Source organism: Streptomyces hundungensis (assembly GCF_003627815.1).
Classification (GTDB): Bacteria; Actinomycetota; Actinomycetes; order Streptomycetales; family Streptomycetaceae; genus Streptomyces; species Streptomyces hundungensis_A.
This window is the reverse complement of sequence record NZ_CP032698.1, coordinates 5773515-5831036: the sequence shown is the minus strand read 5'-3', so window position 1 is coordinate 5831036 and position 57522 is coordinate 5773515. Positions and strand designations below refer to the sequence as shown.

Annotated in this window: 48 protein-coding genes (2 of these 48 running past the window's edge); 23 read left to right on the top strand and 25 right to left on the bottom strand. The window is 72.0% G+C overall.

Translation table 11 applies throughout. From position 1 onward, the window contains the following. From DWB77_RS25770 to hrcA, 8 genes are all read right to left on the bottom strand, one after another. Window positions 1-726, bottom strand: the 5' portion of a protein-coding gene (locus DWB77_RS25770) for an adenosine deaminase (RefSeq protein ID WP_120723533.1). 273 nt of this gene lie to the left of the window's left edge; 726 of the gene's 999 nt are visible here — the first part of the coding sequence; the start codon lies at window positions 724-726; its stop codon lies off the left edge, out of view. Between the two features lie 98 nt (window positions 727-824). Further along, window positions 825-1742, bottom strand: a complete 918-nt coding sequence (locus tag DWB77_RS25765) for a ribonuclease Z (RefSeq protein WP_120723532.1) — start codon at window positions 1740-1742, stop codon at window positions 825-827. A 30-nt stretch (window positions 1743-1772) separates the two neighbouring features. Next, a complete protein-coding gene (locus tag DWB77_RS25760) occupies window positions 1773-2132 on the bottom strand; it encodes a histidine triad nucleotide-binding protein (RefSeq protein ID WP_120723530.1) in 360 nt (119 codons plus the stop codon). A 127-nt stretch (window positions 2133-2259) separates the two neighbouring features. Then, window positions 2260-2784, bottom strand: coding sequence for a hypothetical protein (locus DWB77_RS25755; RefSeq protein ID WP_246033630.1), 525 nt, complete (start codon window positions 2782-2784; stop codon window positions 2260-2262). Window positions 2785-2986: 202 nt separating this feature from the next. Further along, window positions 2987-3730 (bottom strand): 16S rRNA (uracil(1498)-N(3))-methyltransferase, encoded by a 744-nt coding sequence (locus DWB77_RS25750; RefSeq protein ID WP_120723528.1) that lies wholly within the window; start codon window positions 3728-3730, stop codon window positions 2987-2989. Further along, the gene (locus tag DWB77_RS25745) at window positions 3727-4818 is read right to left on the bottom strand and encodes a nitronate monooxygenase (RefSeq protein ID WP_120723527.1); all 1092 of its coding nucleotides are present in this window, start codon (window positions 4816-4818) and stop codon (window positions 3727-3729) included. The genes DWB77_RS25750 and DWB77_RS25745 overlap by 4 nt, the downstream gene beginning before the upstream one ends. Before the next feature lie 178 nt (window positions 4819-4996). Next, window positions 4997-6136, bottom strand: coding sequence for a molecular chaperone DnaJ (gene dnaJ, locus DWB77_RS25740; RefSeq protein ID WP_120723525.1), 1140 nt, complete (start codon window positions 6134-6136; stop codon window positions 4997-4999). Further along, window positions 6137-7156 carry a heat-inducible transcriptional repressor HrcA gene (gene hrcA / locus DWB77_RS25735; RefSeq protein ID WP_100578282.1) on the bottom strand — a complete coding sequence of 340 codons (1020 nt, stop codon included), beginning with the start codon at window positions 7154-7156 and terminating at the stop codon, window positions 6137-6139. Window positions 7157-7310: 154 nt separating this feature from the next. On the opposite strand from hrcA, the gene DWB77_RS25730 reads away from it, so the two are divergent. Next, entirely contained in the window at window positions 7311-8039 is a 729-nt protein-coding gene (locus tag DWB77_RS25730) for an MBL fold metallo-hydrolase (protein WP_120723523.1), read from the top strand. Window positions 8040-8218: 179 nt separating this feature from the next. After that, on the top strand, window positions 8219-9043 hold the full coding sequence (locus DWB77_RS25725; protein ID WP_120723521.1) for a DUF3097 domain-containing protein: 825 nt from the start codon (window positions 8219-8221) through the stop codon (window positions 9041-9043). A gap of 458 nt (window positions 9044-9501) precedes the next feature. Here the strand turns inward: DWB77_RS25725 and hemW are convergent, their stop codons facing one another. Both hemW and DWB77_RS25715 read right to left on the bottom strand, forming a co-directional pair. Next, entirely contained in the window at window positions 9502-10734 is a 1233-nt protein-coding gene (gene hemW / locus DWB77_RS25720) for a radical SAM family heme chaperone HemW (RefSeq protein ID WP_120728235.1), read from the bottom strand. A gap of 120 nt (window positions 10735-10854) precedes the next feature. After that, a complete protein-coding gene (locus tag DWB77_RS25715; protein WP_120723519.1) occupies window positions 10855-12942 on the bottom strand; it encodes a SpoIIE family protein phosphatase in 2088 nt (695 codons plus the stop codon). 101 nt (window positions 12943-13043) lie between these two features. On the opposite strand from DWB77_RS25715, the gene DWB77_RS25710 reads away from it, so the two are divergent. Then, window positions 13044-17120 (top strand): HAMP domain-containing protein, encoded by a 4077-nt coding sequence (locus DWB77_RS25710; protein WP_174248621.1) that lies wholly within the window; start codon window positions 13044-13046, stop codon window positions 17118-17120. A gap of 164 nt (window positions 17121-17284) precedes the next feature. Here the strand turns inward: DWB77_RS25710 and DWB77_RS25705 are convergent, their stop codons facing one another. Then, the gene (locus DWB77_RS25705) at window positions 17285-19168 is read right to left on the bottom strand and encodes an AMP-dependent synthetase/ligase (protein ID WP_162952619.1); all 1884 of its coding nucleotides are present in this window, start codon (window positions 19166-19168) and stop codon (window positions 17285-17287) included. A 235-nt stretch (window positions 19169-19403) separates the two neighbouring features. Next, complete coding sequence (lepA, locus tag DWB77_RS25700; RefSeq protein ID WP_120723515.1) at window positions 19404-21269, bottom strand: translation elongation factor 4; 1866 nt, start codon at window positions 21267-21269, stop codon at window positions 19404-19406. Between the two features lie 227 nt (window positions 21270-21496). Here lepA and rpsT point away from each other — a divergent pair, with 227 nt between their 5' ends. Further along, complete coding sequence (gene rpsT, locus DWB77_RS25695) at window positions 21497-21763, top strand: 30S ribosomal protein S20 (protein WP_100578273.1); 267 nt, start codon at window positions 21497-21499, stop codon at window positions 21761-21763. Between the two features lie 189 nt (window positions 21764-21952). Here rpsT and DWB77_RS25690 read toward each other — a convergent pair whose 3' ends face one another. From DWB77_RS25690 to DWB77_RS25675, 4 genes are all read right to left on the bottom strand, one after another. After that, the gene (locus DWB77_RS25690; RefSeq protein WP_120723513.1) at window positions 21953-22789 is read right to left on the bottom strand and encodes a 4'-phosphopantetheinyl transferase family protein; all 837 of its coding nucleotides are present in this window, start codon (window positions 22787-22789) and stop codon (window positions 21953-21955) included. Then, entirely contained in the window at window positions 22786-24519 is a 1734-nt protein-coding gene (locus DWB77_RS25685; RefSeq protein WP_120723511.1) for an acyl-CoA dehydrogenase family protein, read from the bottom strand. Before DWB77_RS25685 ends, DWB77_RS25690 begins: the two co-directional genes overlap by 4 nt. A gap of 4 nt (window positions 24520-24523) precedes the next feature. Further along, complete coding sequence (locus tag DWB77_RS25680; RefSeq protein ID WP_120723509.1) at window positions 24524-26239, bottom strand: fatty acyl-AMP ligase; 1716 nt, start codon at window positions 26237-26239, stop codon at window positions 24524-24526. 102 nt (window positions 26240-26341) lie between these two features. Further along, window positions 26342-26677, bottom strand: coding sequence for a DUF6059 family protein (locus DWB77_RS25675; RefSeq protein ID WP_120723508.1), 336 nt, complete (start codon window positions 26675-26677; stop codon window positions 26342-26344). A 268-nt stretch (window positions 26678-26945) separates the two neighbouring features. Here DWB77_RS25675 and DWB77_RS25670 point away from each other — a divergent pair, with 268 nt between their 5' ends. Beyond that, entirely contained in the window at window positions 26946-27560 is a 615-nt protein-coding gene (locus tag DWB77_RS25670; protein WP_120723506.1) for a response regulator transcription factor, read from the top strand. A gap of 96 nt (window positions 27561-27656) precedes the next feature. Here DWB77_RS25670 and DWB77_RS25665 read toward each other — a convergent pair whose 3' ends face one another. The 5 genes from DWB77_RS25665 to DWB77_RS37975 all read right to left on the bottom strand — a co-directional run bounded on the left by DWB77_RS25665 (window position 27657) and on the right by DWB77_RS37975 (window position 35956). Next, window positions 27657-29957 (bottom strand): sensor histidine kinase, encoded by a 2301-nt coding sequence (locus DWB77_RS25665; protein WP_162952618.1) that lies wholly within the window; start codon window positions 29955-29957, stop codon window positions 27657-27659. Window positions 29958-30357: 400 nt separating this feature from the next. Further along, entirely contained in the window at window positions 30358-32667 is a 2310-nt protein-coding gene (locus tag DWB77_RS25660; protein WP_120723502.1) for a sensor histidine kinase, read from the bottom strand. A 150-nt stretch (window positions 32668-32817) separates the two neighbouring features. Further along, window positions 32818-33462 (bottom strand): hypothetical protein, encoded by a 645-nt coding sequence (locus tag DWB77_RS25655; protein WP_120723500.1) that lies wholly within the window; start codon window positions 33460-33462, stop codon window positions 32818-32820. A gap of 50 nt (window positions 33463-33512) precedes the next feature. Then, window positions 33513-35792, bottom strand: a complete 2280-nt coding sequence (locus DWB77_RS25650; RefSeq protein ID WP_120723498.1) for a TOMM precursor leader peptide-binding protein — start codon at window positions 35790-35792, stop codon at window positions 33513-33515. After that, complete coding sequence (locus DWB77_RS37975) at window positions 35792-35956, bottom strand: hypothetical protein (RefSeq protein WP_162952617.1); 165 nt, start codon at window positions 35954-35956, stop codon at window positions 35792-35794. The genes DWB77_RS25650 and DWB77_RS37975 overlap by 1 nt, the downstream gene beginning before the upstream one ends. Before the next feature lie 303 nt (window positions 35957-36259). On the opposite strand from DWB77_RS37975, the gene DWB77_RS25645 reads away from it, so the two are divergent. From DWB77_RS25645 to DWB77_RS25620, 6 genes are all read left to right on the top strand, one after another. Further along, window positions 36260-37078, top strand: a complete 819-nt coding sequence (locus tag DWB77_RS25645) for an AfsR/SARP family transcriptional regulator (RefSeq protein ID WP_120723496.1) — start codon at window positions 36260-36262, stop codon at window positions 37076-37078. Between the two features lie 157 nt (window positions 37079-37235). Further along, window positions 37236-38006: a cyclase family protein gene (locus DWB77_RS25640; protein ID WP_120723494.1), complete on the top strand. Its 771-nt coding sequence runs from the start codon at window positions 37236-37238 to the stop codon at window positions 38004-38006. Continuing rightward, window positions 38003-38842, top strand: coding sequence for a thioesterase II family protein (locus DWB77_RS25635; protein ID WP_120723492.1), 840 nt, complete (start codon window positions 38003-38005; stop codon window positions 38840-38842). The genes DWB77_RS25640 and DWB77_RS25635 overlap by 4 nt, the downstream gene beginning before the upstream one ends. Window positions 38843-38902: 60 nt before the next feature. Then, entirely contained in the window at window positions 38903-40174 is a 1272-nt protein-coding gene (locus DWB77_RS25630) for a beta-ketoacyl-[acyl-carrier-protein] synthase family protein (protein ID WP_120723490.1), read from the top strand. Beyond that, the gene (locus DWB77_RS25625) at window positions 40171-41418 is read left to right on the top strand and encodes a ketosynthase chain-length factor (protein WP_120723489.1); all 1248 of its coding nucleotides are present in this window, start codon (window positions 40171-40173) and stop codon (window positions 41416-41418) included. Before DWB77_RS25630 ends, DWB77_RS25625 begins: the two co-directional genes overlap by 4 nt. 42 nt (window positions 41419-41460) lie before the next feature. Further along, window positions 41461-41718: an acyl carrier protein gene (locus tag DWB77_RS25620; protein WP_120723487.1), complete on the top strand. Its 258-nt coding sequence runs from the start codon at window positions 41461-41463 to the stop codon at window positions 41716-41718. Window positions 41719-42495: 777 nt separating this feature from the next. Here the strand turns inward: DWB77_RS25620 and DWB77_RS25615 are convergent. Further along, window positions 42496-42936, bottom strand: a complete 441-nt coding sequence (locus tag DWB77_RS25615) for a nuclear transport factor 2 family protein (RefSeq protein WP_120723485.1) — start codon at window positions 42934-42936, stop codon at window positions 42496-42498. A 178-nt stretch (window positions 42937-43114) separates the two neighbouring features. Between DWB77_RS25615 and fabG the strand changes: the two genes are divergently transcribed. The 7 genes from fabG to DWB77_RS25580 are packed head-to-tail and all read left to right on the top strand — an operon-like array spanning window position 43115 to window position 50230. Continuing rightward, a complete protein-coding gene (gene fabG, locus DWB77_RS25610) occupies window positions 43115-43912 on the top strand; it encodes a 3-oxoacyl-ACP reductase FabG (protein WP_120723483.1) in 798 nt (265 codons plus the stop codon). A 38-nt stretch (window positions 43913-43950) separates the two neighbouring features. Then, window positions 43951-44901: an aromatase/cyclase gene (locus tag DWB77_RS25605; protein ID WP_120723481.1), complete on the top strand. Its 951-nt coding sequence runs from the start codon at window positions 43951-43953 to the stop codon at window positions 44899-44901. Further along, window positions 44894-46417 carry a class I adenylate-forming enzyme family protein gene (locus DWB77_RS25600; protein WP_120723479.1) on the top strand — a complete coding sequence of 508 codons (1524 nt, stop codon included), beginning with the start codon at window positions 44894-44896 and terminating at the stop codon, window positions 46415-46417. Before DWB77_RS25605 ends, DWB77_RS25600 begins: the two co-directional genes overlap by 8 nt. A 16-nt stretch (window positions 46418-46433) precedes the next feature. Beyond that, window positions 46434-47054: an antibiotic biosynthesis monooxygenase family protein gene (locus tag DWB77_RS25595; RefSeq protein ID WP_120723477.1), complete on the top strand. Its 621-nt coding sequence runs from the start codon at window positions 46434-46436 to the stop codon at window positions 47052-47054. 43 nt (window positions 47055-47097) lie between these two features. Continuing rightward, window positions 47098-48126: an aldo/keto reductase gene (locus DWB77_RS25590; RefSeq protein ID WP_120723475.1), complete on the top strand. Its 1029-nt coding sequence runs from the start codon at window positions 47098-47100 to the stop codon at window positions 48124-48126. A gap of 11 nt (window positions 48127-48137) precedes the next feature. Continuing rightward, window positions 48138-48971: an SRPBCC family protein gene (locus tag DWB77_RS25585; RefSeq protein ID WP_162952616.1), complete on the top strand. Its 834-nt coding sequence runs from the start codon at window positions 48138-48140 to the stop codon at window positions 48969-48971. After that, window positions 48968-50230, top strand: coding sequence for an FAD-dependent monooxygenase (locus tag DWB77_RS25580; RefSeq protein ID WP_120723471.1), 1263 nt, complete (start codon window positions 48968-48970; stop codon window positions 50228-50230). The genes DWB77_RS25585 and DWB77_RS25580 overlap by 4 nt, the downstream gene beginning before the upstream one ends. Window positions 50231-50294: 64 nt before the next feature. Here the strand turns inward: DWB77_RS25580 and DWB77_RS25575 are convergent, their stop codons facing one another. The 3 genes from DWB77_RS25575 to DWB77_RS25565 are packed head-to-tail and all read right to left on the bottom strand — an operon-like array spanning window position 50295 to window position 52858. Next, complete coding sequence (locus DWB77_RS25575; RefSeq protein ID WP_162952615.1) at window positions 50295-50963, bottom strand: antibiotic biosynthesis monooxygenase; 669 nt, start codon at window positions 50961-50963, stop codon at window positions 50295-50297. Window positions 50964-50997: 34 nt separating this feature from the next. Next, complete coding sequence (locus DWB77_RS25570; RefSeq protein WP_120723467.1) at window positions 50998-51759, bottom strand: NAD-dependent epimerase/dehydratase family protein; 762 nt, start codon at window positions 51757-51759, stop codon at window positions 50998-51000. Between the two features lie 34 nt (window positions 51760-51793). Beyond that, on the bottom strand, window positions 51794-52858 hold the full coding sequence (locus DWB77_RS25565) for a ketoacyl-ACP synthase III family protein (protein WP_120723465.1): 1065 nt from the start codon (window positions 52856-52858) through the stop codon (window positions 51794-51796). 217 nt (window positions 52859-53075) lie between these two features. Here DWB77_RS25565 and DWB77_RS25560 point away from each other — a divergent pair, with 217 nt between their 5' ends. The 5 genes from DWB77_RS25560 to DWB77_RS25540 all read left to right on the top strand — a co-directional run. Continuing rightward, window positions 53076-54278, top strand: coding sequence for a glycosyltransferase (locus DWB77_RS25560; protein WP_120723463.1), 1203 nt, complete (start codon window positions 53076-53078; stop codon window positions 54276-54278). Further along, window positions 54263-55429: a nucleotide disphospho-sugar-binding domain-containing protein gene (locus tag DWB77_RS25555; protein WP_120723462.1), complete on the top strand. Its 1167-nt coding sequence runs from the start codon at window positions 54263-54265 to the stop codon at window positions 55427-55429. Before DWB77_RS25560 ends, DWB77_RS25555 begins: the two co-directional genes overlap by 16 nt. A gap of 43 nt (window positions 55430-55472) precedes the next feature. Next, on the top strand, window positions 55473-56399 hold the full coding sequence (locus tag DWB77_RS25550) for an ABC transporter ATP-binding protein (protein WP_162952614.1): 927 nt from the start codon (window positions 55473-55475) through the stop codon (window positions 56397-56399). Further along, window positions 56399-57112 (top strand): ABC transporter permease, encoded by a 714-nt coding sequence (locus DWB77_RS25545; protein ID WP_120723459.1) that lies wholly within the window; start codon window positions 56399-56401, stop codon window positions 57110-57112. The genes DWB77_RS25550 and DWB77_RS25545 overlap by 1 nt, the downstream gene beginning before the upstream one ends. A gap of 138 nt (window positions 57113-57250) precedes the next feature. Beyond that, window positions 57251-57522, top strand: the 5' portion of a protein-coding gene (locus DWB77_RS25540) for a nucleotide disphospho-sugar-binding domain-containing protein (RefSeq protein ID WP_120723458.1). The gene runs 931 nt beyond the window's last position; 272 of the gene's 1203 nt are visible here — the first part of the coding sequence; the start codon lies at window positions 57251-57253; its stop codon lies beyond the right edge, outside the window.

Sequence of the window (57522 nt, the reverse complement as noted above, 5' to 3'; positions counted from 1 at the left end):
TACGTTCGACAGCGGGCACAGGGTGAGCGGGATGCGGTCCCGGACCAGGCGGGCCACCAGGTCCGGGTCCTCCAGGGCGCGCAGGCCGTGGTCGACGCGCTCCACGCCCAGCACGTCGAGCGCCTCCGTGATGTACGCCGGCGGGCCCTCCTCCCCCGCGTGGGCCACCCGCCGCAGCCCGAGGGCCGCCGCCGCCTCGTACACCTCGCGGAACTTGGCCGGCGGGTGGCCGACCTCCGCCGAGTCGAGCCCCACGCCGGTGATCCGGTCCAGATACGGCCGCGCCGCCTCCAGGGTCAGCAGCGCCGACTCCGCCGACTCGTCCCGCAGGAAGCAGAGGATGAGCCGGGTCGAGATGCCGTGGCGTTCCTCGCTGGTGGACAGGGCGCGCCACAGGCCCTCCACCACCGTTCCGATGGGCACGCCCCGCGCGATGTGCGCCTGCGGGTCGAAGAAGATCTCGGCGTGGCGTACGCCCTGGGCGGCGGCCCGGGTCAGATAGGCGTCGGCCAGCGCGGCGAAGTCGTCCTCGGTGCGCAGGACCCTCATCAGCGAGTAGTACAGGTTCAGGAAGGACTGCAAGTCGTCGAAGAGGTACGCCTTGCGCAGCTCCTCGGTGTCCGCGTACGGCAGCTCGACGCCGTTGCGCGCGGCGAGCTCGAAGGCCAGCTCGGGTTCGAGGGTGCCTTCGATGTGGAGGTGGAGTTCGGCCTTGGGGAGCGGCATGGGGGGCTTCCTAGCGGTGGTGCGTCTGCGTCTTGCATTTCGGGTGCTTCGGGTGCGACAGGCATGGCGGGTACGGCAGTACGGCAGTACGGCTGGGCTCAGGCGGCGGTCGTGCGTTTGGGGACCGGGATTCGGACCAGGTCCGCGGCCACCGTCAGTTCGCCCGCGAATCCCGCGGCCCGGGCCTGTCGCTCGAACTCGTCGGGGTCGGAGTACCGCTGCGAGAAGTGGGTGAGCACGAGGTGGCGTACGCCCGCCTCCCGGGCCACCGTCGCCGCCTGACCTGCCGTCAAATGACCGTGGTCCGCGGCTAGTTGGGCGTCCCCGTCCAGGAACGTCGACTCGATGGTCAACATGTCGCAGCCCTCCGCCAGCGCGTGGACGCCGTCGCACAGGCGGGTGTCCATCACGAACGCGAACCGCTGGCCCCGCCGGACCTCGCTGACGTCGTCGAGCGTGACGCCGTTCAGCTCGCCCTGCCGCTGGAGGCGGCCCACGTCGGGGCCCTTAATGCCGTGCTCGGCGAGCAGTTCGGGCAGTATCCGCCGCCCGTCCGGCTCGACGAGACGGTAGCCGTACGACTCGACGGGGTGCGAGAGCCGGCGCGCCTGAAGGGTGTACGCCGGTGTCGTGGCCAGCACCGCGCCGTCCCCCGCGACGGGCGCCCGGCCGAGCTCGACCGTCTCGCGGTAGGCCGTGGCGTACCGCAGCCGTTCGAAGAAGTGCTCGCCGCTGAGCGGGTAGTGCGCGGTGACCGGGTGCGGGACCCGGTCGAGGTTGATCCGCTGGATCACTCCGGCCAGGCCCAGCGAGTGGTCGCCGTGGAAGTGCGTGACGCAGATCCGGTTGATGTCGTGGGCCGCGACCCCGGCCCGCAGCATCTGGCGCTGGGTGCCCTCTCCGGGGTCGAAGAGGATGCCCTCGCCGTCCCAGCGCAGCAGATAGCCGTTGTGGTTGCGGTGCCGGGTGGGGACCTGGCTGGCGGTGCCGAGCACCACCAATTCACGGACGGACACGGTGAGTTGCCTTGCTGTCGGGCGGGGTTCTTATCCGGGCGGCCACTGGAGGCCGCGGCCTCCCAGGACGTGCGCGTGGGCGTGGAAGACGGTCTGGCCGGCGCCGCTGCCCGTGTTGAACACGACCCGGTAGCCGGAGGCGCCGATGCCCTCCTGCGCTGCGACCTCTCCGGCCTCGCGCAGCACGTCCGCGGCGATGGCCGGTTCCGCGGCCGCCAGCGAGGCGCCGTCGGGGTGGTGGACCTTCGGGATGACCAGGACGTGGGTCGGCGCCTGGGGGTTGATGTCACGGAAGGCGACCGTGGTGTCGGTCTCCCGCACGACGGTCGCCGGGACATCGCCCGAGACGATTTTGCAGAACAGGCAGTCGGCCTGCGGCTCTACGGCCACGATCCGGCCCTCCTTGGTCGCGTTGATCAGGTAACCGCATGCTACTCAACGCGTACGGGGAGGGGCGGGGGTGCGGGGGGGGTGTGCGTCTCGGTCGGGGTGGGACGGCCTCTTCAGGGGGGACGCCTCACTTGCCCTGGAAGGACTGGGTGACCGTCACGGTCACCGTCACGGTGGGGTGGCCGCCGGGGGCGGGGGTGGCGCGGCCCGTCGTCGGGGCGGGCGCGGTGCAGTCGCCGAGGACGGAGGCGCGGAAGACGGTCCTGTCGGCGACCTTGGCGGTCAGGTCGCCCTTCACGCAGCGGCCCTCGACCTCCTGGGTGACCGTGCCCCTGACCGTGATCGGCTTGCCGTCCTTGGTCTCGCCGTCGCAGCTCACGTCGGCCACGTCCTTGGTGGCGCGGGCGGCCGAGGGGGTCGCGCGGGGGCCGCTGTTGAGGTGGGCGGTGCAGGTCAGCCACTTGATGTCGACGTGCTCGTGCTGGAGTGCGGCTTTCGCGGTCTGGTCGGTGGTGACGGCGACGGCGGCGGAGTTGAGACCGCCGACGGGGTCGCAGGCGGTGGCGGCGCCGAGCGCCAGCGCGGTGGCGGCGATGGCCAGGGCGGGGCGAGCCGGGCGGCGCTTGCTGTGGTGTGACCTCGTGGCCCCCATGGGGGCCAGGGTGCCACCGTGTTCGTGAACGCGGTAGACCCCTTGCGGCCATCCTGGCCACGGGTTGGGGCGTGGCCTTGCGCCGCGCCCCCCTCGCCCCGATTCGCGCCCCGGCCGCGCGCCGGTGGACACGGGGCTCCGCCCCGGACCCCGCTCCTCAAACGCCGGAGGGGCTGAATCTGCGCCCAACCCGCACGTGTTGTCAGGACCAGCGGCCCGTTCGGGACATCAGGACCGCCGACGCCACCGTCCCCGCCGTCGACGTGCGGAGCACGCTCGTTCCCAGGCGGTGGGGGCGGGCGCCCGCCTCGGCGAAGGTGGCCAGTTCCTCGGGGGAGACGCCTCCCTCGGGGCCCACGACCAGGACGATCTCCCCGTGGGCGGGCAGCTCGGCCGTGGCCAGGGCGGCCGAGGCGACCTCGGGGTCCTCGTGCAGGACCACGGCCAGGTCCGCCTCGGCCAGCAGCGCCGCGACCTGCTTGGTGGTCAGCGCCTCCCGCACCTCGGGGAAGCGGACGCGGCGCGACTGCTTGCCCGACTCGCGGGCCGTACTGCGCCATTTGGCAAGGGACTTGGCGCCGCGCTCGCCCTTCCACTGGGTGATGCAGCGCGCGGCCTGCCACGGCACGATCGCGTCCACGCCGGTCTCGGTCATCGTCTCCACGGCGACCTCGCCCCGGTCCCCCTTGGGCAGCGCCTGCACCACGGTGATCCGTACCGCGGGCTCGTCCTCGCTCGCGTACCCGGTGATCCGTACGGTCAGGCGGTCCTTGCCCTCGGCGGACAGCACCACGGCGTCCGCCCGGTTCCCGGCGCCGTCGGTCAGGGTGACCTGCTCGTCGGGGCGCAGGCGTTTGACGGAGACGGCGTGCCGGCCCTCCGCTCCGTCCAGGACGAACTCGCCGCCGACGGGCACCGTGTCGACAACGAAGACCGGGGCGGTCATGACGCACTCCTCAGGTTTCTCAGGTTCCGCAGGGTCGCGGTCAACTGGGCTGCCGCGTCGTCGAGTTCGGCGGCCAGGACCTCGACGAGCCGGGCCGCCGGGAGTTCCCGGGCGAGACGGTGGCCCTGGCCCGCCCAGAGCGCCATGCCCTGGGGGTCACCGGCCTCGGCCGCGGCCTTGCGCAGGCCAAGGGTGAGCTGGTGCACCTGGGGGTAGGCGGCGGGGGCGTAGGGGCCGTGCTCGCGCATGAAGCGGTTCACCAGGCCCCGCGCGGGGCGCCCGGAGAACGCCCGGGTCAGCTCCGTACGCACGAAGAGGGGGTCGGTCAGCGCCTGCTTGTGCACCGGGCTCGCGCCCGACTCGGGGCACGTCAGGAACGCCGTGCCCAACTGGGCCGCGTCGGCGCCCGCCGCGAGGACCGCCGCGATCTGCGCGCCGCACATGAGTCCGCCGGCCGCGACGATCGGCAGGGGGACGGCGTCCCGTACGAGGGCGATCAGCGTGAGGAGTCCCAGGCCGGCGCCGCCGCTCTGCGGGTCGTCGCGGTAGGTGCCCTGGTGGCCGCCCGCCTCGACCCCCTGCACACACACCGCGTCCGCCCCGGCCCGGTGCGCGATCGCCGCCTCCTCGGGCGTCGTGACGGTGACGATCGTGTACGTGCCGATCTTCGCGAAGGCGTCGAGCACCGTACGGTCGGGGCAGCCGAAGGTGAACGAGACCACCGGCACCGGGTCCTCGCGCAGGATGGCGAGCTTGGCCTCGTAGTTGTCGTCGCCGCCGCTGTCGGCCTCCCCCAGCGGGGTCTCGTACCAGGTGGCCTCGCCCGCGAGCTGTTGGCGGTAGACCTCGATGGCGGCGGGGTCGGTGGCCGGGTCCTGCGGCATGAACAGGTTGACGCCGAAGGGCCGGCCGGTGAGCCCGCGCACCTGCTTGATCTCCTGGTACATGCCGTCGGCGGTCTTGTAACCGGCGGCCAGGAATCCCAGGCCCCCGGCCTCGGAGACGGCCGCGGCCAGCGCCGCACCGGAGGCGCCTCCCGCCATGGGCGCCTGCACGATCGGATACCGGCAGAGATCGGTCAAAGCCATGTCCGCATCGTGCCACGGCGTTGCTCCCGCGCCGAATCGCCCGTTCCCGCCCGCGCGGATCCAGCGCCGGTCCCGCGTCGGTCCCGCATCGGCCCGGCACCGGTGCTCCGTGGCCCCGCTCCTCGAAACCGCACACAAAAGGGGCCGCGGGGATCAACCCCGCGGCCCCTCACCCGGCTCAGCGTCCGTTGAAGGCGTCCTTCAGACGGGAGAACAGTCCCTGCTGACCCGGCTGGAACTGGCCCGTGGGGCGCTCCTCGCCGCGCAGCTTCGCCAACTGGCGCAGCAGGTCCTCCTGTTGGGGGTCGAGCTTGCTCGGGGTGAGGACCTCGACGTGCACGATGAGGTCGCCCCGGCCGCCGCCGCGCAGATGCGTGATGCCGCGGCCGTGCAGCGGGATGGACTGGCCGGACTGGCTGCCCGGGCGGATGTCCACCTCCTCCATGCCGTCGAGCGTCTGGAGCGGCACCTTGGTGCCGAGCGCCGCCGCCGTCATGGGGATGGTGACCGTGCAGTGCAGGTCGTCGCCACGGCGCTGGAACACGTCGTGGGCCACCTCGTGGATCTCCACGTACAGGTCGCCGGCGGGGCCGCCGCCGGGGCCGACCTCGCCCTCGCCCGCGAGCTGGATCCGGGTGCCGTTGTCGACACCGGCGGGGATCTTCACGGTGAGGGTGCGCCGCGAGCGGATGCGGCCGTCGCCCGCGCACTCCGGGCACGGGGTGGGGACCACGGTGCCGAAGCCCTGGCACTGCGGGCAGGGGCGGGAGGTCATGACCTGGCCCAGGAAGGACCGGGTGACCTGGGACACCTCGCCGCGACCGCGACACATGTCACAGGTCTGCGCGGAGGTGCCGGGGGCCGCGCCCTCGCCCGAACAGGTCGTACACACCACGGCGGTGTCGACCTGGATCTCCTTGGTGGTGCCGAAGGCCGCCTCGTTGAGGTCGATCTCCAGGCGGATCATGGCGTCCTGGCCGCGGCGGGTCCGCGAGCGCGGGCCGCGCTGCGAGGCCGTGCCGAAGAAGGCGTCCATGATGTCCGAGAAGTTGCCGAAGCCGCCCGCGCCGAAGCCGCCCGCGCCACCGCCGCCGCCCGACGACGACAGCGGGTCCCCGCCGAGGTCGAAGACCTGCTTCTTCTGCGGGTCGGAGAGGACCTCGTAAGCGGCGTTGATCTCCTTGAACCGCTCCTGGGTCTTCGGGTCGGGGTTCACATCGGGATGGAGTTCCCGCGCGAGCCTCCGGAAGGCCTTCTTGATCTCGTCCTGTGATGCGTCGCGGCGCACGCCGAGTACGGCGTAGTAGTCCGTGGCCACTTACGACTCCGCCAGGATCTGTCCGACGTAACGTGCCACTGCGCGTACCGCTCCCATCGTTCCGGGGTAATCCATGCGGGTCGGTCCGACCACGCCGAGTTTGGCGACCGCCTCGCCGCCGGAACCGTAGCCGACCGAGACGACGGACGTGGAGTTCAGGCCCTCGTGGGCGTTGTTCTCGTGCCCGATGCGTACGGTCATGCCCGATTCCTTGGCCTCGCCGAGCAGCTTGAGGAGCACGACCTGCTCTTCAAGTGCCTCCAGCACCGGCCTGATGGTCAGCGGGAAGTCGTGTCCGAAGCGGGTGAGATTGGCGGTGCCGCCGATCATCAACCGCTCCTCGGTCTCTTCGACCAGGGTTTCGAGGAGGGTGGCGAGGACCGTCGAAACGGTTCCCCGGTCCTCCGGTTCAAAGGACTCCGGCAGGTCCTGCACCAGTTGCGGCACGTCCGCGAAGCGGCGCCCCACCACCCGTGCGTTGAGCCGGGCCCGCAGGTCCGCGAGCGCGGCCTCGCCGAACGGCGCCGGGCAGTCGACCATCCGCTGCTCGACCCGGCCGGTGTCGGTGATCAGCACCAGCATCAGCCGGGCCGCCGCGAGTGAGAGAAGCTCCACATGCCGCACCGTGGACCGGGTCAGCGACGGGTACTGGACGACCGCCACCTGCCGGGTCAGCTGCGCCAGCAGCCGCACCGTGCGGGCCACCACGTCGTCCAGGTCCACCGCGCTGTCCAGGAAGTTCTGGATGGCGCGCCGCTCCGGCGACGACAGGGGCTTGACGCCCGCGAGCCGGTCGACGAACAACCGGTATCCCTTGTCCGTCGGGATCCGGCCGGCGCTGGTGTGGGGCTGGGCGATGAAGCCCTCCTCCTCCAGGACCGCCATGTCGTTGCGCACCGTCGCGGGCGAGACGCCCAGCGCATGCCGCTCGGTCAGGGCCTTGGAGCCCACCGGTTCCTCGGTGCCGACATAGTCCTGGACGATGGCGCGCAGCACCTCGAGCCTGCGTTCACTGAGCATCGCGCACACCTCCCGTTGCCGTCCGTTTGGCACTCACTGCGTTCGAGTGCCAACAATCCCCGGCCAGTGTACGGCCGACCGGTACGCACCTAGCAAGGGCGGCCGACCACGCTACCGTGCGGCGACGTCCAGCGATTGCCGATAGCGTCGCGTCATGGACGTCCGTTGGGAAGAGTTCGGCTGGGAGCGGCTGGGTGACGGCGTCGGGCGCAGACGCCTGCCGATCTGGGACGCCACGGCCGCGCTGGTCGCCGGCGAGAGCTCCTTGCTCCTGTGCGACACCGGGGCGACGCTGCGCGAGGGCGCCGAACTGCGGGCCCAGGCCGAGGCCCTCTTCGGCCGCCGTGTGACCCACATCGCGCTCAGCCACCCGCACTTCGACCACGTCCTGGGGACGGCCGCGTTCTCCGGGGTCCAGGTGTACGGAGCGGTCGGCATCGAGCGGGCGCTGGGCCGGGAGGCGATCCGTGCCGACGCCGTCGGCCACGGCGTGTCCGACCGGGACGCGGCCGAGGCCGCCGATCTGCTGGTCCCGCCGCACCACTCGGTGTGCGGCGAGTGGACGCTGGAGCTCGGCGGACGTCAGGTGCTGCTCGCCAATGTGGGCCCCGGGCACAGCGGGCACGACCTCGCGGTGCTCGTGCCCGCGAGTGGCGGCTCCCCGGAGATCGTCTTCTGCGGCGACCTCGTGGAGGAGTCGGGCGAGCCCCAGGCCGGCCCGGACGCGGTCCCCTCACGCTGGCCGGCCGCCCTGGACCGACTGCTCTCGCTGGGCGGCGAGGACGCGGTGTACGTGCCGGGGCACGGGGCGGTGGTGGACGCGGCGTTCGTCCGGGCCCAGCGGGATGGGCTCGCGGTGCGGTTCGGGGGGGCGGGGTCGTAGCGGGGCGATTCGGGGTGCCGGGTGGGGGGGGCGTGGCGGGGGGGCGTGGCGGACCGATTCGGGGTGCCAAGCGGGAGGTCGTGGCGGGCCAACTCGCCGTGCGGTTCGGGGTGTCGTGGCGGGGTACGGCCGTATCGTCGTCGTACGTTCCCGGCCCGCCGCTCCCGAATAATGAGGCCATGCGCAGCTACAGCCCTGATCTGACCCCGCCTTGGAAGAAGAAGCAGGCGCCCGTTCCCGAGGTGCCTGCCGAGACCGACCTCGTGGTCGAGGAGGTCTCCTCGGGATTCTGCGGAGCGGTGATCCGCTGCGAGAAGACGGCCGAGGGGCCGACGGTCACCCTTGAGGACCGGTTCGGCAAGCACCGCGTCTTCCCGCTCGCGCCCCGCGGCTTCCTCCTGGAGGGCAAGGTGGTCACCCTCGTACGCCCCTCCGCCTCCGCACCCGCCCCGCAGCGCCCCGCGCGTACCGCCTCCGGGTCGGTGGCCGTGCCGGGGGCGCGGGCCCGGGTGGCGCGGGCCGGGCGGATCTACGTCGAGGGGCGTCACGACGCGGAGCTCGTCGAGAAGGTGTGGGGGGACGACCTGCGGATCGAGGGCGTGGTCGTCGAGTACCTGGAGGGCATCGACGACCTCCCGGCGATCGTCGCCGAGTTCGCGCCCGGGCCGGACGCGCGGCTCGGCGTCCTGGTCGACCACCTGGTCCCGGGCTCGAAGGAGTCCCGCATCGCGGCGTCCGTGACCCATCCGGACGTACTGGTCGTCGGCCACCCCTACATCGACGTGTGGGAGGCGGTGAAGCCGGCGTCCGTGGGGATCGGGGGGTGGCCGGTGGTGCCGCGGGGGCAGGACTGGAAGACGGGGGTGTGTCGGGCGTTGGGGTGGGCCGAGAATACGGGGGCGGCTTGGCAGCGGATTTTGGCGGGGGTGCGGACGTATCGGGACCTGGATCCGTCCCTGCTCGGCTCCGTAGAACACCTCATCGACTTCGTCACGGCCCCGTAGCCCCCTGGGGGCTCCGCCCCAGCGGCCCGTTTACCCACCCACCCGCCCGTGCAGGGGGTTGGTCGATCCCGGCCCCTGGGGCTCCGCCCCAGCCCCCGTATCGCGCCTTAAGGGCGCTCGTCCTCAATCGCCGGACAGGCTGAGGTGCCCGATGCGGACCAGCACCGAGTAGTTAGGGGCGCGGGGAACTGCGCGCCCAGCCACACACGACCCGCAGACGAAAACGGGTTTCCAGGGGCGCCCCCGCACCGAGTAGTTAGGGGCGCGAGGAACTGCGCGAGAAGCGACCACGGCCCGCGGACGGCGTCGGGTTTTGGGGGCGCGAGGAACTGCGCGAGACGCGACCACGGCCCGCACACGACCAGGGGGTTAGGGGCGCGGGGAACTGCGCGACCAGCCATGCACGGCCCGCAGGATCAAGGGGGTTCAGGGGCGCGGGGAACTGCGCACAAGGGTGCTCAGTCGACCAGGGCTCGGACTACCGCGTCCGCCAGGAGTCGACCCCGCAGGGTCAAAACCGCCCGCCCCGCGGAAAACTCGGGCTCCGACAACAACCCCTCCCCCACCGCCCCGCGCGCCGCGGAAAGCCCGGCCGGCCGCAGGAGGTCGAGGGGGCAGCCCTCGCGGAGGCGGAGTTCGAGGAGGATGCGCTCCACCCGGCGATCCTCCGCGGACAGCACCTCCCGCCCGGCCCCCGGCGACCGCCCGGCCGCCAGCGCCGCCGCATACGCCCCGGGGTGCTTGACGTTCCACCACCGCACCCCGCCCACATGGCTGTGGGCGCCGGGCCCCGCCCCCCACCAGTCCGCCCCGCGCCAGTACAGCTCGTTGTGGAGGCAGCGGCCCGCCTCCGTGGTGGCCCAGTTGGAGACCTCGTACCAGGAGTAGCCGGCCGCGCCGAGCACCTCGTCCGCGATGAGGTAGCGGTCCGCGTGCTCGTCGTCGTCGGTCATGGGCACCTCACCGCGCCGGATGCGCCGGGCGAGCTGGGTGCCCTCCTCGACGATCAGGGCGTACGCGCTGATGTGGTCGGGGCCCGCGCCGACGGCCGCGGTGAGCGAGGCCCGCCAGTCCTCGTCGCTCTCGCCGGGCGTGCCGTAGATGAGGTCGAGGTTGACGTGGTCGAAGCCCGCCGCCCGGGCCTCGGCGACGCAGGCCTCGGGGCGGCCGGGGGTGTGCGTGCGGTCGAGGACCTTCAGGACGTGCTGCCGGGCGCTCTGCATCCCGAAGGAGACGCGGTTGAAGCCGCCCTCGCGCAGCTCCGCGAGGTAGGCCGGGTTCACCGATTCCGGGTTGGCCTCGGTCGTCACCTCCGCGTCGTCGGCGAGGCCGAATTCCTCGCGTACCGCCGCCAGCATGCGCACCAGGTCGGCCGCCGCGAGCAGGGTGGGGGTGCCGCCGCCGACGAAGACCGTCCGCACCGGCCGGGTGTCGCCGGACAGCACCTTGCGGGCGAGGCGGATCTCCTCGACGACCATGTCCGCGTAGTTGTCGCGGGAGGCGAGGACGCCGCCCTTGCCGACCAGTTCGCTCGCCGTGTACGTGTTGAAGTCGCAGTAGCCGCAGCGCGTCGCGCAGTACGGAACGTGCAGGTAGAACCCGAGCGGCCGCTCCCCGGCGCCCTCCAGGGCAGGGCGGGGCAGCGACCCGTCCTCGGGCATGGGCTCACCATCGGGCAGTACGGAAGGCATGACCCCATTGTCCGGCACGCGCGGCGATCCTCGACCCGTACGGGCGCGGACCGGGCCCGGAGCCGAAGCTGGGCGGGTGCGGGCCGGAGCTGCGGCGGGGGCGGCCGGGCCGGGGGGTGTTCAGCCGGCCCGGAGCACGAGCAGCGCGAGGTCGTCGGCGGGCGGGGTGTCGCCGAACGCGTACACCGCCTCCTTTACGCGTTCCGCCACCGCCGCCGCGGTCAGTCCCGCGCAGCCGGACAGGACGGCCGCGAGTCCGTCGGCGTCGTCGAACATCCGCCCTCCCGAGCGCCGCTCGGTCACGCCGTCCGTCACGCACAGCAGGATGTCGCCCGGGTCGAGGCTGAGGCTCTCGCTCTCGTAGCGCGCGCCCTCGAGGACGCCGAGCAGGATCTGCGGGCGGGCGGCCGCCCGTACCGAGCCGTCGGGCCGCAGCAGCAGGGGCAGCGGGTGGCCGGCGCTGGCCAGGGTGCAGCGCACGGGGCCTCCGTCGGCGTCCGGTACGAGCTCCCCGTACAGCAGGGAGAGGAAGCGGGCCTGGGCGCCCTCCAGGGGGTCGTGCGGTCCGGGCGGCCCGGTGGGGAGGGGGGCCGGGGTGAGGCGGACCGCTGCCTCGGCGGCCTCGGTGGCGTCGTCGACGAGGAGCTGGTTGAGCCGGTGGAGCACCTCGTGGACCGCGTGTCCCTCGCGGGCGAGCAGCCGCAGCCAGGGCCGGGCGAGGCCGGTCACCACGGCGGCTTCGGGACCGCTGCCCTGGACGTCGCCGAGCGCGAAGCACCAGCGTCCTTCGACGCCGGGGAAGACGTCGTAGAAGTCGCCGCCCGCGAGGGCCTCGTCGCTGGGCTGGTAGATGAAGGCGCTGTCGATGCCGGGGATCTCCGCGACCCGGCTGGGCAGCAGGCCGCGCTGGAGCACCCGGCTGATGGTGGCCTGCCGGGTGTACTGGCGGGCCGCGCCGATCGCGAGGGCCACCCGGCGCAGGAAGTCCTCGACCAGGCCGGTGATCTCGTCGGGGATGCGGGCCGGGCCGGCCTGGCCGAGCAGCAGGACGCCGACCTCCCGGCCGCCGGTGACGAGCCGGTACGCCAACGCGGCGCCGTCCGCGCCGAGTTCGGCCACCGACGGCCAGGGCATCGGGACCGGTCCGCCGCGCGCGGCGGCAGAGAGGCGGGGCGGTTCCTTCTCGACGGCGGCCCGCAGCGGTTCCACGGCGGCTTCTCTGGCGTGCCAGACCCGGGCCAGGCGGGGCGCGGCGAGCGGGCCGCCCGCGGCGTCGTCGAGCCAGATCGCGCACCAGTCGGCGAGCCGGGGCACCAGGAGCTGGGCGGCGAGGGCGGCGATGAGGTCTTCGTCGAACTGTCCGGCCAGCAGGTCGGAGGCTTCGGCGAGGAAGGAGAGCGCGCCCCGGTTGACCCAGTCCCGGTCGTGTCGGCGCGGGGTGCGGTGGGGGGTGGAAGGGCGGGTGCCGGCGGCGCACGCCCCGTCGTGGAGCGTCTCATCGCGGGACGTCCCGTCGTGAAGCGTCTCGTCGCGGAGCGTCCCGTCGTGGAGCGTCCCGTCGTGGAGCGTCTCGCCGTGGAGCGTCCCGCCGTGGTGGCCGTCGGCGTCGGGTGGGGGCGGCTCGCCGGCGTCCGCGGTGAGCCGGGCCCAGACGGTCTTGAGGCCCGTGCGGTAGGTGATGCCCCAGCATTCGGCGAGGGCGGCCACGACGTGCAGGCCGCGCCCGTGCTCGAAGGCGGCGAGGTCGTCGTCCCGTACGCGCCGGGGCGCGCCGCGCAGCGCGCGTGCGGGATGGTGGTCGGAGACCTCGATGACGAGGGCGGCGGGTTCCGTGGCGTCACCGCTCTCCAGTCGGCACAGGAGATCGACGGTGGTCCCGGCGTGGACGACCGCGTTGGTGACGAGCTCGTTGACGAGGACCCCCGCCTCGTACACGAACTCTTCGCCGCAGTAGGCCAGTTGGGCCGGTCCTTGCGGTCCGGGCTCGGCCCAGTCGGCGAGCGCGGCCCGTATGAATCTCCGGGCCGCTCCCGGCGCGAGCGAGTTGCCGGGCAGGCTGGTGCGGGCCGTGGGGCAGGGGGCGGGATCGGTGTGCGGGGCAGGGGCCGGGGCGTGGGCGGCGGTGTGCGGGCCCGTCTCCTCGGGAGCGCGTGGGGCGGGGGCGCAGGGGTGGTTCACGCTGTCCCGCTGGGCTGGAAAGGGTCCCACGGTGCGGCTCCTGACGGGTTCTCGCAATGCGCCGCTCACGGCTTCGACAGAGTGACAGACTGATCGGGCCCATAAGCGTCGAGTCACCGAAGTGGGCCCGCATGAACGAAGACAGTGCTATGCCGCCCGTCGGCGGCGGCTGGATCCGCGCCTGCGAACTGCGGCCGTTGCTCGCCGCGTTGACGGCGCTGCGCGACGGCGACTTCCGGGTGCGGCTGCGGGAGGCCGACGAGGGGCTGCCGGCCGAGCTTGCCGCGCTGGTCAATCAAGTGGCCGCCCGCAACCAGCACTTCACCGACGAGCTCACGCGGGTGCGCCGGGAGGTGGTCCGGCACGGGCGGCTCGACGAGCGGCTGGCGGCCAGCCCCGGGCAGGGCGCCTGGACCACCGGGATCGGCCATGCGAACACGCTGCTCGACGCCCTGGTGGTGCCGGCGGCGAACGCGACGCGGGTCCTGGACGCGGTGGCGGGCGGCGATCTGACCCAGCGGGTCGATCTGCACGACGGCAGCCGCCAGTTGCGGGGCGATCTTCGCCGGCTCGGCCGGGCGGTCAACACGATGGTCGACCAGTTGTCGCTGTTCACCGGCGAGGTGACCCGGGTGGCACGCGAGGTCGGCACCGAGGGCAGACTCGGCGGGCGCGCCAAGGCCCAGGGCCTGAGCGGGAGTTGGCGTGATGTGACGGAGGCCGTGAACACCATGGCCGCGCGTCTGACGGCTCAGGTCCGTGACATCGCGGCGGTGACCACGGCGGTCGCCCGGGGCGATCTGACGCGTACGGTCACCGTCGAGGCCACCGGTGAGCTGCTCGAACTGAAACTGACCGTGAACACGATGGTGGACCAGCTGTCCGCCTTCGCCGACGAGGTCACCCGGGTGGCGCGCGAGGTCGGCACGGCGGGGCGGCTCGGCGGCCGGGCCCAGGTCCGGGGCGTGTCCGGGGTGTGGAAGGACCTCACGGACAACGTCAACTTCATGGCGTCCAATCTGACCTCGCAGGTGCGCAACATCGCCCAGGTCACCACCGCCGTCGCCAACGGGGACCTCTCGCAGAAGATCACCGTCGACGCGCAGGGCGAGATCCTGGAGCTGAAGTCCACCATCAACACCATGGTCGACCAGCTCTCCGCCTTCGCCGACGAGGTGACGCGCGTCGCCCGCGAGGTCGGCACCGAGGGCAATCTCGGCGGGCGGGCCCAGGTGCGCGGGGTGTCCGGGGTGTGGAAGGACCTCACCGAGAACGTCAACTTCATGGCGGACAACCTGACCTCACAGGTCCGCAACATCGCCCTGGTGTCGACGGCGGTCGCCCAGGGCGATCTCGGCAAGAAGATCACGGTGGAGGCGAAGGGCGAGATCCTGGAGCTGAAGACCACCATCAACACCATGGTCGACCAGCTCTCCGCCTTCGCCGACGAGGTGACGCGCGTCGCCCGCGAGGTCGGCACCGAAGGCAACCTGGGTGGTCAGGCGCAGGTGCGCGGGGTGTCCGGGGTGTGGAAGGACCTCACGGACAACGTCAACTTCATGGCGTCCAATCTGACCTCACAGGTGCGCAACATCGCCCAGGTCACCACCGCCGTCGCCAACGGCGATCTGTCGAAGAAGATCACGGTGGACGCCCGGGGCGAGATCCTGGAGCTGAAGGACACCGTCAACACGATGGTGGAGCAGTTGCGCGCCTTCGCCGACGAGGTGACGCGCGTGGCCCGCGAGGTCGGCACGGACGGCCGGCTCGGCGGGCGGGCCCAGGTGCTCGGGGTGTCCGGCGTGTGGAAGGACCTCACCGACAACGTCAACTACATGGCCGACAACCTGACCTCGCAGGTGCGCAACATCGCCCAGGTCGCCACGGCGGTGGCCCAGGGCGACCTGTCGAAGAAGATCGACGTGGACGCGCGCGGCGAGATCCTGGAGCTGAAGACCACCATCAACACCATGGTGGACACGCTCTCCTCGTTCTCCTCCGAGGTCACCCGGGTGGCGCGCGAGGTGGGCTCGGAGGGTCAACTCGGCGGCCAGGCACGGGTGGAGGGCGTGTACGGGACGTGGAAGCGCCTGACGACCAACGTCAACGAGCTGGCCCTGAACCTCACCACCCAGGTCCGCGCGATCGCCGAGGTCGCCTCGGCCGTCGCCCAGGGCGACATGTCGCGCTCGATCACGGTGGAGACCCGGGGCGAGGTGTCCGAGCTGAAGGACAACATCAATCTGATGGTGTCCAATCTGCGCGAGACGACCCGCGCCAAGGACTGGCTGGAGTCGAACCTGGCGCGTCTGGCGGGTCTGATGCAGGGCCACCGGGACCTGATGGAGGTCGCCGACCTGATCCTGCGCGAGCTGACCCCGCTGGTGAACGCCCAGTACGGCGCGTTCTTCCTGGCCGACCCGGACGACGACGGCACCCCGTCGCGTACCACCAGCGCCACCAAGGGCCTCGCGTTCATCGCCGGGTACGGCTCGGCGCAGGGCGCGACCGTGGACACCACCGGGATGCCGGGGCACGGCCTGGTCCGGCAGGCGGCCCTGGAGAAGAAGCGGATTTTGCTCGAAGAGGCCCCGCCGGACTACATCAAAATCAACTCCGGGCTCGGTGAGGCATCGCCCGCCAGCGTCGTCATCATCCCGATCCTCTTCGAGGACAAGTTGCTCGGGGTGATCGAGCTGGCGTCCTTCTCCCGCTTCTCCGATGTCCACCTGGCCTTCTTCGACCAGTTCGTGAACACCATCGGTGTCGCGATCAACACCATCATCGCCAACTCCCGCACCGAGTCCCTGCTCAGCGAGTCCCAGCGGCTCGCCGTGCAGCTCCAGGAGCGCTCGGACGAACTCCAGCGCCAGCAGGCCGAGTTGAGGCGCTCGAACTCCGCCCTGGAGGAGAAGGCGGCCCTGCTGGCCACCAGCTCCCAGTACAAGTCGGAGTTCCTGGCGAACATCTCCCACGAGCTGCGCACCCCGCTCAACTCACTGCTCATCCTCGCCCGGCTGCTCGCCGACAACCCCGACGCCCATCTCTCCGAGCAGGAGGTGCAGTTCGCCGCGACCATCCACCGCTCGGGCTCCGACCTCCTCCAGCTGATCAACGACATCCTCGACCTGTCGAAGATCGAGGCCGGCCGGATGGACGTTCGCCCCACCGAACTCCCGCTCATGAAGCTCCTCGACTACGTCCACGCCACCTTCCGGCCCATCACCCTCGACCGCGGCCTCGCCTTCGAGGTGGCGGTCGGCGAGGAGGTGCCGCGCGAGATGTACTCCGACGAGCGGCGCCTCCAGCAGATCCTGCGCAACCTGCTCTCCAACGCGATCAAGTTCACCTCGTCGGGGCGGGTGGAGCTGCGGGTCAACCGCGTCCGGGAGCCGCGGAACGCGGCGGGGCCTGGCGAGGACCTGGTCGCCTTCGTGGTGCGGGACACCGGCATCGGCATCGCGCCCGAGAAGCTGCCGGTGATCTTCGAGGCGTTCCAGCAGGCGGACGGCACCACCAACCGCAAGTACGGCGGCACCGGGCTCGGCCTCTCCATCAGCCGCGAGATCGCCGGGCTGCTCGGCGGCCGCATCGTCGCCGAGAGCGAACCGGGCCGCGGCTCCACCTTCACCCTGTACGTCCCGGTCCTGCACCCCGGGAACGCGCCCGGCGAGCCGCAGCCGGGGCCCGAGCCCTCCCTGGACGCCTCGGAGCTGCTCTCCCCCGAGCACCTGGCGCTGCCGGACCAGGACGACGACTGGCCGGCCGGCGGCGAACTGGAGCAGTGGCGGAGCGGGCGGGCCGGTCAACTGCTGTCCGGGCGGCGGGTGTTGATCGTCGACGACGACATCCGCAACGTGTTCGCGCTCACCCATGTGCTCGGCCGCGTCGGCATGTCGGTCCTGTACGCGGAGAACGGGCGGGAGGGGATCGAGGTCCTGGAGCGCGAGCCCGACGTCGAGCTCGTCCTGATGGACATCATGATGCCGGAGATGGACGGCTATGAGACGACTCGGGCGATCCGCCGCAGCCCGCTGTGGGCCGATCTGCCGATCGTGGCGCTCACGGCGAAGGCGATGCCCGGTGACCGGGAGAAGTCGATCGCGCAGGGCGCGAGTGCCTACGTTCCCAAGCCGGTGGATGTGGACGGGCTCCTGAGCGTGGTCTGCGGCCTGCTCGACCCGGAGTCCGCCCCGCGGGCCCCCTAGGGGCGGGGAGCCCTTTTGCGCAGTTCCCCGCGCCCCTTAACTGCTCGACGCTGGCCAGCACCTACAGCCCGTCCGGCGATTGAGGACGAGCGCCCTTTAGGCGCGAACGGGGTCTGGGGCGGAGCCCCAGGAAACCCCGCTTTCGGCTGGGGACCGGCGCGGGGTCAGGCCTCGCGGGAGCCTGCGTACATTTCGTCGATCAGGGCCCGGTACTCACGCTCGACGACCGGCCGCTTCAGCTTCAGGCTGGGCGTCAACTCACCGTGCTCCACATCCAGATCGCGCGGAAGAAGCCGGAACTTCTTGATCGTCTGCCACCGCTGGAGCCCCTCGTTGAGCCGCTTGACGTAGCCGTCGATGAGCTCCACCGTCTGCGGGGCCGCCACCACCTCGGCGTACGAGCCGGTGATGCCCTGCTCCTTGGCCCAGCCGAGGATGGTGGGCTCGTCGAGGGAGATCAGCGCGGTGCAGAAGTTCCGGTCGGCGCCGTGCACCAGGATGTTGGAGACGAACGGGCAGACCGCCTTGAACTGGCCCTCGACCTCGGCGGGCGCGATGTACTTGCCGCCCGAGGTCTTGATGAGGTCCTTCTTGCGGTCGGTGATCCGCAGATAGCCGTCCGCGGACAACTCGCCGATGTCCCCGGTGTGGAACCAGCCGTCGGACTCCAGGACCTCGGCCGTCTTCTCGGGCAGCTGGTGGTAGCCCTCCATGATGCCGGGGCCGCGCAGCAGGATCTCGCCGTCGTCCGCGATCCGCACCTCGGTGCCGGGCAGCGGCTTGCCGACCGTGCCGGTGCGGTAGGCCTCGCCCGGGTTGATGAAGGAGGCGGCCGACGACTCGGTGAGCCCGTAGCCCTCCAGGATGTGGATGCCGGCGCCGGCGAAGAAGAAGCCGATGTCGGGGGCGAGCGCCGCCGAGCCGGAGACGCAGGCCCGCAGCCGTCCGCCGAACGCCTCGCGGATCTTGCTGTAGACGAGCGCGTCGGCGACCTTGTGCTTGGCCGAGAGGGCGAAGGGCGCCCCGGGTCGGCCGGTGCGGCGGAAGTTGTCCTGGCTGACCTTCGCGTACTCGCGGGCCACCTCGGCCGCCCACTGGAAGATCTTGTACTTGGCGCCGCCGCCCTCCCGGGCCTTGCCCGCGACGCCGTTGTAGACCTTCTCGAAGATGCGCGGCACGGCGGCCATGTAGGTGGGCTGGACCACCGGCAGGTTCTCGATGATCTTGTCGATGCGGCCGTCGACCGCGGTCACGTGACCGACCTCGATCTGGCCCGAGGTGAGCACCTTGCCGAAGACGTGCGCGAGCGGCAGCCACAGGTACTGCACGTCCTCGCCGGTGACCAGGCCGGTCGCCGCGATCGCCTTGGCCATGTACGACCAGTTGTCGTGCGGCAGGCGGACGCCCTTGGGCCGGCCGGTGGTGCCGGAGGTGTAGATGAGGGTGGCGAGCTGTTCGGCGGTGATGGCCGCGATCCGCTCCTTGACCGCCCCGGGGTTCTTCTCCAGGTGGGCGGCGCCGCGCGCCTCCAGGTCGGCGAGGCTGAGCACCCAGCCCTCCGGGTCGCCCTCGACGGGCTCGGCGCCGGCGGGGTCGACGACCACGACGTGCCGCAGGTTCGGCAGCTCGGCGCGCCGCTCACGGGCCTTGGCCAGCTGGGCGGCGTCCTCGGCGATCAGCACGCGGCTCTCGGAGTCGGCCAGGATGAACGCCGACTCCTCGGCGTTGGTGGAGGGGTAGATCGTGGTCGTGGCGGCGCCCGCGCACATCACGCCGAGGTCGGCCAGGATCCATTCGACGCGGGTGGAGCAGGCGAGCGCGACCCGCTCCTCGCTGACCACCCCGAGCTGCGCCAGGCCCGCGGCGATCGCGTAGACCCGCTCGGCGGCCTGGGCCCAGCTCAGCGACTTCCACTCGTCCGGGCTCTGGCCGCTGCCCGGCACGGGGTAGCGATAGGCCTCCGCGTCCGGCGTGGCGTCCACGCGCTGGACGAAGAGGGTCGCCACGGACGGCGGCCGGTTCTCGATCAAGGTCTGTGTGTCGCTCACGACGTCCTCCGGGCTGGCCTGCGGCAAGGCTGCGCGACTGGCTGGTTGTCCGAGTGCTCTGGCTGTCCGACGCTTGTTTAACTGGCGAGTAACCATCGGGCCGTGATCAGAGTAAAGCGCCGTCGGCCCCCGCGTAAGGGGCAACGGAGAGTGGTTTCATAACGAACGGACCCCCGTGCGAAGGCGCGGGGGTCCGTTGTGGCGGGCTTGCGAAGAGCCGGTGATCGTGGGCGCCCTACTTCTTCTTCGCGCTCGACTCGTCGCTGGAGAGCACCGCGATGAAGGCCTCCTGGGGGACCTCCACGGAGCCCACCATCTTCATCCGCTTCTTGCCCTCCTTCTGCTTCTCGAGCAGCTTGCGCTTACGGGAGATGTCGCCGCCGTAGCACTTGGCGAGGACGTCCTTGCGGATGGCGCGGATCGTCTCGCGGGCGATGACCCGGGAGCCGATCGCGGCCTGCACGGGCACCTCGAAGGCCTGGCGCGGGATGAGCTCGCGCAACTTGGCGACCAGGCGCACGCCGTAGGCGTAGGCCGCGTCCTTGTGGCAGACGGCGGAGAAGGCGTCGACCTTGTCGCCGTGGAGCAGGATGTCGACCTTGACCAGGCTCGCGGCCTGCTCGCCGGTGGGCTCGTAGTCGAGCGAGGCGTAACCGCGCGTCTTGGACTTCAGCTGGTCGAAGAAGTCGAAGACGATCTCCGCGAGCGGCAGGGTGTAGCGGATCTCGACCCGGTCCTCGGAGAGGTAGTCCATGCCGAGCATGGTGCCGCGCCGGGTCTGGCACAGCTCCATGATCGAGCCGATGAACTCCGAGGGGGCGAGGATGGTGGCCCGTACGACCGGCTCGTGCACCTCCGAGATCTTGCCCTCGGGGAATTCGCTCGGGTTGGTGACGGTCACCTCCTTGCCGTCCTCCAGGACGACCCGGTAGACCACGTTGGGCGCGGTCGCGATCAGGTCGAGGCCGAACTCGCGCTCCAGGCGCTCGCGGATGACGTCCAGGTGGAGCAGGCCGAGGAAGCCGACGCGGAAGCCGAAACCGAGGGCCGCGGAGGTCTCCGGCTCGTACACCAGGGCGGCGTCGTTGAGCTGGAGCTTGTCGAGGGCCTCGCGCAGGTCCGGGTAGTCGGAGCCGTCCAGCGGATACAGACCGGAGAAGACCATCGGCTTCGGGTCCTTGTAGCCACCCAGGGCGTCGGTGGCGCCGTTGTGCAGGCTGGTGATGGTGTCACCGACCTTGGACTGACGGACGTCCTTCACGCCGGTGATGATGTAGCCCACCTCGCCGACGCCGATGCCGTCGGCCGGGGTCATCTCGGGGGACGAGACGCCGATCTCAAGAAGCTCGTGGGTGGCGCCGGTCGACATCATGCGGATGCGCTCGCGCTTGTTGAGCTGGCCGTCGACCACCCGGACGTAGGTGACGACGCCGCGGTAGGAGTCGTACACCGAGTCGAAGATCATCGCGCGGGCGGGCGCGTCGGCCACGCCGACCGGGGCGGGCACATCGCGCACCACGCGGTCCAGGAGCGCGTCGACGCCGACGCCGGTCTTCGCCGAGACCTTCAGGACGTCCTCGGGCTGGCAGCCGATGAGGTTGGCGAGCTCCTCGGAGAACTTCTCCGGCTGGGCGGCCGGGAGGTCGATCTTGTTGAGGACGGGAACGATGGTGAGGTCGTTCTCCATGGCCAGGTACAGGTTGGCCAGCGTCTGCGCCTCGATGCCCTGGGCTGCGTCGACGAGCAGGACGGTGCCCTCGCACGCGGCGAGCGAACGCGACACCTCGTAGGTGAAGTCCACGTGGCCCGGGGTGTCGATCATGTTCAGGATGTGGGTCCGGCCCTGGCCGGGGCCCTCGGTGGGGGCCCACGGCAGACGGACCGCCTGGGACTTGATCGTGATGCCGCGCTCGCGCTCGATGTCCATGCGGTCGAGGTACTGGGAGCGCATCTGCCGCTGGTCGACCACGCCGGTCAGCTGGAGCATCCGGTCGGCAAGGGTCGACTTGCCGTGGTCGATGTGGGCGATGATGCAGAAGTTGCGGATCAGCGCCGGGTCGGTACGGCTCGGCTCGGGCACGTTGGGAGGAGTCGCGGGCACGCAGGGTCCTGATTCTTGAGACGCGCGGGGTCGATCGCGGCGCCTCGTCTCGGGTCGACGACGGTTCGATACGTAAGGAACAGCCTCCATCGTCCCACGCCTGCGGGCCTGCGCCCCGTTTGGGCCGGTCGGGGGGCGGCTGGTAACGTGGACAGCTGTGTCTCATCACCCTTGTGGCGGCGGGACACCACCGAAGATCGAATCATCGAACCTGCAAAGGCTCTTTCGTGGCGAACATCAAGTCCCAGATCAAGCGGAACAAGACGAACGAGAAGGCGCGCCTGCGCAACAAGTCCGTCAAGTCCTCCCTGCGCACCTTCATCCGCAAGGCCAACGAGGCTGTCGCCGCCGGCGACGTCGAGAAGGCCACGGCCGCGAGCCGCGCCGCTTCGCGTCAGCTGGACAAGGCTGTCTCGAAGGGCGTCATCCACAAGAACGCCGCCGCCAACAAGAAGTCGGCGCTGGCGCACAAGGTGGCCGGCCTCCAGGGCTGAAACACCCGCTTCATCTGAACGACCCGCCCGACGGGACCCAGCGGCCCCTCTACCGCTCCCCGACGGCACCCCAGTGCCGCGCGCGGACGCGTTCGCCACGCGGGCGCGGCGCTAGCCAGAAGTAGCCGAAGGCCCCGCCTCCGTCCTTCCCCAGGACGGCGGCGGGGCCTTCGTGCTGTCCGGGTCCGCTCAGTGCGGAACGCGGCCGACCAGGTCGACGACCTCGCCGAGGAAGCCCTCGTCGAGCATGGTGGACACGGCCGTGTCCCCGTCGTCGCGCAGCCCCGCGTCATGGCAGGCGACCCCCACCAGATAGCCGCCGTCGAGTTCGAAGGTGGCGAAGGCCCACTCGCCGTGCGAGGCCGGCTCGCCCTGCGGGGTGAGCAGGGTGGTGGCCTCGGCGTCGAAGCCGAACTGGGTGAAGCCCATCCGCATGCCCTGCCCGAGCGCCTTGGTGTACGCCTCCTTCAGCGTCCAGGTGCGCACCAGGCTCCGCTGCTGCTCGGCCTCGTCCAGGGTGCCCAGCCAGCGGCGCTCGGCGGGGGTGCACAGATGGCGCTGGACGGCCGAGTACTGGATGCGCCGGTCGGCGAGTTCGGTGTCGACGCCGACCCGGCCGCGCCGGTTGAGCCCCACCACCAACAGGTCCCGGGTGTGGCTGAGGCTGACCTCGATCTGGTCGCAGCCGCGCAGATAGGGGCGCCCGCCCGCCTTGGAGGCGAGCTCCACGGTCTCGGGCGGGGTCTGGAGGGCGGCGCCGGCGGTGTACTTCACCAGGAGCCGGGAGGCGGCGAAGCGGTCGCGGGCCTCGGGGTCGGCGAGGTTGTTGAGGCGCTGCCAGTCGCGGGCGCCGAGCAGCGGGCGCAGCTGGGGGTCGGCGATGGCCGCGGGCAGCCAGTCCCGCCAGTTCGCGTGCACCACGACATGGCCGTGCCACGCCATGGACTGCCGCACCCGGCTCCATGGGCTGTCGGGTCCCGGCATCAGGAGGGGTTCGGCGATGCCCGTCCGTGCGAGGGGGCTCATGGGGTACCTGCTTCCGCCAGAGGCGCGTCGTGGAGATCGAAACCGCGGCCGGCGCGAAAGCGCGCCAGCAGCTCCTTCGCCACCCGGTCGACGCAGTCCGGTGGCGGCGGAGGAAGGGTGAGGCCGAGCCTGCGCCCGTAACGGTGCAGGGCGAGCACCAGCCAGGCGGGGTCGGCGAGGAAGCCGGAGCCGCGCCGGTGGTGCTCCCAGACCGCGAGGGCGGCGCCGGCCGCGGACAGGACGGAGTGCCGGTCGGCGAGCGCGGCGGTGGCGGGGCTCGCGAGCGCGGCCCGGTCGCCGGGTTCGATGCGCAGGCACGCCTCGCGCACCGCGAGCAGATCGGCGTGGAAGGCGGCCGCCATCGTACGGAGCGCCTCGCCGTAGGGTCCCGTGGGCGCCGAGTCGGCCAGGCGTGCGGCCGATGCGGTGAGGGAGGCGGCCAGGAAGTCGCCGCCGCCCGCCACTTCGAGGCCGCCGATGTCCAGGTGGGGCAGGGGTTGGGTGGTGTCGAAGAGGGCGGCGGGCGGTTCGGCCTCGCGGCCCCACGCATGGCGGGCCAGGACCGGGAGTTGGGGGATCACCACGGCCTGGCAGGAGGCGGTCCCGGCGTGCCCGAGCCCGGCGGCGGGCAGGTCGCGCAAAAGTTTGCCGAGCATGCCCTGGTCGGTGTCGCGGCTGTAGCCTCCGGCGCCGAGCACCGTGGCGAGCTCCTCCAGGTCGTCCCTGAGCAGGTCCGGTACGAGGTATTTGAGTTCGGCCGCGGCGAGATGGGCCGCCCCGGGCAGCAGGGACAGGGCGCGCAGGACGGCGGTGGCCATGGCGTCCCCGGCGAGGAGGTCGGCGAACACCCCGGCCAGGACGCCGCGTTGACGTCTGCCGAGGGTGTCCCCGGCGAGCGCGGCCCGTACGGAGGCGCGCAGCACGGTGTCCACCGAGGCGATGATGGCGCCGGTGATCAGGGTGCGGTTGAGCTGGAAGGTGCGCAGGGCCAGGCGTATCCCGGAGCCGAGCTCGCCGACCAGTGCCTCGCCCGGGACCTCGCACTGGTCGAATTCGTACCCCGAGAAGCGGCAGCCGCGCATGCCGGTGGTGGGCTGCCGCTCCAGCAACCGTACGCCGTCGGCGGGGAGTTGAGCCGAGTCGAGCAGGAAGACGGAGTGGGAGGCGGGGCCGGGGGCGGGGTCGGTGCGGACGTGGGCGACGACGGCGCCCGCGCGTTCGGCGTTGATGACCACGTCCTTGCGTCCGTCCAGGACGAAGCCGCCGGAGTACTGCATCGCGCCGAGTTCGCCGCGCAGCATCGCGGTGCCGTGGGCGAGCGAGCGGTGCACGATGGCCGCGCGGCCGCCCGACACGAGCAGCCGGGCCACGCTCGCGCGCTGGTCGGGCGAGCCGGCGGCGAAGACCGGCGCGGCGGCGAACAGCGAGGTGATGCCGTAGCCGAAGGCGAGGGCGACATCGCGGCGGAAGACCGGGCGCAGCATCCGCATCAGCTGGTCGGCGTCGCGCAGCCGGCCGCCGAGCGCGAGCGGCACCAGTTCGGCGCCGAAGCCCTCCTCGTCGAGCAACTCCTCGGCGGCGCCCAGGAGTTCGCTGTCGCTGTCGGCGGCGAGCAGGGCGCGGAAGCCCAGCGGGTTGGCCGGGTCGCAGGGGTCGCCGAAGCGGAATTCGAGCCGCTCGGCGCGGTGGCGTACGTCCGGGTCGGTGACCCGGACGGCGGCGATGGGCATGGGCTCAGCCTCCTTCCGCCGCGTACGGCGGCGCCGATGCGTACAGCGGGCGCAGTTCGCCGCGCAGATAGAGCTCGCGCATGAGCGAGCGGCGGACCTTGCCGCTGGTGGTGCGGCGCACTGTGCCGGGCCGGACCAGGACCACGCCGCCGAGCGAGGCGCCGAACTCCTCGTGGAGGCAGCCGCGCACCCGCTCGGCGAGGTCGGCGAGCTGGCGCCGGCTCCAGCCGGCGCCCCGGATCTCCTGGATGGCCACGATCTCCTCGTGCTCGGCGGGTGTGGACAGGACCACCGCGGAGCCGAACGGGGCGCCGGACTGGGCGAGTTGGCGTTCCGCCTCCTGGGGGTGGAGGGTGCGGCCGTCGACGAGCAGGGCGTCCTTGATGCGGCCGGTCAGATACAGCTCGCCGTCGCGCAGCGCGCCGAGGTCGCCGGTGCGCAGAAAGCCGTACTCGCCCGAGGTGGTGGCGTGCCCGAAGGTGGCGGCGGTCTCCAGGGGGCGGCGCCAGTAGCCGTCGGCGACGGTCTCGCCGCGCACCCAGATCTCACCGACCGACCCGTCGGGCAGCACCGCGCGGCTTTCCGGGTCGACGATGCGCACGGTGACGCCCCGCGCGGGTCCGCAGCCCGCCAGGGCCCGCACCGGGTGGCCCGGCACCGGCGGCGTCAGCTCGCCCCGCTCCAGGCCTTCGGCGGAGACGGTGGCCGGCGCGGGCGGCACCCGGTCGGCGAGGCTGACCAGGAGGGTGGCCTCGGCGAGCCCGTATCCGGCGGCGAGCACACCGGGGCGCAGGCCCGCGGCGGTGAAGCGGTGGGCGAAGGCGCTGAGGGTGACGGCGGAGACCGGCTCGGAGGCGTTGACGGCGGTGGTCAGGGCGCTGAGGTCGAGGCCCGCGAGGTCGTCGTCGGTGGCTTCGGCCAGGCAGCGGGCGTACGCGGAGTCGGGGGCGGCGGTGACGGTGACGCCGTGCCGGGCCACCTCGCGCAGCCAGCTCAGCGGGTCGGCGGCGAACCGGCGCCCGGGCATCAGGACGGCGGTGGCGCCGAGCCAGAGCGGGTGCAGGAGCTGGCCGATGAGGCCGAGGTCGTGGTGGAGCGGGAGCCAGCCGCCGATGCGGGAGTCCTGATCGGTGCCGAGGGTGGCGCGCAGGGCCTCCATGGTGGCGAGGAGGTTGGCGTGGGTGACCTGGACGCCGCGCGGGGCGGCGGTGGAGCCTGAGGTGTACTGGAGCAGCGCGGTGTCGGCGCCGTCCAGGGCGGGGGGTGTCCAGTCGGCGCCGTCCTCGGGCAGGCAGTCGACGGCCAGGCACACCACCGCGGAGCGCCCGGCCTCGGCGAGGCGGCGGGACAGTTCGGGGGCGTGCGCGGATTCGGTGAGCAGGACGGCGGCGTCGGTTTCGGTGGCGATGGCGTGGGTGCGTTCCGCGGCGGCCCGTGAGGCGTCCGGCGGTGGTACGGGGACGGCGACCGCCCCCGCGTACAGGCAGCCGAGCAGGGCGGCCACGGTGTGCGGGCCGCCGTCCATGGAGATCAGGACGGGCCGGCCGGCCGTGCGGCGGCGCAGCAGCGCGGCCGCGACGGACCTGGCCCGCGCGTCGAGTTCCCGGTAGGTGTGCGCGTCGGCGGTGCCCTCACCGTCCAGGCAGAGCAGAGCGGTCCGTGCGGCTCCCTCGGCGAACCGGGCCGCCAGTGCCTGCGTGAAGCTCTTCGCTGGGGTCATCCTCTGCTCCCTGGTGCTCGGACGGATGGTTGGTCCTCCTACTCTGTTCCTCCGCCCTCGACGGGTACTTGAAGATCAACTGTGCTGCGGCGGCCGGGCCGCTCATCTTCTGTGTCCGGGCACCTCGTTCAACAGGTCCTGAAGGAGCGCGAGTTCCTGGCGGGTGAGCGGGACGTCGGGGCGCAGCCGCTCGGGGTGGCCGGGCGGCGGGCCGTCGGCGTCGGTGCGCAGCATCAGACGGAAGCCGCTGTCGAGCGAGTGCAGACGGGCCCGGTTGCCGTCGGCCGCGGTCAGATACATGTCGACGCCGCCGTGCACCATGAGGGCCTCGCCCACGGGTCGCAGACAGCGGCCGATGAGGCGACGCCAGCGGCCCTTGGGGCGGCGCCCGGAGCCCTCCGGGCCGTCCGGAACGTCCCTGTTCTTCCGGCCGGCCATGTCAGAGAACACCTTCCGAGCTGGGGTGTCCGTTCATGTTCACGTCACCTCTCCCTTCCCCCTGGCCGCCGGACGGCGCCTGGGTGGAGGGAGGATGGGAGCGGCCACTTGAGCCGTGGTCGGGTTCTGGCTGAAAGGCGCGGGTGCGCAATCACGCGTACCGGTCCTGAAACGGCATGTGCCCGTTTGGGTTCGGCCCCGGATCCCGGCCTCCGCCTATTGCATAATCGCTACGACCGACCCATGATCCAGCACAACGGGGGGCACCATGGTGCGCGTTCTGATTGCCGAAGACATGCATATGCTACGCAAGGCATTGGTGTCGCTCATTGAACTGGAGCCCGATCTGGAAGTGGTGGCCGAGCTGTCGTCGGGCACGGACATCGTGCCGACCGCGATGGCGATGCGGCCGGATGTCGCCGTTCTCGACATCGATCTGCCCGGCACCGACGGGATCACCGCCGCGGCCGGATTGCACACCTCGGTACCGGAGTGCCGCACGCTCATCCTGACCAGCCTGGGCAGACCGGGAAACCTCAGACGGGCGCTGGCCGCCCATGTCTCCGGCTTCCTCCCGAAGGACTCCGACCCCGACAGCCTCTGCGCCGCGATCCGTCAGGTGGCGGCGGGCGAGCGGGTCATCGACCCGCAACTGGCGCTCGCCACCCTGGACTCCGGCCCCTCCCCGCTCACCGACCGCGAGCGGGAGGTGCTGCAACTCGCCTCGGGGGGCATGGAGGCCGGCCAGATCGCGTCCCGGCTCCATCTGTCGTCCGGCACCGTACGCAACTATCTGACCTCGGCCGTCAGCAAACTCAACGCGCGTAACCGGGTCGATGCGATCCGGATCGCCCGCGAGGCGGGCTGGTTGCACTCGGTCTGATCGCTCGGCCCGGGACAAGACCCCCGGGATGCAGTCCCGCAGCCGACCCCGGCCGAATCGTTTCTGCTCTGCCGGGGCCGGCTGCTTGCCGTGCGCTCACGCCGCGAGCAGCGCCACCTCGGCGCGCAGCTCGAACCGGCCGTCGGGCCGGGGCCCCGCCGTGAGGCGGCCGTTGACCGCCTCGACCCGGGTGGTGAGATTGCCGATCCCGCTGCCGCCGCCCACCCGGGCGGCGAACACGGCCTCGCCCACCCCGTGGGCGCCGTCGTTGACGAGGGTGAGCCGTACCGCGCCCGCCGTCCGCTCGGCGGTGATCTCGCAGCACTCCGGCGTGCTGTGCCGCAGCATATTGGTGAGGCCCTCGCGGACCATCGTGGCGAGCACGGTCTCCACCTCATGGGGCAGCTCGCCGCAGTCGAGGCGGACGGTGGCGTGGATGCCGGCGCCGGTGAGCATGGCGATGGCGTGCTCGGTCTCGTCGGTCAGACACATCCGCAGACTGCCGCCCGCCACGGTCCGCACATCGGCGAGCGCCTCGCGGACGATGCCGAGCACCTCGGTCAGCTCGTGCCGCGCCTGGAGGGGCCGGGTCGGCGCGAGGCGGCGTACCAGCTCGCACTTGAGCGTGATCGCCGAGAGGCTGAACCCGAGCAGATCGTGCAGGTCGCGCGCGAAGCGGAGCCGCTCGGTGGTCACCGCGAGCCGGGCGATCGCGGTGCGGGAGCGGTGGAGTTCGGTGGCCAGCTGGGCCATCCTGGTCAGCCCGAAGACGACCACCGCACAGATCGGGGTGTACGCGGCCTCGTAGATCACGTCCTGTGCGGATACGCCCACCGCGTACTGGGCGGCGCCGCTCGCGGCGGTGACCAGGACGACGACCGGCCAGGCGACGACCGAGGGCAGGGCGAGCAGCGCGGACCCGGCGAGGAAACCGGGCAGCCCCGCCCACTGCTCTCCGAACGCCAGGAACGGCACGAACTGGAGCAGCGCCTGCGCCCCCAGCGCCCCGTACCGGACCGGGCCCCGCCAGCGCGGCCCCCAGGAGTGGCGCCAGTGGAAGGACTCGGCGAGCTGGAGCGCGAGCGAGCCGAGCAGGCAGAGCTCGACGGTGGGCAGCCCGTGCGCGTACGGGGCGTAGGACCAGCCTTCGGCGGAGTACGCGAGGAAGTAGCCGACCAGCACCGCGAGGGTGATCGCGCCGGCCGCGCGGGGCATCACATCGGTCTGCCCGGCGCGTGCCGCCCTGCGCCGGTCGCCGCTCGGGCCGCGCCGGGCCGGGCACCCGGTGCTCTGCGCCACGGCCTCCTGGCGCAGCGGGACGACCGCACGCAGCCTGAACCAGCCCCGGCCGTCGGCCCCGTGGGTCAGGGTGCCGCCGAGCTCGCGCAGCCGGGAGTCGAGGGCCGCGAGACCGCTGCGCGGCTCGGGCCGGGCCCAACGGCCGCCGCCCACACCGTCGTTGGCGAGGACGAGTACGGCGACGCCGCCGCCGCGCTCGGTGGTGATCACACAGCGCTCGGCCTTGCTGTGCCGCAGCATGTTGGTCAGGCCCTCGCCGAGCGCGGTGGCGAGGACGGTGTCCACGGTCGCGGGCAGTTCGCCGCAGCGGTGGCGCACGGTGGTGTCGATCCCCGCCGCCGAGAGCATCGAGACCGCCGCGTTCGCCTCGTCCGAGAGGGACATCTGGCGGTAGCCGCGACTGACCGACCGTATGTCGGCGAGCGCCTTGCGCGCGGTGCGCAGCACCTCGCCGACCTCCTCCTGCGCCCGGGCGGGGGTGTCCGCGAGCAGCCGGTGGGCCAGTTCGCACTTGAGGGAGATCGCGGAGAGGCTGAGCCCGAGCACCTCGTGCAGATCGCGCGCGAACCGTAACCGCTCCCCCGCCACCGCCAGCCGGGACAGCTCCTCGCGCGAGGCGTGCAGCCGGTCGATCAGGGCGGACATCCGGGAGAGCCCGATGACGACCAGCGGGATCAGCACCGCCTCGATCCCGCCGTACACGAAGTCGCCCGCGCCGAACCGCAGATGGTGGAAGAGCACGAGCTCCCCCGCGACCGCGCACGCGAAGAGCGGCCAGCCCACCGCCGCCGGGAAGACCAGCACGGCGGAGGCCGCGAAGAACTCGGTCATCCCGCCCCAGGCGGCCCCGAACACGGCGACCGGCACATACGAGAGCAGTCCGAGCACCACCCAGGTCGCATAGCGGTAGAGCCCGAGCCGGGGGATGAACCCCGGGAAGGAATGCACGAGTTGAAGCCCCATGATCCCGGCGAACCCGAGCACGGCGGCCGCGCCGTGCCACACCGAGGGGTGTTCCGCCCAGACGTGGCTGCCGTCGATCACGAAGAAGCCGAGCAACACCCCCGCGGTGATGGCGACCGCGGTCCGCCGCGGCAACGCGCCGCCGTCCCCACGCGCCAGCGCCGGACCGGCCCGACGGCCGCCCACACGGGCCCTCGCGCCCCGCCCCAGGACGGCCCAGCGGCCGACCGCGCGGGTTCTCGCGCCTCGCCCCAAGGCGGCCCAGCGGCCGACCGCGTCGTTTCTCGCGCATCGCCCCAGGGCGGCCCAGCGGCCGACCGCGTCGTTTCTCGCGCATCGCCCCAGGTCATGCCCCTGCCCGCGCACCGGTCTTTCCGCGCGGCCGACTGCCTCGGTCCCCAAGTCTCCCCCGTGAGCTTGCTTCTGTGCATGTTCGGTTGTCGGCCGACCGGCCTGCGCCCCGCTCGCACCGCGCTCTTCTCGCGGCCCCCCAGGGCTTGGCGATGTCACGGCGGGCGGTGCGTAGGGGTCTCGATCAGGCGGCCACCGCGAGCAGTTGGACCTCGGCCTTCAACTCGAACCAGCCGTCCGGACGCGCCCCCGCCTCCAGGCGTCCGTTCACCGCGTTCACCCTGGTCGTCAGGTTACCGATGCCGCTGCCGCCGTTGACCTTGGAATCGAGGCCGGCGTCCGCGCAGCCCTGCACCCCGTCGTTGACGAGCGTCAGACGCACCCCGGCCGCCGTTCGCTCCGCCGTGATCCGGCAGTGGGCGGCCTTGCTGTGCCGCAGCATGTTCGTCAGGCCTTCGCGCAGCATCGTCGCCAGCACGGTGTCGACATCGCCCGGCAGTTCGCCGCAGTCGGTGTCCACGGTCGCCCGGATCCCGACGCCGGCGAGCATCGCGGTGGCGTTCGCCGCCTCGGCGGTGAGGCTCATCCGCTGACGGCCGTCGGCCACCGTGCGCACATCGGCGAGGGCCTGCCGGGCGATCCCCAGGACCTCGGTCAGCTCCTCCTGGGCCTGCACCGTGCGACTGTGTGTGAGCCGACGCACCAGCTCGCACTTGAGCGTGATCGCGGACAGGCTGAACCCGAGCAGATCGTGCAGGTCACGCGCGAAGCGGAGCCGCTCCGTGGTCACCGCGAGGCGGGCGATCTCGGTGCGGGACCAGTGCAGTTCGGAGGCGAGCTGGGCCATGCGGGACAGGCCGAAGACGACGAGGGCGCAAATGACGGTGTACGCCGTCGTGTAGATCAGGTCGGTGAGGGTGCCGCCGACCTGGTGCAGGGCGATGTCACTGGCCACCGTCACGGCGACGACCAGGGCCCAGGCGGAGACCGTCGGCAGCACCAGCAGCGCCGAGCCGGCGACGAAGCCGGGCATCCCCAGCCAGGTCGGGCCGAACGAGCTCCAGGGCACGGCATGGAGCAGCAAAAGACCGCCGAGGGCGCCGTAGCCCAGCAGCCGCGCATGGTTCGACGCCCAGGTGAACCGCCACTGGAAGGAGACCGCGAGTTGCAGCACGAGCGCGGCGAACATGCAGAGCTCCACGGCCACGGCCCTGCCGAGCGGGGGGTGGTAGGACATAGCGACCACGGAGTACGCGAGGAAGTAACCCACCAGGACCGTGAACGCGATCGCCGTGGCGGTCCGGGGCACCAGGTCCCGGTGCCCGTAGGACTGCGCCTCCGGCTGCCCGTGGTCGTCCGCCTCGGCGGCGGCCACGAGGTCGCCCTGGTCCCGCTCGGCGCGGTCGGGCACCGGCACGGCGACTTCGAGGCGGAACCAGCCCTGGCCGTCGGAGCCGTGGTCGAGGGTGCCGCCGAGCTTCTTGACGCGGCTGTCGAGCGCGGCGAGGCCGCCATCGGCGCCGCCCTTGGGCACGCGGCCGCGGCCGATGCCGTCGTTCGCCAGCACCAGGACGGCACCGGCCCCCCTGCGCTCGGCCCGGATCTCGCAGCTCTCGGCCTTGCTGTGCCGCAGCATGTTGGTCAGGCCCTCGCGCAGCGCCGTCGCCAGCACGGTGTCGACCGCCGGCGGCAACTGGCCGACCTCGAACTTCAACGTCGTACGGATGCCCGCCGCGGACAGCATGGAGACGGCGGCGTTGGCCTCGCCGGCCAGCGACATCTCCCGATAGCCGCGGCTCACCGAGCGCACGTCGGCGAGCGCCCTGCGCGAGGTGCGCAGGACTTCAGCGAGCTCCTCCTGTGCCTTGTCCGGCGCGTCCGAAAGCAACCGGTAGGCGAGCTCGCACTTGAGGGAGATCGCCGAGAGGCTGTAGCCGAGGACGTCGTGCAGATCGCGCGCGAAGCGCAGGCGCTCTCCGGCGACCGCGAGACGCGACAACTCCTCGCGGGAGCGGTGCAGTTTGACGATCATGTCGGACATGCGGGAGAGCCCGATGATGATCAGCGGGATCAGCGCGCCTTCGAGGACGTTGTAGAGCACCGTGCTGACATCGTTACCGCTGTACAGATACCAGCAGGTGAGCACGCCCACGCCGAAGAGTGGCCAGCCGATGGCCGCGGGAAAGACCAGGACCGAGGAGGCGGTCAGGAATTCCGCCATGCCGCTCCACGCGGAGCCGAACAGGTAGATCGGCGCATAGGCCAGGACCGCCTGGAAGCACCAGGTCGCATAGCGGTGGCGGTAGAGCTTCGGCAGGAGCTGCGGGAACGAGTGGCCCAGTTGCAAGCCCATGATCACGACAAAGCCGAAAAGCGCGCCGATCCGTTCCCACCATGGCGGATTCTCGGCCCAGATGAAAACGGCGTCGATCACGAAAAAACCGAGCAGGGCGGCCGCGGTCACGGCTATCGCCTTGCGCGGCGGAAGCTCCACGGTGCCGATGTCCGTGGATATCCTCCCTGGCCTCTCGACTACTTCTGCCTTCAACTGTCCCCCCGTGGTTTTCGGTGCCCGGTCAGAAGCACGTCTCCGGACCGGATCATAGGCACTCCGATGGCCGGACCTGTAGTGCTCGCCCGGTTTCTACAGCCGGGCCGCGCCCTTGAGATCGGCCGTGCAGAGCATCCCCGCGGCGACCGCGTAGGCACGGGCCGCCCGCACGACGGCCTGCGGCAGCGGAACGTCGAGCGGTGACCGGAAATCGCCGGTCCCCTCCTGGAGGTGGACCAGCAGCCGGGGCGCGTCCGGGCCGTGCAGCTCGATGCGATGGGCACAGCCCTCGTGCGCGAGCACGGGGTCGCCCCCGGCCCTGCGCAGCACCACGTCCTCGGGCACCCGGAACTCGCCCCCGGGGGCGATGGGCGGAGGGCGGAAGGTGGCCCGCGGTGAGAGCGGGACCACGCTCAGAACCGGCGACGCCCCGATCGCGATGTGGCGCACGATCAGGTGCTGGAGCGGCGCGAGCGCGCCGAGGAGTTCCCGCGAGGCGTCGTTCCACTCGTCCTCGGGCACGTCGTAGCCGGGAAAGCCCGGCACCACATTGGCGAGGGACACCGGGCCGAGCTGCATCCGGTGCAGCGCCTCGCGCAGCAGCGCTCCCGGGCGCTCCAGGCGCAGCTCCCCCCACGGCGTGCGCAGCACGGTGCTCTGGCCGAACAGCACCGTGACGTCCTCGCGCAGCGACCAGAACTCACCGAGTTCACGGGCCGCGAGGCGGTCGATACGCATGAGAGGGGGTCCTTCCACCGGCAGGTGTGGTTCGTGTGCGTGGGGCGGGTTCAGAGGAAGAGCGGGACCGGGTTGAGGTCTTCGTACGGGGTCGGCGCGGGCACTCTGCCGAGCTGTACCGGGACGTCGAAGAGGCGTCCGGGGGCGAAGCGGGCCCAGTGCGGTCTGAGTCCGGGCACCACCACCTTGACCACCGGCAGCCCGACGTCGGGCCGCGTCTGGTCGAGTACGAGGAGTTCCATCCCCTTGCCGCGCAACAGCCCTACGACCGTTTCGATGTCCTCGCGCAGGTCGTCGTGGGGAGTGTAGGGGTGCGTGTGGGGACCGGTCGGGGCGCAGTCGGCGGGCAGCAGGTACGGATTCGCCTCCACCGTCGCCGTACGCAGCCACTCGTTGACATCCGGGTCCTCGGCCACCGCCCGGGAGACGCTGCCGTCGGGGGCCACCACATGCGGCATCATCTGGTTCAGCTCGGTCAGGGCGCGGCGCAGGGCGATCGCGGGGTCGAAGTGGGCGCCGAAGCCGAACATGATGTCCTGCCGCTGCCCGGATCCGGCGTCGACAATCCTCGAAAGCGCCGCCATGACGGGGATGCCGAGGTCGGCGGTGAGGTCGAGGACCCACACCTCACGCCCCAACGAGGCGTGGACGCGCCGCAGTTCAGCGATCCACGGGTCGTCGAAGGCGTCCAGGTCCACGGCGGGCTGGCGGGTGCGGTTGTACCACCACAGGGCCAGCGCGTCGCGCTCGACGAGTTCTAGGAAGCCCTGGAGCACGGCGTCCTCCACCGTTCCCCCGGCGGCGGTGCCGTTGGAGGTGGCCAGGCAGGAGAAGGCGCCGGACGGCTGGGGCACCCCGTAGTAGAGCAGTGCGGTCGGAAGCAGCTTGTGGCGCTGCTCGGTCACCGACCACAGCGGGGTCCAGTCGGTGGGTCTCTCCTCTTCGAAGGGGTCGGCGACGTGTTGGAAGGGCCCGTGTCGCTCGTTCCATTCGGCGCGGGCGGTGTACTGCCGCTCGTCGTAGAGCTGCACGGTGTCGGGGTGGATGGCCTCCGCGGCCAGGTCGCGGTAGCTGCCGCGGACCGTGGACTCACCGCCTTCGTAGTGGCCGGAGTGGCGCTCCAGGGACTCGGCGAGCGCGCTGACCCTGGCTTGGATCTCGGTGGCGCCTTTGCCCCCGCAGGACGCCCGCAGCCCGCCGCGTATCGCGCCAAGGCCCTGCGTGCCGGCGGCGGGGTTGAGGCCGGCGGAGAAGGAGTTGAAGAATTCGGGTCCGCATGCGTTGCGCACGATGCCGCGCACCAGGCCGGTCACCGGGTCCACCAAGTGGCCGTAGCGGTCGAGGAGTTGCTGGGGTGTGAGGCTGCGGTGGCCGTTGCCGCCGGTGTCCCGCTTGATTCGGGAGCGCAGTACGACGGGTGCCTTCACCTGAGCGGTGATCATCGCGGGCTCGCCGCAGCTCGGGCACTGCGGGCGGCGCACGACCGGGTGCAGTTCCCCCGCGAGGGTCAGACCGTCGAGCGTGCGCAGGGCCTGCTGGCCGGCGTCCCGGTATCCGGCCAGCCACTTGGCGGCTTCGAGACCCGCCAGTTGCAGGGCGGCGAGCCGGGCCGCCGGCAGCGTGCAGGAGGGCCGGGGCACCGGGCCCGAGCGGCCCAGCATGCGCTGGACATGGGCCTCCACCGGGCGGCTGCGCCACAGGCGTTCGGCCAGACAGGTCCAGCAGGGGCCGTCCGGGTCCCCGAAGAAGGGACCGACCCACAGGTCGGTGCCGGTGGCCTTCACGGGCAGCCAACGGCGCTTCGCCTCGCGCAACTCGGCGTCCAGGACGGCCAGTTCGGGGTCAAGGTAGTCGTCGCACAGGACCAGTACGAGGTCGGCGGGCCCCTCGGTGGTGGCGAGTCCCGCAGCGGTCAGAACCCTGGACAGCTCGTCCGCGTCCGTGCCGCCCACCGACACGACGCGGACCGTGCCGTTGGCCAGGTCGTTCGCCGCGCTGTTTCCGTCCAGTCCTGCCGCTTCCCAGTACGCCTGCTCGGCCGTCTCCCGCGGTGACGCCTGGCGCTCGCGGCCGCAGAGCAGCCCGGCGCCGGTCAACCGTGACACAAGCCGGGCGGCCTGCCCGGAAGGGAGCGCGTCCGCGGTGTCCTGGGCTATGCGCTCCAGGGGGCGGGTGCCGTCGAGGAAGGGGGCGAGCCGGGCGATCTGCTCACCGTGCAGTGCGGTGACCCGCTGGTCGGAGATCAGGTACACCGCTTCGCCGGGCACCTGCTCGACCCGCAGGTGCGGCTTGAACCCCAGCAGCGGGGCGGCGGTCTGGACGGCCCCCATCAGGCGGTGTGCCGTGCGGTCTCGGCGGCGACGGCGGCCGGGATCTGAGCCACACCCGAACCCCAGGTGCCCCGGGGAAGCTGGCTCATGGCGCAGTGCCGGCCGAACTCCTCGATCACAAGGTCGTCCCCGACGGTCACGACAAGGCTGAGGTTCGCGTTCATGTGGATCTTCCCCCTGGCAGACAACTGGTGGAGGCTCGGGGGCGGCCTCGCCCCCTAGCCGTCGGCTCTCGACTCCTGGTCGGGCTGACGTCCAGAACTCTGCCGGGTCGGCCGAATCCGCCCCAGTGCCGCGGTCACGGGATGCACATGAAACTTTCATACCCGTCCCCAGGACACTCACATGCCGGGTTCAGGAGCCCGGCACTGCCCCAAGTCGGGGCCGGGTGACAGCTTTTGAGGGTGCTTGGAGCCGGGTCCGAAAACCATCGGGTCATCCGGCAGATCCGACCCCGGAGGAATCCCATGGAGATCAAGGTTCTCGGTCCGCTCATGGCCGAATCGGGCGGCACGTCGGTCGTCCCGAGCGCCGGCAAGCCCCGGCAGATACTGGCGTTGCTGTCCGTGTACGCCAACCAGGTCATGCCGGTGCCGACGCTGATGGAGGAGATCTGGGGCGCCGACATGCCCCGCAGCGCGCTGACCACGTTGCAGACGTACATCCTCCAGCTGCGCCGGCTGATCGCGGGAGCGCTCGGCCCGGACAGCCCCTACACCGCACGTGAGGTGCTCGCCACCCGGCACGGTGGCTACCTCCTGGAGGTGACGCCGGGCTCGGTGGACGTGCACGAGTACGACCGCCTGGTGGCGACCGGGCGCGGCGCCGCCGAGCGCGGTGACGACGAGAGCGCCGCCGCGCTCTACCGTGACGCGCTCGCCATGTGGCGCGGTCCCGCCCTGGTGGATGTGCGCCTCGGCCCGCTCCTGGAGATCGAGCTCGTCCGTCTCGAGGAGAGCCGGCTCGGCGTCCTGGAGCAGCGGATCGACTCCGACCTGAGACTCGGTCGCCACATGCAACTGCTCGCGGAACTCACGTCCCTGACGGCCCGTCACCCCTTGCACGAGGGCCTGCACGCCCAGTGCATGGTGGCGCTGTACCGTTCGGGCCGGCAGTGGCAGGCGCTGGACGTGTTCCAGAACCTGCGGCGCGGGCTCGCCGACGAGCTGGGGCTCGACCCCTCGGCGCGCCTCCAGCACCTGCACCGCGCGGTGCTCGCCGGTGACCCGGCGCTGGACTCGCACCTGGCCCGCCGCCGTCCCGTGCTCGACCTCTTCGCCGCCTGAGCGGCGCACGGGCGGCCCGACCGCCCGGCAGCAACGCGTCCGGACCCCGCCCTCTCCCCCCACAGGGCGGGGTCCGACGCGTGCGTGGCTCGATCCCGCCTCTAGGAGGCGGACGCACAGTGCCCCCCGAACGTCGCCAACGACACTGGGGGTTACCTTGCGAGTCATCGATCTGTCGTCGCCCGTGGACGCGGCCGGCTGGGAGCCGGACCCGATCGTCCACGAGATCATGACGCCGGCCGAGGGCGCCGCCCACATGGCGGCGGAGATGAAGGAGCACTTCGGGCTCGACTTCGACCCGGCCGACCTGCCCGGGGGCGAGCTGCTCTCCCTGGACACGCTCACCCTGACCAGCCACACCGGCACCCATGTGGACGCGCCCTCGCACTACGGCTCGGTCGGTGACTACGGGCGGCCCCGGAACATCGACGAGATGCCGCTGGACTGGTTCCTGCGCCCGGCCGTGGTGCTGGACGTGAGCGACGTCGGCGTCGGCGCCATCGGCGTCGAGCGCATCGAGAAGCAGATCGCCGAGATCGGGTACACCCCGCAGCCGCTCGACATCGTCATGCTGCACACCGGGGCTTCACAACACGCGGGCACTTCGCGGTACTTCACCGATTTCGCCGGGCTCGACGGGCCGGCCACCGACTTCCTGCTCGACCTCGGCGTCCGCGTCATCGGCACCGACGCCTGGAGCCTGGACGCGCCGTTCGGGCACATGATCCGCACCTTCCAGGAGACCGGCGACCGCTCGGTGCTGTGGCCCGCGCACTTCGCCGGGCGGCGCCGCGAGTACTGCCAGGTCGAGCGGCTCGCGCACCTGGACACCCTGCCCACGCACGGCTTCCGGGTGTCCTGCTTCCCCGTGAAGATCACCGGAGCGGGGGCGGGCTGGACCCGGGCCGTCGCCCTGATCGACGAATGAGAACCGAGAGCGCCCCGCGCACCGACACCGTGACGCCGTGGCTGTTCTGCTTCCACCACGCGGGCGCCGGGATCTCCTCGTTCGCCAAGTGGCAGAAGATCCTCGGCGACACGGCCGAGGTGGTGCCGGTACTGCTTCCCGGGCGCGGGCCCCGCGCCAAGGAGGCCCGGATCACCGACGCCACCGAACTCATGGATGAACTACGGGAGTTGATCACCCCGCTGCTCGACCGGCCCTACCTCCTGTACGGGCACAGCCTCGGCGGTCTGGTCGCGCACGCGCTGACCCGGACCCTGGAGGACGACGGCCTGCTGCCGCCGGCCCGCCTGGTGATCGGCGCCGTACCGCCGCCGCATCTGCGCAACACGCTGCTGCGCGGGGCGCGCCTTCCCGACCACGAACTCATCGACCTCCTGGTCGACTTGGAGGCCGCGCCGCCCGCGGCGGCCGGACGCGACCGGTCGCTGTGGCAGCGCCAGGTGATCCCGGCGCTCCGGGACGACCTCCGACTGGGCGAGGCGCTCTGCCAGGTCAACGCCGACATGGCGGTGGGCACCCCGCTGACCGCGCTGGCCGGGCGGGACGACCCGATCGCGCCGCTGTGGGAGATGGCCGAGTGGGCCGACTACTCGGTGACCCGCTTCCAGCTCCAGACGCTGCCCGGCGGCCACTTCTTCGTCCGCGAGAGCGGGGTTCCCGAGCTGCTGCGCGAGGTGGCCCTCGAACTGCGCCAGTCGCTCCAGGGGGAGTACGGCGGCGAGTCGAGCAGGCGTCAAGAGGACGGGACCAGACTCCTTCCACCAGCGGATCTCACAGCGGACCTATCAGAGAGGTGACGCAGCCGTGCTGCACATTCCCGGGGCGCACCCCCAGGCCAAGACCCACGAGGGGGACAGGTGAGCCGACGCGTAGTCATCACCGGAATCGGTGTGGTCGCCCCCGGGGGCGTCGGCACCAAGGAGTACTGGTCCCTGCTGACCGCGGGACGCACCGCGACCAGGGCCGTGACCCTCTTCGACGCCTCGGCCTTCCGGTCGAAGATCGCCGCCGAAGTGGACTTCGATCCCCTAGCCCAGGGGCTGACCGAGGAGCAGGCCGGACGCCTCGACAGGGCCGCCCAGTTCGCCCTGGTCGGCGCCCGTGAGGCGGTCACCGACAGCGGTCTCGACATGGCGGGCATCGACCCGTTCCGTACCGGCGTCACCATCGGCAGCGCGGTCGGCGCGACCACCGGGCTCGACTACGAGTACGCGGCGGTCAGCAACAACGGCGCCGAGTGGCTCGTCGACCACGAGCGGGCCGTGCCGCACCTCTACGACTACTTCGTGCCCAGCTCGTTCGCGGCCGAGGTGGCCTGGGAGTTCGGCGCGCAGGGCCCCACGGCCGTGGTCTCCACCGGCTGCACCTCGGGCCTGGACTCGGTCGGCCACGCCGTCGAGCTGATCCGCGAGGGCAGCGCCGACGTCATGATCGCCGGGGCCACCGAGGCGCCGATCTCGCCGATCTCGGTCGCCTGCTTCGACGCCATCAAGGCCACCTCCAACCGCAACGACGAGCCGGAGACGGCCTCGCGCCCCTTCGACAAGTCGCGCAACGGCTTCGTCCTCGGCGAGGGCAGCGCGGTGTTCGTCCTGGAGGAGTACGAGCAGGCCGTGGCGCGCGGCGCGCACATCTACGCCGAGGTCGCCGGGTTCGCCTCGCGCTCCAACGCGTACAACATGACGGGGCTTCGGGCCGACGGGGCGGAGATGGCCGAGGCCATCGGCGCCGCCCTCGAAGAGGCCGGCATCCCCGGCACCGACATCGACTACATCAACGCGCACGGCTCGGGCACGCTCCAGAACGACCGGCACGAGACGGCCGCGTTCAAGAAGAGCCTCGGCGACCACGCGTACAACACGCCCGTCTCGTCCATCAAGTCGATGATCGGGCACTCGCTCGGCGCCATCGGCTCCCTGGAGGTCGCCGCGTCCGCGCTGGCCATCGAGTACGGCATGGTGCCGCCGACCGCGAATCTGCACGAGGCCGACCCCAAGTGCGACCTCGACTACACACCGATCCACGCCCGCGAGCGCGACATCAACACGGTGCTGAGCGTCGGCAGCGGCTTCGGCGGATTCCAGAGCGCGATCGTGCTCACCAAGCCCGAGCGGAGGAAGACGGCATGACGAGCGAGCTGCTCGAACGTACGGCGGTGCGCTCCGCCACCGCGGTGTTCACCGGGATCGGCGTCACCGCGCCCAACGGGCTCGGCACCCAGGCCTGGTGGGAGGCGACGGTGGCCGGCGAGAGCGGCATCCGCCCGGTCTCCCGCTTCGACGCCTCCGGCTATCCGGCGACGCTGGCGGGCGAGGTGCCCGGCTTCGACGCCGCCGAGCACATTCCCAGCCGGCTGCTGCCGCAGACCGACCACATGACCCGGCTCGCCCTGACCGCCGCCAAGGAGGCCCTGGAGGACTCCGGCGCGGACGTCGCCGAGATGCCGCCCTACTCGGCGGGCGCGGTCACCGCGGCCTCCGCGGGCGGCTTCGAGTTCGGCCAGCGCGAGCTCCAGGCGCTGTGGAGCAAGGGCGGCCAGTACGTCTCCGCGTACCAGTCGTACGCCTGGTTCTACGCCGTCAACACCGGCCAGATCTCCATCCGGCACGGGCTGCGCGGACCCAGCGGGGTGCTCGTCACCGAGCAGGCCGGCGGGCTCGACGCGGTCGCCCAGGCCCGGCGTCAGCTGCGCAAGGGCAGCAAGCTCATCGTCACCGGCGGCGTCGACGGCGCGGTCTGCCCCTGGGGCTGGACCGCGCAGCTCGCCGGCGGCCGGATGAGCCCGGTCGCCGACCCGGCGCGTGCGTTCCTGCCCTTCGACCGCGAGGCCAGCGGTTACGTCGCCGGGGAGGGCGGGGCGATCCTCGTCCTGGAGGACGCCGAGGCGGCCCGCGAGCGTGGCGCCCGGATCTACGGGCAGCTCTCGGGGTACGCCGCGACGTTCGACCCGGCACCGGGCCGGGGCGGCGAGCCGGGTCTGCGCCGGGCGGCCGAACTCGCCCTCGCGGAAGCCGGGTTGAGCGCGTCCGACGTGGACGTCGTCTTCGCCGACGCGTCCGGGGTGCCCGAGCTCGACCGCCAGGAGGAGGCCGCGCTCAGCGCCCTCTTCGGGCCCCGCGGTGTGCCGGTGACGGCCCCCAAGACCATGACGGGCCGGCTGTCGGCCGGCGGCGCCTCGCTGGACCTCGCGGCGGCGCTGCTCTCCATCCGGGACGCGGTGATCCCGCCGACCGTCAACGTCACCTCGCCGGTCGCGGCCGACGCGCTCGACCTGGTCACCGAGGCCCGGCGCGGGGCGGTCCGTACCGCGCTCGTCCTGGCGCGCGGGACCGGCGGGTTCAACGCGGCGGCCGTCGTGACCGCGGCGAACTGACCTTCCCTGTATGTCTGTTGAGGAACGAGAGAGGCGAGCTTCATGAATCTCAAGGAACTGACCACGTTGCTGCGTGAGTGCGCGGGTGTCGGCGAGGGGATCGACCTGGACGGGGACGTCCTGGACGTGCCGTTCGACGACCTCGGGTACGACTCGCTGGCGATCCTTCAGGTGACGGGGGTCATCGAGCGGGACTATCGGATCCAGCTGTCCGACGACACGGTTGCGGAGGCGTCCACGCCTCGGGTGTTGCTGTCGTTCATCAACGAGTGCCTGTCGTCTGCGACGGCGGCGGCGTAACTCCTCCCGGGACCCCGGGCCCCCCTCGGCTGCCGCACCCCCAACGGGCGTGCGGCAGCCGCCGTCGTCCCCGGGTTGCCCACCCACCCACCCGTAGGCGCAGGGTTGGATGGTTCCGGGCCCCTGGGGCTCCGCCCCAGACCCCGTTCGCGCCTTAAGGGCGCTCGTCCTCAATCTCCCCCAAGGCCTTAAGGGCCAGGGGGGACCCCCATGACAGGCTGAGGTGCTGGCCGGCACCGAGTAGTTAAGGGGCGCGGGGAACTGCGCGACCAGCCACCCACGACCCGCAGCCGAAAACGGGTTTGGGGGCGCGACCCGGCCCGCAGACCGAAGGGCTTTTAGGGGCGCGGGGAACTGCGCGAGAAGCGGGCACGGTCCGCAGGATCGAGAGGGTTTAGGGGCGCGGGGAACTGCGCGACCAGCCACGCACGGTCTGCGGACGAAAGCGAGTTTTCAGGGGCGCGGGGAACTGCGCAAAAGGTGGGCCTGGGCTGTGCCCGGGGTAGGGGTCGCCGCGCACGCGAAAGTGCCCGCACGCCGGGGGATTCGCGTGCGGGCACTCGTCTCGGGGGTCCGGGGGCAGACCCCGGGGCAGGGGGCGACAAACCCCGGCACGGGGGGCCCGGGGCAGACCCCGGCATTGGGGCCCGGGGGCGACCCCGGCGCCGGGGGTCCGGGGTGGCCCCGGCACTGGGGGTCCGGGGTGGCCCCGGCACCAGGGTTCCGGGGTCCGGGGGTGGCCCGGCGCTGGGGGCCGGGGGTGGCCCCGCGCGGGGGTCAGATCAGGTCGTCGCGGGTGATCTGGCGGTCCTGGATCTGCCAGGACCCACCCACCCGCACCACCCGGTCCACACACAACGTGCTCGCCTTGATCTCCGGCCGCCCACCCCGCGCCGTCTCGATGACCAGCGCGTAGCAGCGCGCGGTCACGACGTCGCCGTCGACGCCCTCGACCGAGACCATGCCCAGCCAGTGGCGACGCTGGACGCCCGCCTCGGCGTACGCCGCGGTCGCGGCGGCCGCGGCCGCGGTGATGGCCTCGCGGCCGACCGCCGGCACCGGCTGCGCGTTGGCGGCGAACACGCCGTCGGTGGTGAAGGTGTGGGCCCACTCCTCGACCCGGCCGTCGTCGAGCAGGTGCATCTGCTGCGCGTAGAACTGCTGGATCTCCGTGTACAGCCCGGCGGTGGTCGCCTGCGGCAGCTCGGTGACGCTCATGGGGGTCCTCTCCTCCTGGATCTTCCTGCCCCTTGAGCATTGGGCCCGCCGCTCGACCCGCACTGGGGCCCTGGTGGGGGCCAAACCCGGCGCCCCGGGTTCCAGCCCGGCTCGATACCCGTTCGAGTGCCCCGGCGCACGTTGGGCCGCGTACACCAACTCATCCGAGGAGATTCGTATGACTCAGCCCAAGGTCACCAGCGAGCGCCGGGTCGCGCTCATCACCGGGGCGACCAGCGGGATCGGTCTGGCGTCGGCGCGGGCGCTGGGGGCGGCCGGACTCGCGGTGTTCATCTGCGCGCGCAGTGCCGAGTCCGTCGAGCTCACCGTGAAGGAGCTCCGTGAGGAGGGCCTTGAGGTGTCGGGCGCGACCGCCGACGTCCGCAGCCCCGACTCCGTCAAGGAGCTCGTGGCCGCCGCCGTCACGGCGTACGGCCGCGTGGACGTCGTCGTCAACAACGCCGGCCGCAGCGGTGGCGGGGTGACCGCCGACGTGTCGGACGAGGTGTGGGACGACGTGATCGACACCAACCTCAACTCCGTCTTCCGGGTCACCCGCGAGGTCCTGAACGCCGGTGGGATGCGGGAGCGCGGCTGGGGCCGGATCATCAACATCGCCTCCACCGCCGGCAAGCAGGGTGTGGTGCTCGGCGCCCCCTACTCGGCGTCCAAGCACGGCGTGGTCGGCTTCACCAAGGCGCTCGGCAACGAGCTCGCCCCGACCGGGATCACCGTGAACGCGGTGTGCCCGGGTTACGTCGAGACGCCGATGGCGCAGCGCGTGCGGCAGGGCTACGCCGAGGCGTACGACACCTCCGAGGACGCCATCCTCGCCAAGTTCACCTCGAAGATCCCGCTGGGGCGCTACTCGACCCCCGAGGAGGTGGCCGGCCTGGTCGGCTATCTGGCCACCGACACCGCCGCGTCCATCACCGCACAGGCCCTGAACGTCTGCGGCGGCCTCGGCAACTTCTAGCCGCCGCCCGAACTCCCCGATCAGAGAAGGAATTTCCCGTGTCCGTGACCGGAACGAAGCACCACACCCTCCACAGCGTCGCCGTCGCCGCCCCCGCCGAGGTCGTGTACGGCATCGTCGCCGATGTCACCAAGTGGCCGCTGTACTTCGGCCCCAATGTGCACGTCGAGCACCTGGAGCAGGACGACCGCGCGGAGCGCATCCACATCTGGGCGACCGCCAACGGCGCCGTCAAGAACTGGGTCTCGCGCCGCACCTTCGACCCGGAGCGCCTGCGGATCGACTTCCGCCAGGAGGTCTCGACGCCGCCGGTGGCGGGCATGGGCGGCGCCTGGGTGGTCTCCCCCGTGGACGGCGAGACCTCGCTGCTCGAACTCCACCACGACTTCGAGGCCCTCGACGACGCCCCGGACTCGGTGGCGTGGATCAACGAGGCGGTGGACCGCAACAGCGCGGCCGAGCTGAACAACATCAAGGAACTCGCCGAGCGGCACGCCCAGTTGGACGAGCTGGTCTTCACCTTCGACGACACCGTGCACATGAAGGCCGACGCTGCCGACGTGTTCGACTTCCTGAACCGGGCCGACCTGTGGCCCGAGCGGCTGCCGCACGTGGCGCGGCTCGATCTGACCGAGGACGAGCCCGGTGTGCAGGTCATGGCGATGGACACCAGCACGGCCGACGGTTCGGTGCACACCACCGAGTCGATCCGGGTCGTGTTCGCGCCGGACCGCATCGTCTACAAGCAGACCACCGTGCCGGGTCTGATGACCGCGCACACCGGCCGCTGGACGATCGTCGAGGTCGAGGGCGGCGTCGACGTCACCTCCCGGCACTCGGTCGCGCTGCGCACCGACACCATCGAGAAGTACCTGGGCGAGGGCAAGACCGTCGCCGACGCCCGCGCCTATGTGCACCGCGCGCTCTCCACCAACTCCACCAACACCCTGAAACTGGCCCGCACTTACGCGGAGGCGCTCCGTGGCTGACACGCTGCCCGAGGTGCCGGACCGGCTGGATCAGCTGCTCTCCCGGGCCGCCGCCGCGCACCCCGCGCGGCCCGCCGTCGTCACCGACGACTTCACGATGGACTACGCCACCTTCGACGCGCGCGTGACGGCCGTGGCCGCCGGGCTCCAGGCGCTGGCGCCCGAGCCGTCGGTGGTGGCGGTCGGTACCGTGCTGCACCCGGACGTGGCGGTCGCGTACTACGCGGCGGTGCGGGCCGGGCACACCGTCGCCGTGGTCAATCCGCTGCTGCGCGAGGACGATCTGCTGCATGTGCTCGGTCTCGGCGGGGCCCGGGTGGTCCTGCTCGACCCGGCCCTGAACGCGCGTCTGGAGAAGGTCCGCGACCGGCTGCCCGCGCTGCGCGACGTCGTACTGATCGGCGCCGGCACGGACGGCCTCGACCTGCTCGCCACCGACGCGCCGCTCACCGCCCACGGCAAGGGGCCCCAGGACACCGCGGCGCTCCAGTTCACCAGCGGAACCACCGGGCGTCCCAAGGCGGTTCGGCTCAGCCACCGCAATGTGACGGTGAACGCGGCGCAGATCGCCCAGGCACACCGCCTGGACGGGCACACGGTCAGCCTCAACCATCTGCCGACCTACCACCCGATGCATCTCAACTCGGCGATCGCGGCCGGCGCCACGCAGGTGCTGTGCGCCTCGCCCGAGCCGTACGCCGCCTTGATGACCGCCAACCGGCACCGGGCCACCATCCTGTACAGCCTGCCCGTGCGCCTTGCGCGCCTCGCGGCCGACCCGGATCTGGACTCGGTGTCGATGACCTCGGTCAAGCGGATCGCCTCGGGCGGCTCGGGCCTTCCGGTGCCGGCCGCGCGCCGGCTCTCCAAGCGGTTCGGCGTGCCGGTCTTCCAGGGGTACGGGCTCGCCGAGACCTCCCCGCTGACCCACAGCGACGATCCCGACCGGCCGGTGCACGGCTCGGTCGGCACCCCGGTCGCCGGGACCGAGTGCCGGGTCGTCCACCTCGACTCGCGCGCGGTGCTCGCGCCGGGCGGTGTCGGCGAGGTGCAGCTGCGCGGCCCGCAGGTGATGCAGGGCTACGCCGGCGGACCCGACGGCACCGGCCTGGAACCGGGCGGCTGGCTGAACACCGGCGATGTCGGCCGGATCGACGAGGACGGCCGCCTGTTCCTGGTGGACCGTCTCAAGGACGTCTTCAAGTGCGACAACTTCCTGGTCGCCCCCTCGGACGTGGAGCGCGTGCTGCGCCAGGACGAGCGGGTCGCCGATGTCGTCGTGGTCGAGCTCGCCGATGCCGAGCACGGCGCGGTCGCGGGCGCCCTGGTGGTGCTGGCGAGCGGCCACACCGACGCCCTCGCGGACGTCGTGGCGCGCGCCAATGACGCCCTGCCGTACTACCAGCACGTAGCGGACGCCATGACGCTCGACGCGATCCCGCGTTCGGGCAACGGAAAGATCCAACGCTGGGTTTTGGCCGCGCAGTTGACCAGTCGTCTGCCCGTCGCGGGCTGAGCCGGAGAGGCACCGCATGTCCTTCACCGTCATCAACACGTTCACCCTGCTCGACCCGGGCGGCGCCGAGGAGTTCGAGGCACGCTTCCTCGCCCATGTGGAGTGGATGCGCGCACAGCCCGGCTTCGTCGCCCACCAGGCGGTCCGCTCGGTTGACCGTCCCGAGGTGTATGTCAACCTCGGCTGGTGGGAGCGGCCCGAGGACTTCCAGCGGGTGCTGGCGAGCGCCACGTTTCAGAGCCACGCCGAGGAGTTCCACAGGATCGTCGCCGTGGAGGCGGACCCCTCGATGGGGATCGCCCGCTTCGACGGCGCCCCGGGCGAGCCCGATGATGTGCTGTTCGTGGACTCCTTCACCGTCGAGGGCGACGCCACCGAGGCCTTCGTCGGCGCCTACCAGGCCCATGCGCGGGCCGCCGCGGAGCTCGACGGTTTCATCGCCGCCGACCTCGCCAAGTCGCTCTTCGCCCGGCCCGGCGGGTTCACCGCGCTGAGCCGCTGGCGCGACGCGGAGGCCGCGCTCGCGGCGACCGGCCTTCCGCAGTACGCGGCGCTCGCCGCCCTCGCCGAGGTGCGCACCGTGCCCGCCACCCATGTCGCGGGCGACCGCGCCGAGTTGGCGCCCGCCGGGGCCTGAGGGCCCGAGGGCGGGAGCCGACCGGAAACAGAAGGGATTCACCATGGAGTACCGCCGTCTCGGCGTCTCGGGGCCGGTGGTCAGCCGGGTCGCGTTCGGCAACTCGCTGACCGCGGGCAACCAGTTGGACGACCACACCGCCGCCGCCTGTGTGCGGGCCGCCCTGGACGCGGGCATCACCACGTTCGACACCGCGGACGCGTATGCCGAGGGCCGGGCCGAGGAGCACCTCGGCCGGGCCCTCGCGGGCGTCGACCGGGACACCGTCGTGATCTGCACCAAGGTCGGCAGGGGCGGCGGGCCCGGCCCCGGCGCGCTGTCGCGCACCCGGATCGCCGCCTCCCTCGACGCCTCGCTGCGCCGGCTCGGCACCGGCCACATCGACCTGTACCAGGCGCATCTGTACGACGACTCGACGCCGCTCGAAGAGACGATGGGCGCCTTCGCGGACGCCGTCGCCGCCGGCAAGATCCGCCATGTCGGCGTCTCGGAGTGGGCCGCCGACGAGATCGAGCGGGCCGCCGCCCTCGCCCGTGAGCTGGGCATCTCCCTGGTCTCCAACCAGCCGCAGTACTCGATGCTGTGGCGGGTCATCGAGGCCGAGGTCATGCCGGCCTGCGCGCCGCTGGGCATCGGGCAGATGGTGTGGTCGCCGCTGGCCGGGGGCGTACTGACCGGAAAGTACAAGCCGGGCCTTCAGGCGCCCGCCGGGTCGCGGGCGGTGGCCGCCAAGGGCGGTGACGTCTCGATCCAGCGCTACCGCTTCCTGTCGGACGAGGTCCTTACGGCCGTCGCCCGCGTCGGCGAGCTGGCCGAGGAGACCGGTCTGACGACGGCCCAGCTCGCGCTGGCCTGGGTGCTGCGCAACGCGCAGGTCGCCACGGCCGTCATCGGCGCCTCGGCGCCCGAGCAGATCGCCCGCAACCTGGCGGCCACCGAGGCGGTCCTCGACCCCGAGCTGCTGCTCCGCGTGGACGCGGCCCTCGGTCCGGTCGTCATCACCGACCCCGCGCTGACCCTGAGCCGCATGCTGCGCGCCAAGGCCGCCGCCCCCTCCCCCGCCACCCTCTGAGAGGTTCTGCTGTGAGCACTTCCACGACCGACAGGGAGATCCACCGGACGCGCGCCGGGATCGAGATCGACGCCCCGGCGGACACCGTCTACCGGGCGCTGACCGAGGTGGCCGACTGGCCGCTGCTCTACCCCTGGATCGCGTACACCGAGGTCCTGACCCAGCGGGGGCAGGACGACGAGGTGAAGTTCTGGGCGGTCCGCCCGGGCCCCGAGGGCGGTCTGCGCGTCTGGACCTCGCGGCGGACCCTGGACCCGGTGGCGCTGCGCATGGACTTCACCCAGCAGGGCTCGGTGGGCCCGATCAAGGAGCTCGGCGGCACCTGGGACTTCCTGCCCCGGCCCGACGGCGGCTGCCGGGTGGTGTCCGGGCACTGGTTCACCACCGACGCCGATCCGCAGGAGACCGCGGGCGAGCTCGACCGGCACGGCGGGCTCCAGATGAGCACCCTCAAGTCCAAGACGGAGCAGCCCCGTTCGCTGACCTCGGACGTGATCCGGGTCGAGGACAGCGTGGTGGTGGCCGGTTCGGTGGCCGAGGCGCACGCCCGGCTCCTTGCCGCGCTGCCCGCGCGCGAGGGCGAGGAGAGCGCCTGGTTCGGCACCCAGGACGGCGTGCGCAGCGTGCAGATCGAGCACGGCGGCCACACCCTCGTACAGAAGCCGCTCACCGCGCCCGAGCCGGCCGAGCTCTACCGGCGCCGCTGGCGTCTCGCGGCGGCGCCCGATGGTGGGGTCCTGGTGAGAGCGGATGTGCTGGCGGTCGCGTCCACCGGCCGCGACCGGGTGCTGGAACGCGCGACCGCCGATGTGCGTGCGGCGCTCGCGCTGGCCGGGCAGCGATGACCGCGGCCGCCGAGGAGGTCCGCGCCGGGGCCCGCGCCGACGAGGAGCACCGCAGTGACGTGTGCGTCGTCGGGGCGGGCCCCGCCGGTCTGACCCTCGCCCTGCTGCTGCTCAAGTCCGGGCTGCGGGTGAGCGTGGTGGAGCGTTCGCGCTCGCACCAGCGGGAGTTCCGCGGTGAGATCCTCCAGCCGGGCGCGATGACGGTCCTGGACCGGCTCGGGGTGCTCGCCGGGGCCCGCGCGCGCGGCTGCCACGAGCACGACCGGTTCCGTCTGGTGGAGCAGGACCGGGTCCTGCTCGACATCGACTACCGGGCGCTGCCGGCGCCCTACGACCACCTGCTGTCCATTCCGCAGTCTCATCTCCTGGCCGAACTCCTGGCGCACTGCGCGGAGTTCGCCGACTTCGAGTACGTGGACGGCTGCCGGGTCAACGCACTCGTGCGGGACGAACGGGGCCGGATCACCGGGGCCGCCGCCGACGGGCATGTCTTCCACAGCACGGTCGTGGTCGGCGCCGACGGCCGGTTCTCCAAGGTGCGCCGGCTCGCCGGGATCGAGGCGGGTCGCAGCGAGGCCTTCGACCAGGACGTGCTCTGGTTCAAGCTGACCAGCCGCACCCCCCAAGTCAGCCATGACGTACGGGTGTTCAGAAGCGCGGGCACCAGCCCGGTCCTCGCCTACGGGTCCTGGCCCGACCGCATCCAGGTCGGCTGGACGCTGCCGCACGGCGGCTACCGGCACGTCGTCTCCGAGGGCCTCGGCCATGTCAAGGCGGAGCTGGCCAAGGCGGTGCCCGAGTACGCGGATCTGATCGACGAGCAGATCACCTCGCTGCGCGACCTCAGCCTGCTCGACGTGTTCTCCGGGCGGGCCGAGCGCTGGGCCGCCGACGGGCTCGTCCTGATGGGCGACGCCGCGCACACCCACAGCCCGATCGGCGCGCAGGGCATCAACTTGTCGGTGCAGGACGCGGTCGTGCTGCATCCGCTGCTGGTCGAGGCGGTCGGCCGCGGGGATGCGAGCGCCGCGTTCCTGTCCCGGTTCGAGGAGCGCCGGGCGCCGGACATCGCCACGATGATGCGGCTCCAGGGCATGCAGTCCAAGGCGATGCTGTCGACCGGTACCTTCGCGACGCGGGTGCGCCCGAAGCTGGCGGCCGTCGTCAAGCACACCCCGATCTACCGCAAGGTGCTGCGCACCATCGCGTTCGGCAACCCGGCGATCGAGGTGGCCGACGAGCTCTTCACCGTTCGCTGAACCACCGCACGCGAAAGGCGGGCCGGGTCCCTCAGGACCCGGCCCGCCTTCGGTGTGCGGTGGTTCAGACGGCGACCTCGGTGCGGGCCGAGTCGACGACCGCCGTGTACAGGCCGCCCTTGACCTCGGCGTGCACCGCCATGGTCTGGGCGTCGGCGGCCATCTCGGGGCTGCGCAGCACCGGCAGATAGGCCTGGGGGCCGCTCCACCAGCCGATGTTGACGTACGCGCCGGTCTCCCGGTTGGAGTGCACCAGCTGGTGGCCGAGGAAGCCCTCGTGGCCCTTGACGAAGGAGAGGTGGCCGAGGAAGGAGCCCTCGAAGGCCTGCTGGTCGGCGCCCTCGCGCAGGGTGAAGGTGGTCAGGGCGACCGCCGCGTCCGCGGACGGCACCGCGAGCTCGCCGAGCCCGTCGGCCGCGCTCTGGCCGGCCAGGACCGGGCCGTGCACGCTGGTGATGGAGGCGAGGTAGACGAAGCGGCTGGAGACGGCGGTGAAGAACTGCCAGTCGCCGACGACGGTGCGGTGCGCGTCGGCATCCCGCCACCAGGTGAGGATGACGAAGTTGTCGGGCTCCTTGATGCCGCGCAGCAGCGCGGTGCGCAGCAGCCCGTCCTTGGCGGCGACGGCGTCCTTGTACTTGAGGTAGGCCTTCTCGAACTCGGCGCCCTTCGCCTTGTGCTTCTCCTTGAGGACGAAGTGGGCGACCGCGACGACGGGGCTGTTCTCGCTCATGGGATGTACCTTCCGCTGCTGGGAATTGGGTGGGTTACGCGGTGACCGGTTGGTGCGCATAGGCGTGGACGTACTTGTCGAGGACGCCGCGGTAGTAGTCGGGTCCGAAGCCGAGCCCGTACACCGGCGGCACGAGACGGCAGAGCTTGTCGATGGAGACGGGCTGCGCGCCGGAGGCCTCCACATAGGACTTCTCGGCACGGGTGTCGAGCAGGTGCTCCATGTGCGTGACGATGTCCTCGATGCGCGGGGCGTGGCCCGAGGCGACGTTGACCACGTCGCGGGTGCGGCCGTCCACGAGCAGCGTGTGCACGATCTTGATGACGTCCTCGACGTCGATCAGGTCGCGCTGCGCGCCGCGGTAGACCTGGATCCGTCCGTCGACCAACTGCCGCACCAGGGCGGGCAGGAGCTGGTGGGCGGGCTGGTGGAAGCCGACGACGTGCGACAGGCGCAGGATCAGGTACTCGACGTCCGAGGACTTGACGACCGCTTCGAGGGACAGCTTGTGGCGGCCGTAGGGGGTCGCGGGGTAGACCGGGCCGTCCTCGCGACCGGGCGAGGCGTCGGGCACCGAGTACATCCCGGCGGACGCGGTGGAGAAGAACACCAGGCGTTTGCCGGTCTTCTCGCAGTGCCGCAGCACCTCGTACAGGCGCTTGGACTCCCGGGTGTACTGCTCCGGCGGGATGTCGCCGGCGGCCGAGACCCCGGCGGCCAGCGCCACCACGTCCCGGTGGTGATCGGCGATTCCTGCCAGGTGTCCGGCCAGGAAGCCCCTGCCGACTATCTCCATGAGATGTGCCAACTCCTTGTGACGGGCGGCTCGTTCAGGCCGCGACGGTGGTGGCCCAGGCCGGGATCTCCAGGATTTCCAGCACGGCGGTGGTGATGGTGTAGCCGGCTCCGCCGCCGTAGAGCATCACGTGGTCGCCGACCTTCAACGCGCCGGTGAGCAGCAGGTTTTCGAGCCCGGCGGCCCAGTCGCCGGCGCCGATGTGGCCGCTGCGGCGGGCGAACTCCCAGGTGGTCTCCGACTCGTCCACACCGAGGAGGTGGTGGATCTGGAAGGGGCCCTTGATGCGTCCGGTGGAGGGGATGATGACGTACGCGATGTCGTCGATCTCGATCCCGGCGTCGTCCAGGACGGCCTGTTTGGCCTCCTGCATCACCTTGCCGAACCGGATGTTGGTCATCGTCTCGTCGCTGACGGCCTTGTGGGCGTCGCCGCGTGCGGTGAGGTCGATCTGGCGCTCGGCGGCGCGTGAGACGGGGCCGAACTCCTCGTCGCCCCGGGCCATCGGCTCCAGGGAGTTGTCGGCGACGGTCGCGGTGGCCACCAGCCGGGCGAAGCCGCCCTCGGTGGACAGGATGGTGGCGGTGGCGCCATCGGCGTAGGCGTTGCCGTGCCGCAGCTGCCAGCGGTCGGCGCCGGGGCCGCCGAAGCGGTCGGCGGTGGTGAGCATGACCGCGCTGCCCTTGCCGTAGCCGGCCGTGAGGTGGGCGGCGGCCAGGTCGAGCCCGCTGATGCCGATGTTGCAGCGCTGCTGCACATCGAGTCCCGGCACGGTGGCGCCGACGGTCCGCTTGGCGATGTAGGACGCGGCCGGCCAGATGTCGAGGCCCTGGAACCAGGTGCTGCCGTGCAGGAGCAGCGAGTACGCGGACTTGTTCAGGCCGGAGCGCTCGTGTGCGGTGCGGCCGGCCGCGACGGCCATGTCCGGCGGCGCGGTCCAGCCCTCCTCCTCGCTCTCGCGGGCGATCCGCACGGACTCGTACCCGAAGTCGTCGATCCACTCCTGGCCGCACTCCCCGGCCGCGACGGCCTCGGCCACCGGGACGGGCTCGGGCAGCCAGCTGCCGAGCGAGGCGACATAGATCTCGTTCCAACGCATCCAGCTACTCCCCTGTTCGGCGGTTCGGTCGAATCCTTCGGGCATACGGCATGCGCCCAAGGTCGCCACCGCCTCTCGAATCGGACTTGAGTGCGGCAGGGGAAAGCGCGGCCAAGGGCGGCTCGAGTCCGATTCGAGTGGGGCTCGTCACGCTTCACGGCATGACTGACGGGCGACCCGCACCGGGCCGCTCCCACCCCCCAATCGGAGACCCGCCGTGCGCATCCTGTTCACCGCCCATGCGGGCAAGTCGCATCTGCGTCTGCTGATCCCCCTGGCCCAGGCAGCCGTCCGGGCCGGGCACACCGTCGCCGTGGCCGACGACGAGTCCATGCGCGAGGAGAGCGTGAGGTACGGGCTCCCGTTCTTCCCGGCGGGGTTCGACTGGTCCAAGGACCCGTTCTGCGTGGAGGCGATGGCCCTTCCGCTGTTCCGCGGCGACCAGGAAGCGTACGAGGACGGTCTGGTGCGGTGTGTGCTGGGGCCGCCCGCCCTGGCCGCGGCCCGCGACCTGCTGGGGATAGCCGCCGACTGGCACCCCGATCTGATCGTCCGCGAGGGCGAGGAGATGGGCGGCCTGCTCGCCGCGGAGAAGCTGGGCATCCCGCACGTCGCGGTGGCCGGCGGCTCGACGCATCTGCTGCCGCCCGCGGTCACCCACGCACCGCTCAACGCGCTGCGCGCCGAGTTCGGCCTGCCCGGGACGGACGAGGTCAACTGCGCCTACCGGCACGGGCTCATCAGCTGGCTCCCTGCCGAGTGCACCGGCGACGACCTGGATCCGCGCACCCTGCGCCACTACCGCCAGACGGCGCCCTACCGCAGCGACGACGGCTCGCTGCCCTGGCTCGCCGAACTGCCCGACGACAAGCCGGTGGTGTACGCCTCGATCGGCACCATGGCGCCGTCCATGCCGTGGATGTCCGACGAGGTCCTGAACGACGTGATCGAGGCGGTCTGCGGACTCGACTGCACCGCGCTGGTCTCGATCGGCGTGGGCCGCGACCCCGAGGACTTCGGCACCGTGCCCGCGCACGTCCGGCTGATCACCGAGTGGGTTCCGCAGGACGTGCTCCTGGAGGCGGCCGACGTGTTCATCACGCACGGCGGCCACAGCAGCATCCGCGAGGGCCTGCGCAGCGGTACGCCGATGCTCGTCACGCCCATGTACGACGACCAGCCCAACTCGGCCGAGCACGTCGCCGACGTCGGCAGCGGCATCAATCTTCCGGCCTGCTCGGTGACGGCCGAGACGGTCACCGAAGCCCTGGAGCGGCTGCTCAGCGAGCCCTCCTTCCGGCTGCGCGCGGCCGCCGTGCGCCGCTCGGTCCTTGCCTGCCCCCCGGTGGAGCAGTTGGTCACCGATCTCGAAGCCCTTGTGGCCGCGACCGCTCAGGAGGAGACATGCGCGTCCTGGTGACCGCTCTGGTACCCAGCCACCTCGTGCCGATGGTGCCGTTGACCTGGGCGCTGCGCGCCGCCGGCCATCAGGTCCTGGTGGCGGGCGACGCCGAGCTGGTGACGTTCGCGGCGGCCGCCGGCCTCGACACCCGGCTGGTCGGCGGCGGCGAGACCCGCCAGCGGCTGACCCGGCCCGGCGCCGTGGCGATGCCCGACCGGGCCGGCATGGACCAGCGGGCGGACTCCGAGTGGGACGCGGTCGGCGAGCGCTGGCGCACCCGGCTCGGCGGCTACATCGACGAGCTGGTCGCGCTCGGCCGGTCCTGGGAGGCCGACCTGGTGGTGACCGACCCGGTGGAGTTCGGCGGGCTCGTCGTCGCCGGCGCCCTCGGGGTGCCGGGCATCATCCACCGCTGGGGTCCGGACGACTTCACCAGCCCGCTGCTGCGCCGGGCGAAGCTCCAACTCCACGAGCTGTGCGTCGAGTTCGGGGCCGACGGCTTCCCCGACCCGGCGCTGATCATCGACCCGAGCCCTGCCTCCCTGCTCCCCGAGGGCGACAACACCCCGGGCCTGCTCTCGCGCTATGTGCCGTACTGCGGCACCGCCGAACTGCCCGACTGGGCGGTCCAGCGGCCGGAGCGGCCCCGGGCCCTGCTCTGCCTGGGCATGTGGCACGGCCGGGTGCTCGCCGAGACGGGCGAGCTGCCGCTGGGCTTCCGTCACGTCCTGGACGCCTGCGTCGAGCAGGGCCTGGACGTGCTGTTCCCGATCGACGCCCAGTACCACCCGGCGCTCGCCGGCATCCCGTCCTCGGTGAAGGTCGTCGACCGCTTCCCGATCGGACCGGTGATGCGCCACACGGCCCTCGCCGTCCACCACGGCGGCAGCGGCACCAGCATGACGTCCTTCGCCTCGGCGGTCCCGCAGTTGGTGCTGCCCGGTGACAAGCCGTTCCTCCAGACCACCGGCCGGCTCGTCCAGGAGTCCGGATCCGGCATCAGCCTCGCCACCGAGGCCGAGCAGCACGACCCCCGGCTGGTCCGCGAGGCCCTCGAAGGCCTCCTCCAGGACCAGCGCCACCGCAAGGCCGCGCACGACGTACGCGCGGAGATCGAATGCCTGCCAGGCCCCACGGAACTGGTCCACACCTTGGAAGGGCTGATCTGACATGCGTCCACTCACACAGGAAAGGGAACAGGTGCCACCCCCCATGGCAGAACAGCACGGCCCTCCCGCGGTCGTCTTCAAGGATGTCGTCAAGGAGTACGGCGGTGTCCGCGCCGTCGACGGGATCGATCTGACGATCCACCGAGGTGAGACGGTCGCGCTCCTCGGCCCCAACGGTGCCGGCAAGTCCACCACCATCAACATGCTCCTCGGCCTGTTCCCGCCGGACCAGGGCCACATCGAGGTCTTCGGCAAGAAGCCCGAACTGGCCATGCGCGCCGGGCACTTGGGCGCCATGCTCCAGGAGGGGAAGATGATTCCCCGGGTGTCGGTGCGCGAGCTGGTCGACTTCGTGCGCCAGACCTACCGCAAGCCGCTGCCGCTCCAGGAGATCCTGGAACTGGCCGAGCTCACCAAGATCGCGACTCGCAATGTGGACCGGCTCTCGGGCGGCCAGGCCCAGCGGGTGCGCTTCGCCCTCGCCCTGGCGGGCGACCCGGACCTGGTGGTCCTCGACGAGCCGACCGCCGCCCTCGACGTGGAGTCGCGGCGCGAGCTGTGGGCCGCGATGCAGCGGTACGCGGAGCGCGGCAACACCGTGCTGTTCTCCACGCACTACCTCGAAGAGGCCGACAACAGCGCCGACCGCGTCGTCGTCATCGCCTCGGGCCGGGTGGTCGCCGACGGCACCACCTCGCAGATCAAGTCGATGATCGAGGGCCGCACGGTCAGCTTCGTGCCGCGCGGCGGCCACAGCGGCTTCGACGTGCTGCCGGGCGTCAGCTCCGTGGAGTACCGCGGCGGCCGCGTCCACCTGCGCACCAGCGACTCCGACTCGACGGTGCACGCGCTGTCGCGCGCGGATGCCTTCAGCGATCTGGAGGTGTCGGGCGTGGGCCTGGAAGAGGCCTTCATCGCGCTCACCCACCAGTCGCGCCACGCGCCCGCTCCGGAAGGACGGACCAGCTGATGCTCGGTTACATCCGCCTCGAAATCCTGCGGCTCGTCCGCAACGGCGGCTACCTCATGATGAGCCTCATCATGCCGGTCGGCCTGTACGTCACCCTCGCGGGCGGCGGCCCCGACCAGGAGTCCCTGGTGCGGGCGATGGTCGGCGCGGCGGCCTTCGGCGCGCTCGGCGTGGTCATCACCAACGGCACCGGCATCGCCGAGGACCGCTCGCTCGGCTGGCTGCGCCAGTTGCGGCTCACCCCGCTCTCACCGGTGCAGGTCGTCATCGCCCGCGGCGCCGTCGCCACCTGCCTCGGCATCCTGCCGATCGTCGTCATCGGCCTGATCGGCAAGTTCTACCGGGGTGTGGAGCTCTCGGCCGGAACCTGGCTGGAGATCTTCCTGCTGCTCTGGGTCGGCATCGCCCCGCTCGCGATGCTCGGCATCGGCATCGGCTACCTCTTCAAGGCGCAGCTCGCGCAGATCGCCGGCACCGTCTCGTATCTGACGCTGACGCTGCTCGGCGGCCTGATGATGCCGACCGACACGCTGCCGAGCTGGTTGCAGCCGCTGTCGCGGGAGACCCCGGTCTACCGCTACGCCCAGCTGTCGTGGGACGCGGCCGCCAACTCCGCGCCGAGCGGCACCGGCCTCGGCGTGCTCGCCCTGTGGACGGCGCTGCTCGCGGCCTTCGCCGCCTTCGCCTACCGCAGGGGCGGCCGTCGCGCCTGACCCGTACCGCGTCCGAAGTGCCCGCAGGGACTCCCCCTGCGGGCACTTTCGTGTTCGTAGCGGACACGAGTCGCATTCGAGCGGGTGCCCCCACCCTTGCCCTGCCACTGACCGTACGCGATGGAGTGAGGCAACTGAATGCGCGTGTTGTTCGTGGGGCACGGCCCGGCCCATGTCCCCTGGATCATCCCGCTCGCCTGGGCCTGCCGCCTTGCGGGCCACGAGGTACGGGTGGCGGTGCGACCCCAGTGCGTGGCGCCCGTGACCCGGGCCGGTCTGGTGGCCGTGCCCGTCGGCGACGAGGCGGCGGCCGGCGCGGTCGCCGCCCGCCAACTGGGCCTGGGACCCGGCCGGTTGAAGGCTGCGGACGCCTCCGCGACCGTCCTGGACGCCGATCTGAGCGAGGCGCT

Coding starts and splice junctions, on each gene's coding strand:
- DWB77_RS25755 (WP_246033630.1), bottom strand. CDS start 2,784: ATGGGGGCCACGAGGTCACACCACAGCAAGCGCCGCCCGGCTCGCCCC.
- DWB77_RS25750 (WP_120723528.1), bottom strand. CDS start 3,730: ATGACCGCCCCGGTCTTCGTTGTCGACACGGTGCCCGTCGGCGGCGAG.
- DWB77_RS25745 (WP_120723527.1), bottom strand. CDS start 4,818: ATGGCTTTGACCGATCTCTGCCGGTATCCGATCGTGCAGGCGCCCATG.
- hrcA (WP_100578282.1), bottom strand. CDS start 7,156: ATGCTCAGTGAACGCAGGCTCGAGGTGCTGCGCGCCATCGTCCAGGAC.
- DWB77_RS25730 (WP_120723523.1), top strand. CDS start 7,311: ATGGACGTCCGTTGGGAAGAGTTCGGCTGGGAGCGGCTGGGTGACGGC.
- DWB77_RS25725 (WP_120723521.1), top strand. CDS start 8,219: ATGCGCAGCTACAGCCCTGATCTGACCCCGCCTTGGAAGAAGAAGCAG.
- hemW (WP_120728235.1), bottom strand. CDS start 10,734: ATGCCTTCCGTACTGCCCGATGGTGAGCCCATGCCCGAGGACGGGTCG.
- DWB77_RS25710 (WP_174248621.1), top strand. CDS start 13,044: ATGAACGAAGACAGTGCTATGCCGCCCGTCGGCGGCGGCTGGATCCGC.
- DWB77_RS25690 (WP_120723513.1), bottom strand. CDS start 22,789: ATGAGCCCCCTCGCACGGACGGGCATCGCCGAACCCCTCCTGATGCCG.
- DWB77_RS25685 (WP_120723511.1), bottom strand. CDS start 24,519: ATGCCCATCGCCGCCGTCCGGGTCACCGACCCGGACGTACGCCACCGC.
- DWB77_RS25680 (WP_120723509.1), bottom strand. CDS start 26,239: ATGACCCCAGCGAAGAGCTTCACGCAGGCACTGGCGGCCCGGTTCGCC.
- DWB77_RS25675 (WP_120723508.1), bottom strand. CDS start 26,677: ATGGCCGGCCGGAAGAACAGGGACGTTCCGGACGGCCCGGAGGGCTCC.
- DWB77_RS25670 (WP_120723506.1), top strand. CDS start 26,946: ATGGTGCGCGTTCTGATTGCCGAAGACATGCATATGCTACGCAAGGCA.
- DWB77_RS25655 (WP_120723500.1), bottom strand. CDS start 33,462: ATGCGTATCGACCGCCTCGCGGCCCGTGAACTCGGTGAGTTCTGGTCG.
- DWB77_RS25650 (WP_120723498.1), bottom strand. CDS start 35,792: ATGGGGGCCGTCCAGACCGCCGCCCCGCTGCTGGGGTTCAAGCCGCAC.
- DWB77_RS37975 (WP_162952617.1), bottom strand. CDS start 35,956: ATGAACGCGAACCTCAGCCTTGTCGTGACCGTCGGGGACGACCTTGTG.
- DWB77_RS25645 (WP_120723496.1), top strand. CDS start 36,260: ATGGAGATCAAGGTTCTCGGTCCGCTCATGGCCGAATCGGGCGGCACG.
- DWB77_RS25635 (WP_120723492.1), top strand. CDS start 38,003: ATGAGAACCGAGAGCGCCCCGCGCACCGACACCGTGACGCCGTGGCTG.
- DWB77_RS25625 (WP_120723489.1), top strand. CDS start 40,171: ATGACGAGCGAGCTGCTCGAACGTACGGCGGTGCGCTCCGCCACCGCG.
- DWB77_RS25620 (WP_120723487.1), top strand. CDS start 41,461: ATGAATCTCAAGGAACTGACCACGTTGCTGCGTGAGTGCGCGGGTGTC.
- DWB77_RS25615 (WP_120723485.1), bottom strand. CDS start 42,936: ATGAGCGTCACCGAGCTGCCGCAGGCGACCACCGCCGGGCTGTACACG.
- fabG (WP_120723483.1), top strand. CDS start 43,115: ATGACTCAGCCCAAGGTCACCAGCGAGCGCCGGGTCGCGCTCATCACC.
- DWB77_RS25595 (WP_120723477.1), top strand. CDS start 46,434: ATGTCCTTCACCGTCATCAACACGTTCACCCTGCTCGACCCGGGCGGC.
- DWB77_RS25590 (WP_120723475.1), top strand. CDS start 47,098: ATGGAGTACCGCCGTCTCGGCGTCTCGGGGCCGGTGGTCAGCCGGGTC.
- DWB77_RS25580 (WP_120723471.1), top strand. CDS start 48,968: ATGACCGCGGCCGCCGAGGAGGTCCGCGCCGGGGCCCGCGCCGACGAG.
- DWB77_RS25575 (WP_162952615.1), bottom strand. CDS start 50,963: ATGAGCGAGAACAGCCCCGTCGTCGCGGTCGCCCACTTCGTCCTCAAG.
- DWB77_RS25570 (WP_120723467.1), bottom strand. CDS start 51,759: ATGGAGATAGTCGGCAGGGGCTTCCTGGCCGGACACCTGGCAGGAATC.
- DWB77_RS25565 (WP_120723465.1), bottom strand. CDS start 52,858: ATGCGTTGGAACGAGATCTATGTCGCCTCGCTCGGCAGCTGGCTGCCC.
- DWB77_RS25555 (WP_120723462.1), top strand. CDS start 54,263: ATGCGCGTCCTGGTGACCGCTCTGGTACCCAGCCACCTCGTGCCGATG.
- DWB77_RS25550 (WP_162952614.1), top strand. CDS start 55,473: ATGGCAGAACAGCACGGCCCTCCCGCGGTCGTCTTCAAGGATGTCGTC.
- DWB77_RS25545 (WP_120723459.1), top strand. CDS start 56,399: ATGCTCGGTTACATCCGCCTCGAAATCCTGCGGCTCGTCCGCAACGGC.